Origin of the sequence: Pseudactinotalea sp. HY160, assembly GCF_009372055.1 — a bacterium.
Taxonomy (GTDB): Bacteria; Actinomycetota; Actinomycetes; order Actinomycetales; family Beutenbergiaceae; genus HY158.
The window spans coordinates 115,343-173,013 of sequence record NZ_WHMT01000005.1; the positions used below are offsets into that span (position 1 = coordinate 115,343).

Annotated in this window: 38 protein-coding genes and 2 tRNA genes (1 of these 40 cut by a window edge); 32 read left to right on the forward strand and 8 right to left on the reverse strand. The window is 72.2% G+C overall.

All coding sequences use genetic code 11. The features are described from left to right. Positions 1 to 151: 151 nt before the first annotated feature. From lepA to GCG21_RS07000, 3 genes are all read left to right on the forward strand, one after another. Positions 152 to 2,035, forward strand: coding sequence for a translation elongation factor 4 (gene lepA, locus GCG21_RS06990; RefSeq protein WP_370517364.1), 1,884 nt, complete (start codon positions 152 to 154; stop codon positions 2,033 to 2,035). Continuing rightward, positions 2,032 to 3,234, forward strand: a complete 1,203-nt coding sequence (hemW, locus tag GCG21_RS06995) for a radical SAM family heme chaperone HemW (RefSeq protein ID WP_152818578.1) — start codon at positions 2,032 to 2,034, stop codon at positions 3,232 to 3,234. The genes lepA and hemW overlap by 4 nt, the downstream gene beginning before the upstream one ends. 272 nt (positions 3,235 to 3,506) lie before the next feature. Continuing rightward, positions 3,507 to 4,514, forward strand: coding sequence for a hypothetical protein (locus tag GCG21_RS07000; protein ID WP_152818579.1), 1,008 nt, complete (start codon positions 3,507 to 3,509; stop codon positions 4,512 to 4,514). Positions 4,515 to 4,637: 123 nt separating this feature from the next. Here the strand turns inward: GCG21_RS07000 and GCG21_RS07005 are convergent, their stop codons facing one another. Beyond that, positions 4,638 to 5,489, reverse strand: a complete 852-nt coding sequence (locus tag GCG21_RS07005) for a DUF3097 domain-containing protein (RefSeq protein ID WP_370517365.1) — start codon at positions 5,487 to 5,489, stop codon at positions 4,638 to 4,640. A gap of 159 nt (positions 5,490 to 5,648) precedes the next feature. Here GCG21_RS07005 and hrcA point away from each other — a divergent pair, with 159 nt between their 5' ends. The 12 genes from hrcA (at position 5,649) to GCG21_RS07065 (ending at position 24,983) form a co-directional block, all read left to right on the forward strand. After that, positions 5,649 to 6,665, forward strand: coding sequence for a heat-inducible transcriptional repressor HrcA (hrcA, locus tag GCG21_RS07010; RefSeq protein ID WP_152818580.1), 1,017 nt, complete (start codon positions 5,649 to 5,651; stop codon positions 6,663 to 6,665). Between the two features lie 46 nt (positions 6,666 to 6,711). Further along, entirely contained in the window at positions 6,712 to 7,818 is a 1,107-nt protein-coding gene (gene dnaJ / locus GCG21_RS07015; RefSeq protein WP_370517366.1) for a molecular chaperone DnaJ, read from the forward strand. After that, positions 7,815 to 8,603, forward strand: a complete 789-nt coding sequence (locus GCG21_RS07020; protein WP_152818581.1) for a 16S rRNA (uracil(1498)-N(3))-methyltransferase — start codon at positions 7,815 to 7,817, stop codon at positions 8,601 to 8,603. Before dnaJ ends, GCG21_RS07020 begins: the two co-directional genes overlap by 4 nt. A gap of 78 nt (positions 8,604 to 8,681) precedes the next feature. Next, on the forward strand, positions 8,682 to 9,818 hold the full coding sequence (locus tag GCG21_RS07025) for a PhoH family protein (protein ID WP_152818582.1): 1,137 nt from the start codon (positions 8,682 to 8,684) through the stop codon (positions 9,816 to 9,818). Further along, a complete protein-coding gene (gene ybeY, locus GCG21_RS07030) occupies positions 9,815 to 10,267 on the forward strand; it encodes an rRNA maturation RNase YbeY (RefSeq protein ID WP_152818583.1) in 453 nt (150 codons plus the stop codon). Before GCG21_RS07025 ends, ybeY begins: the two co-directional genes overlap by 4 nt. Further along, complete coding sequence (locus GCG21_RS07035) at positions 10,264 to 11,586, forward strand: hemolysin family protein (protein ID WP_227993458.1); 1,323 nt, start codon at positions 10,264 to 10,266, stop codon at positions 11,584 to 11,586. Before ybeY ends, GCG21_RS07035 begins: the two co-directional genes overlap by 4 nt. After that, positions 11,576 to 12,478 (forward strand): GTPase Era, encoded by a 903-nt coding sequence (era, locus tag GCG21_RS07040; RefSeq protein WP_152818584.1) that lies wholly within the window; start codon positions 11,576 to 11,578, stop codon positions 12,476 to 12,478. Before GCG21_RS07035 ends, era begins: the two co-directional genes overlap by 11 nt. Before the next feature lies 1 nt (position 12,479). After that, positions 12,480 to 14,009, forward strand: coding sequence for a S9 family peptidase (locus tag GCG21_RS07045; RefSeq protein WP_152818585.1), 1,530 nt, complete (start codon positions 12,480 to 12,482; stop codon positions 14,007 to 14,009). Positions 14,010 to 14,060: 51 nt separating this feature from the next. Further along, positions 14,061 to 15,863, forward strand: coding sequence for an FHA domain-containing protein (locus tag GCG21_RS07050; protein WP_152818586.1), 1,803 nt, complete (start codon positions 14,061 to 14,063; stop codon positions 15,861 to 15,863). Continuing rightward, positions 15,860 to 17,356 carry a serine/threonine-protein kinase gene (locus GCG21_RS07055; RefSeq protein WP_152818587.1) on the forward strand — a complete coding sequence of 499 codons (1,497 nt, stop codon included), beginning with the start codon at positions 15,860 to 15,862 and terminating at the stop codon, positions 17,354 to 17,356. The genes GCG21_RS07050 and GCG21_RS07055 overlap by 4 nt, the downstream gene beginning before the upstream one ends. Positions 17,357 to 17,373: 17 nt before the next feature. After that, a complete protein-coding gene (locus tag GCG21_RS07060) occupies positions 17,374 to 18,072 on the forward strand; it encodes a hypothetical protein (protein ID WP_152818672.1) in 699 nt (232 codons plus the stop codon). A 143-nt stretch (positions 18,073 to 18,215) separates the two neighbouring features. Then, positions 18,216 to 24,983 carry an Ig-like domain-containing protein gene (locus GCG21_RS07065; protein ID WP_152818588.1) on the forward strand — a complete coding sequence of 2,256 codons (6,768 nt, stop codon included), beginning with the start codon at positions 18,216 to 18,218 and terminating at the stop codon, positions 24,981 to 24,983. A 49-nt stretch (positions 24,984 to 25,032) separates the two neighbouring features. Here GCG21_RS07065 and GCG21_RS07070 read toward each other — a convergent pair whose 3' ends face one another. After that, complete coding sequence (locus GCG21_RS07070; protein ID WP_152818589.1) at positions 25,033 to 27,132, reverse strand: HNH endonuclease signature motif containing protein; 2,100 nt, start codon at positions 27,130 to 27,132, stop codon at positions 25,033 to 25,035. A 226-nt stretch (positions 27,133 to 27,358) separates the two neighbouring features. On the opposite strand from GCG21_RS07070, the gene GCG21_RS07075 reads away from it, so the two are divergent. The 7 genes from GCG21_RS07075 to GCG21_RS07105 all read left to right on the forward strand — a co-directional run bounded on the left by GCG21_RS07075 (position 27,359) and on the right by GCG21_RS07105 (position 42,101). Then, positions 27,359 to 33,631 (forward strand): Ig-like domain-containing protein, encoded by a 6,273-nt coding sequence (locus tag GCG21_RS07075; protein WP_152818590.1) that lies wholly within the window; start codon positions 27,359 to 27,361, stop codon positions 33,629 to 33,631. A gap of 89 nt (positions 33,632 to 33,720) precedes the next feature. Further along, positions 33,721 to 34,710, forward strand: a complete 990-nt coding sequence (locus GCG21_RS07080; RefSeq protein ID WP_227993462.1) for a MoxR family ATPase — start codon at positions 33,721 to 33,723, stop codon at positions 34,708 to 34,710. Positions 34,711 to 34,730: 20 nt separating this feature from the next. After that, the gene (locus GCG21_RS07085; protein ID WP_152818591.1) at positions 34,731 to 35,972 is read left to right on the forward strand and encodes a DUF58 domain-containing protein; all 1,242 of its coding nucleotides are present in this window, start codon (positions 34,731 to 34,733) and stop codon (positions 35,970 to 35,972) included. Next, positions 35,969 to 38,323: a transglutaminase family protein gene (locus GCG21_RS07090; RefSeq protein WP_152818592.1), complete on the forward strand. Its 2,355-nt coding sequence runs from the start codon at positions 35,969 to 35,971 to the stop codon at positions 38,321 to 38,323. Before GCG21_RS07085 ends, GCG21_RS07090 begins: the two co-directional genes overlap by 4 nt. Positions 38,324 to 38,519: 196 nt before the next feature. Next, a complete protein-coding gene (gene leuA / locus GCG21_RS07095) occupies positions 38,520 to 40,253 on the forward strand; it encodes a 2-isopropylmalate synthase (protein ID WP_227993465.1) in 1,734 nt (577 codons plus the stop codon). Positions 40,254 to 40,596: 343 nt separating this feature from the next. Beyond that, positions 40,597 to 41,328 carry a DNA repair protein RecO gene (recO, locus tag GCG21_RS07100; RefSeq protein ID WP_370517367.1) on the forward strand — a complete coding sequence of 244 codons (732 nt, stop codon included), beginning with the start codon at positions 40,597 to 40,599 and terminating at the stop codon, positions 41,326 to 41,328. Continuing rightward, the gene (locus GCG21_RS07105; protein WP_152818593.1) at positions 41,328 to 42,101 is read left to right on the forward strand and encodes an isoprenyl transferase; all 774 of its coding nucleotides are present in this window, start codon (positions 41,328 to 41,330) and stop codon (positions 42,099 to 42,101) included. The genes recO and GCG21_RS07105 overlap by 1 nt, the downstream gene beginning before the upstream one ends. A gap of 16 nt (positions 42,102 to 42,117) precedes the next feature. Here GCG21_RS07105 and GCG21_RS07110 read toward each other — a convergent pair whose 3' ends face one another. The 5 genes from GCG21_RS07110 to GCG21_RS07130 are packed head-to-tail and all read right to left on the reverse strand — an operon-like array spanning position 42,118 to position 45,765. Beyond that, positions 42,118 to 42,705: a DedA family protein gene (locus GCG21_RS07110; RefSeq protein ID WP_152818595.1), complete on the reverse strand. Its 588-nt coding sequence runs from the start codon at positions 42,703 to 42,705 to the stop codon at positions 42,118 to 42,120. Beyond that, positions 42,698 to 43,105, reverse strand: a complete 408-nt coding sequence (locus tag GCG21_RS07115; RefSeq protein WP_152818597.1) for a Fur family transcriptional regulator — start codon at positions 43,103 to 43,105, stop codon at positions 42,698 to 42,700. The genes GCG21_RS07110 and GCG21_RS07115 overlap by 8 nt, the downstream gene beginning before the upstream one ends. Continuing rightward, positions 43,102 to 44,001 carry a metal ABC transporter permease gene (locus GCG21_RS07120; RefSeq protein WP_152818599.1) on the reverse strand — a complete coding sequence of 300 codons (900 nt, stop codon included), beginning with the start codon at positions 43,999 to 44,001 and terminating at the stop codon, positions 43,102 to 43,104. Before GCG21_RS07120 ends, GCG21_RS07115 begins: the two co-directional genes overlap by 4 nt. 1 nt (position 44,002) lies before the next feature. Further along, on the reverse strand, positions 44,003 to 44,782 hold the full coding sequence (locus GCG21_RS07125) for a metal ABC transporter ATP-binding protein (protein ID WP_194164981.1): 780 nt from the start codon (positions 44,780 to 44,782) through the stop codon (positions 44,003 to 44,005). Next, positions 44,779 to 45,765 carry a metal ABC transporter substrate-binding protein gene (locus GCG21_RS07130; protein ID WP_194164982.1) on the reverse strand — a complete coding sequence of 329 codons (987 nt, stop codon included), beginning with the start codon at positions 45,763 to 45,765 and terminating at the stop codon, positions 44,779 to 44,781. The genes GCG21_RS07125 and GCG21_RS07130 overlap by 4 nt, the downstream gene beginning before the upstream one ends. Positions 45,766 to 45,818: 53 nt before the next feature. Here GCG21_RS07130 and GCG21_RS07135 point away from each other — a divergent pair, with 53 nt between their 5' ends. The 7 genes from GCG21_RS07135 to GCG21_RS07165 all read left to right on the forward strand — a co-directional run bounded on the left by GCG21_RS07135 (position 45,819) and on the right by GCG21_RS07165 (position 54,255). Beyond that, positions 45,819 to 47,348, forward strand: a complete 1,530-nt coding sequence (locus tag GCG21_RS07135) for a YibE/F family protein (protein WP_152818605.1) — start codon at positions 45,819 to 45,821, stop codon at positions 47,346 to 47,348. A gap of 104 nt (positions 47,349 to 47,452) precedes the next feature. Then, the gene (dusB, locus tag GCG21_RS07140; RefSeq protein ID WP_255475307.1) at positions 47,453 to 48,661 is read left to right on the forward strand and encodes a tRNA dihydrouridine synthase DusB; all 1,209 of its coding nucleotides are present in this window, start codon (positions 47,453 to 47,455) and stop codon (positions 48,659 to 48,661) included. 88 nt (positions 48,662 to 48,749) lie between these two features. Further along, positions 48,750 to 50,249: a polysaccharide deacetylase family protein gene (locus GCG21_RS07145; RefSeq protein ID WP_152818607.1), complete on the forward strand. Its 1,500-nt coding sequence runs from the start codon at positions 48,750 to 48,752 to the stop codon at positions 50,247 to 50,249. A 69-nt stretch (positions 50,250 to 50,318) separates the two neighbouring features. Continuing rightward, positions 50,319 to 51,572, forward strand: a complete 1,254-nt coding sequence (locus GCG21_RS07150; RefSeq protein WP_370517368.1) for a deoxyguanosinetriphosphate triphosphohydrolase — start codon at positions 50,319 to 50,321, stop codon at positions 51,570 to 51,572. 4 nt (positions 51,573 to 51,576) lie between these two features. Then, entirely contained in the window at positions 51,577 to 53,517 is a 1,941-nt protein-coding gene (gene dnaG / locus GCG21_RS07155; RefSeq protein ID WP_370517369.1) for a DNA primase, read from the forward strand. A gap of 69 nt (positions 53,518 to 53,586) precedes the next feature. Continuing rightward, a tRNA-Ile gene (locus GCG21_RS07160) sits at positions 53,587 to 53,660 on the forward strand. A 100-nt stretch (positions 53,661 to 53,760) separates the two neighbouring features. After that, positions 53,761 to 54,255: a hypothetical protein gene (locus tag GCG21_RS07165; protein ID WP_152818609.1), complete on the forward strand. Its 495-nt coding sequence runs from the start codon at positions 53,761 to 53,763 to the stop codon at positions 54,253 to 54,255. Positions 54,256 to 55,111: 856 nt separating this feature from the next. Here the strand turns inward: GCG21_RS07165 and GCG21_RS16990 are convergent. Further along, positions 55,112 to 55,237 carry a hypothetical protein gene (locus GCG21_RS16990; RefSeq protein ID WP_255471597.1) on the reverse strand — a complete coding sequence of 42 codons (126 nt, stop codon included), beginning with the start codon at positions 55,235 to 55,237 and terminating at the stop codon, positions 55,112 to 55,114. A gap of 14 nt (positions 55,238 to 55,251) precedes the next feature. Here GCG21_RS16990 and GCG21_RS07170 point away from each other — a divergent pair, with 14 nt between their 5' ends. The 3 genes from GCG21_RS07170 to GCG21_RS07180 form a co-directional block, all read left to right on the forward strand. Continuing rightward, positions 55,252 to 56,997, forward strand: a complete 1,746-nt coding sequence (locus tag GCG21_RS07170) for an HNH endonuclease signature motif containing protein (protein WP_152818611.1) — start codon at positions 55,252 to 55,254, stop codon at positions 56,995 to 56,997. 143 nt (positions 56,998 to 57,140) lie between these two features. Further along, positions 57,141 to 57,212 (forward strand) — tRNA-Asn (locus tag GCG21_RS07175). A gap of 319 nt (positions 57,213 to 57,531) precedes the next feature. Continuing rightward, a protein-coding gene (locus tag GCG21_RS07180; protein WP_152818613.1) for a hypothetical protein crosses the window boundary here: on the forward strand, positions 57,532 to 57,671 show its 5' end (the start). It continues 1,429 nt past the right edge of the window; 140 of the gene's 1,569 nt are visible here — the first part of the coding sequence; it begins with the start codon at positions 57,532 to 57,534; its stop codon lies beyond the right edge, outside the window.

Here is a 57,671-nt window from a genome sequence, read left to right on the forward strand (position 1 = left end):
CGGCCGGGGCGGGTGCGCCCCGCGCGGCGTGAGTGATTCACCTCACCCGCGCTGCGTCGTCCATACGCGCCGCGAGCGGCGATTCTCTCTCCGGGGCGCAGGGGGATAGCCTTGCGCCAGCCGTCCTTTGCCCGACAACCCCGAGGTATACGTGCCACCCATCCCGTCGGCCCATGCCGCCCAGCAGATCGTTCCGGCAGCAACCGTGCCCGAGCAGCTGCGGAACTTCTGCATCATCGCGCATATCGACCACGGCAAGTCCACGCTGGCCGACCGGATGCTGCAGCTCACCGGCGTCGTCGACCAGCGGCAGATGCGCGCGCAGTACCTCGACCGGATGGACATCGAACGCGAGCGCGGGATCACGATCAAGTCGCAGGCGGTCCGCATGCCGTGGGCGAGGCTGGACGCCGACGGCACGGAGCGTGCGTACGCCCTGAACATGATCGACACCCCCGGCCACGTCGACTTCTCCTACGAGGTGTCCCGGTCGCTCGCGGCGTGCGAGGGGGCGCTGCTGCTCGTCGACGCCGCGCAGGGGATCGAGGCGCAGACGCTCGCCAACCTGTACATGGCGCTCGAGAACGACCTGACGATCATCCCCGTGCTCAACAAGATCGACCTGCCCGCCGCGCAGCCGGAGAAGTACGCCGAGGAGCTCGCCGGGCTCATCGGGGTCGAGCCCGAGGAATGCCTGCTCGTCTCCGGGAAGACCGGGGTGGGCGTGGAGGAGCTCCTCGACCGGATCGTCGAGGACGTGCCGGCGCCGCAGGGGAATCCGGACGCCCCCTCCCGCGCGATGATCTTCGACTCCGTGTACGACTCCTACCGGGGCGTGGTCACCTATGTCCGCGTGATCGACGGCACGCTCTCCCCGCGGGAGAAGGTCGTGATGATGAGCACGAAGACCAACCACGAACTGCTCGAGATCGGGGTCTCCGCCCCGGAGCCGCGGCCCACGAAGGGCCTGAGCGTGGGCGAGGTCGGCTACCTCATCACGGGCGTGAAGGACGTGCGCCTCTCCCGCGTCGGCGACACCGTGACGAACGCCGCGAAGCCGGCCGCCGACGTGCTCGCCGGCTACCGCGACCCGCAGCCGATGGTGTTCTCCGGGCTCTACCCGATCGACGGTTCCGACTACCCGGTGCTGCGCGACGCCCTCGACAAGCTGCGCCTCAACGACGCCGCCCTCACCTACGAGCCGGAGACCTCCGTGGCCCTCGGCTTCGGGTTCCGATGCGGCTTCCTCGGTCTGCTCCACCTCGAGATCGTGCGGGAGCGGCTCGAGCGCGAATTCAACCTCGAGCTCATCTCGACCGCCCCGAACGTCGTGTACGACGTGACGATGGAGGACGGCACCGAGGTCGTGGTCACGAACCCGAGCGAGTTCCCGGCGGGGAAACTCGCCTCGGTCTCCGAGCCGATGGTCAAGGCCACGATCCTCACCCCGAGCGACTTCGTGGGCCAGGTCATGGAGTTGTGCCAGGGGCGCCGCGGGGTCATGCAGGGGATGGACTACCTCTCCTCGGACCGGGTCGAACTGCGCTACCACCTGCCGCTCGCCGAGATCATCTTCGACTTCTTCGACCAGCTCAAGTCCCGCACCCGCGGATACGCCTCCCTCGACTACGCCGAGTCCGGCCACGCCGAGGCCGACCTGGTCAAGGTGGACATCCTCCTGCAGGGCGAGCAGGTGGACGCGTTCAGCGCGATCGTGCACAAGGACAAGGCCTACGCCTATGGGGTCGACATGACCACGAAGCTGCGCGGGCTCATCCCGCGCCAGCAGTTCGAGGTGCCCATCCAGGCCGCGATCGGCTCGCGCATCATCGCCCGGGAGACGATCCGCGCCATTCGCAAGGACGTGCTCGCCAAGTGCTACGGCGGCGACATCTCCCGCAAGCGCAAGCTGCTCGAGAAGCAGAAGGAGGGGAAGAAGCGCATGAAGAACATCGGGACCGTCGAGGTGCCGCAGGAGGCCTTCATCGCCGCCCTCACCTCCGACGGCTCGGGATCGGACTCGAAGAAGTCATGACGGCGGCCCCGGAGCGATCCGATCGGTTCGGCGTCTACGTGCACGTGCCGTTCTGCGCGGTGCGCTGCGGGTACTGCGACTTCAACACCTACACCGCGACCGAGCTCGGCGGCGGCGCCTCCCGCGACGAGTATGCCGAGACCGCGCTCGGGGAGATGCGACTGGCGGCGGCCGAACTGGTTCGGCGCGGGCGGCGTGTGGACGGCGTCACGACCGTCTTCTTCGGGGGTGGCACGCCCACGCTGCTCCCCGTGGGCGACCTGCGGCTGCTGCTGGCCGGCATCGACGAGACCTGGGGGCTCGCTCCCGGGGCCGAGGTGACTACCGAGGCGAATCCGGACTCGGTCGGCCCGGCCGAGCTGGCGGACCTGGCCGCCGCCGGGTTCACCCGGGTCTCCTTCGGCATGCAGTCCGCGGTGCCCGCGGTGCTCGCCACGCTCGATCGCACGCACGATCCGGAGCGGCTGCCGCTCGTGGTCGAGTGGGCGCGTGCGGCCGGGCTCGCGGTGAGCGTCGACCTCATCTACGGCGCGCCGGGGGAGAGCGTCGAGCAGTGGCGCACGAGCGTCGAGGCCGCGATCGCGCTCGAGCCGGACCACATCTCGGCCTACGCGCTCACGATCGAGCCGGGCACGAAGATGGCGGCCCAGGTGCGACGCGGACAGCTCCCGATGCCCGACCCGGACGACCAGGCCACGAAGTACGAGCTCGCCGACGAGGCCTTCGCCGCCGCGGGCTACGGCTGGTACGAGATCTCCAACTGGGCCCGCCCGGGTGGATCGGGTGGATCGGGCGGGCTGCCGGCCGACACCGCCGCCGACCACCGGTGCCGGCACAACCTCGCGTATTGGCGTAACGAGGAGTGGTGGGGGATCGGGCCGGGCGCGCACTCCCACCTCGGCGACACGCGCTTCTGGAACGTCAAGCATCCCCGCCCCTACGCGCAGCGGATCCGGGAGGGGCGGTTGCCGATCGCCGAGTCGGAGACCCTCGACGCCACCCAGCAGGAGGACGAACGGATCCTGCTCGGGATTCGGCTGGTCGAGGGGCTGGGAGTGGGACCGGGTCTCGAGGACCGCCTGCCCGCCCTCGCCGAGCAGGGCCTCATCGACGGTGCGGCCGCGGCCGGCGGTGTGGCACGTCTCACCCGGCGTGGACGCCTGCTCGCCGACGCGGTCGTGGGTCGCCTCGTCGCCTGACGGCCGCCGGGGCGCCGAACGCGGCACAGTGCGGAGTAAATCGGCGTTCACCTGCACGGAATCCCGCGTTCGGCAGCGCCGGCGGTGATTGCCGGCGAGTGGCCGATGAGGGGCCGGTGAGGGCAGAGGTACCCATCGGAGTGGGAGAATCCGTGGGGGAATCGCGGCGGTCGTGCATTGAACGAGTGCGGCTTCCTCGCTAGCGTTCGCAACCGTCATCCGATTCGTGTACTCCCACAGGAGCGACGATCGGTTCCCCAGCAAGGAGAGTCATGAGCCAGTTCCCGCCGCCCCCGGGGTCACCCCAGGACCCGTACCAGCAGGGCCAGCCGGGTCAGCCGTATCAGCAGGGCCAGCCGTATCAGCAGGGCCAGCAGGGCCAGTGGCAGCAGCCGCAGGGCCAGCCGTATGGCGCCCCGCAGGGCCAGCCGCAGGGTCAGCCCTATCAGCAGGGCCAGCCGTATGGCACCCCGCAGGGTCAGCCGCAGGGCCAGCCGTATCAGCAGGGTCAGCCGTATCAGCAGGGCCCCGCGGGCGGATTCCCGGCCGCGCCGCAGTACCAGGGGCAGCAGGCCACGGGGCCGCAGGCGACCGACGCGTTCGGTCGCGGCTGGAACCTGTTCACCAAGAACTGGGGCGTTCTCGTCGGTGCGATCCTCGTGTGGGCGATCGGGATCATCATCGTCTACGTGGTCGGGATGCTCGCCGTCACGACCCTCTTCGCCGGCGCGGGCAGCGGCCTGAGCGTCGACAGCAGCGGTGGGGCCTTCACCGGTCTCTTCGCCGTCGGCATCGGCGGGATCATCGTGCTCAGCCTCCTCCTGGTGGTCGCCACCGTCCTCGCCGGCGCCGCCTTCCTCCACGGCGCGCTGCGGATCGTCGACACCGGCCGGGCCTCGTTCGGGGACTTCTTCGTGTTCCGGAACCCGGTGCACGTGCTCCTGCTCGCGCTGCTGCTCGGCGTGGTCAACGGGGTGCTCTCCTTCACGTTCATCCTCCCGCTCATCGCCGCCTTCTTCACCTTCTTCGCCCTCTACTTCGTGATCGATCGCGGCATGGGCACGATCGAGGCGATCAAGGCGAGTGTCGACCTCGCCTCGAAGAACGTCGGCCAGACCATCCTCATTCTCGTGCTCGCCTACGTCGTGACCTTCATCGGAATGCTCGCGTGCGGCGTGGGCATGCTCGTCGCCGGCCCGGTGTCGCTGCTGGCCGGCACGGTCTTCTACCGCTGGCTCACGGGCCCGTCGCAGCAGTCGGTGGCCCCGAACCACGGCTGACCGCCCGCCACCCATGCAGCACTCGACCCCGGCCGGGCATCGGCCGGGGTCGAGCTGCTTTCGCGGGGCCGGGTCCTTCGAACGCGGTCCGGTCGGGTCGAGGTGACCCAGGTGCTCGGCCGCCTACTCGGGCACCGCGGTGACGAAGTCGACGAGCTCCTCGACCCGCCCGAGCAGGCTCGGCTCGAGGTCCCGGAAGTCCCGGACCCGGCCGAGGATCCGTTTCCAGCCGCGGGCGATGTCCGCCTGGCTGGCCGCCTCCCAGCCGAGAGCCCGCAGCGAGCCCACCTTGATGTCGATGCCCCGCGGGATGTCGGGCCAGGCGGCCAGGCCCACCCGCTCCGGCCGCACCGCCTGCCACACGTCCACATACGGGTGCCCGAGCACGAGCACGCCCGGATGGCGCGCGCATACCTCGGCCGCGATCCGCGACTCCTTGCTGCCCGGCACGAGGTGGTCCACGAGCACCCCGACCCGGCGCCGCGGGCCGGGGGAGAACGCGGCGAGTTCGGCGGCCAGGTGATCGACGCCGTCGAGCATCTCGACCACGACCCCCTCGATCCGGAGGTCCTCGCCCCAGACCTTCTCGATGAGCTCCGCGTCGTGGCGGCCCTCCACCCAGATCCTGGACGCTCGCGCGGTCCGGGCACGAGCGCCGCGCACGGCCACCGAGCCGCTCGCCGTGCGGGCCGGGGCGGCGGGGGCGACCGGACGCACCGGGGGCACGAGCCGAACGGGCCGGCCCTCCACCCAGAAGCCCGCGCCGAGCGGGAACGTGCGGGTCACGCCCCGCCGGTCCTCGAGGACGACCACGTGCGCACCCCCGGACTTCTCCACCCGGACTACCGCGCCCACCCAGCCGGAGGTCACGTCCTCGACCACGAGCCCCGTCCGGGCGGGAATATCGGTCGTCGTCGGTCGCTTGGAATGATGGGGATCACGCGAGAGCACATCCCGCCCGTATCGATCGGTCACGGCGTGAGGTTACGCACAACGGGTCGGCCGGTGTGGGAGGCGCGATGGCGACCCGGCGATTGCGCGGCGTAGAATTGGCACTCAGGTACCGTGAGTGCCACCCCAGGGATCGAACGGCGGTCACGGCAACGGCCAGAGCACGAGGAACGGAGGCGCGCGATGACTCGGGAACGGCATATCGACGTGCTTCGCGCGATCGTGCAGGACTACGTGCACACCCGCGAACCGGTCGGCTCGCGCAGCCTCGTCGAACGGCACAACCTCGGCGTGTCACCCGCGACGATCCGCAACGACATGGCGCTGCTCGAGGAGGCCGGGCTCATCACCCAGCCGCACACCTCCGCCGGCCGGATCCCCACGGACGCCGGCTACCGCCTCTTCGTCGACCGGCTCGACGAGATCAAGCCGCTCTCGGCCGCCGAGCGCCGTGCCATCGGTGCCCTCATGCAGGGAGCGGTCGACCTGGACGACGCCCTCGAGCGCACCGTCCGCCTGCTCGCGCAGCTCACCCAGCAGGTCGCGGTCGTGCGGTACCCGTCGCTGCGGCGCTCGGCGCTGCGGCATGTCGAGCTCCTCCCGGCGAGCAGCACCCGCATCCTCATGGTGATCATCAGCGACAACGGCCAGGTCGAACAACGCACGATCGAGGCGGACGAGCCGCTCACCGAGGAGCTCCTGGCCGAACTGCGGGCGCGGATCAACGCGGCCGGCGCCGGGCGCAGGATGCCCGAACTCGCCACCGCCCTGCACCAGATCGCGGCCTCCTTCCCCGCGCAGGACCAGCCGACCGCCGCCGGCGTCGTCACCGCGGTGCTCGAGGTGATCTCCGACGAGATCGAGGAGCGCATCGTCATGGCGGGCACGGCCCACCTGGCCCGCACGAACGTCGACTTCTCCCGCACCATCTCGCCCGTGCTCGAGGCACTCGAGGAACAGGTCGTCATGCTGCGGCTCCTGTCGGACATGGCCTCCGAGCCCTCGATCGCCGTGCGCATCGGCTCGGAGACCCACGACGAGGCCCTCCTCGAGACCTCCGTGGTCGCGGGGCGGTACTCGAGCACCGACGCCGGCGTGCTCGGTCAGCTCGGCGTGATCGGCCCGACCCGTATGGACTACCCGACCACGATGGCCGCCGTGCACGCGGTGGCCAGATACCTGTCCAAGACCCTCTCCTGACCTGCGGTCTGACCAGTTCAACTCGTCCACCACCAGAAAGTAACCAGTGAGCGACTATTACGAGATCCTCGGTGTCTCCCGCGAAGCGACCACGGAGGAGATCAAGCGCGCCTACCGGAAGCTGGCCCGCCAGCACCACCCGGACATCGCCGGGCCGGAGTCGGAGGAGCGGTTCAAGCAGATCACCGAGGCGCATGAGGTGCTCTCCAACCCGGAGAAGCGGCAGATGTACGACGTCGGCGGCAGCCAGGGCGGCAGCGGTGCCGGCTTCGGGTTCTCCGACATGTTCGACTTCTTCGCCGCCGCCGCGGGCGGGGCGACCCAACGCGGGCCGGTCTCCCGGTCCCGGCGGGGCCAGGACGCGCTCGTGCGGGTCTCGATCTCGCTCGCGGACGCCACGTTCGGCGTGACGAAGGAGCTCGAGGTCGACACGGCCGTCATGTGCGAGGCGTGCCACGGCACGTGCACCCGCCCCGGCACCAGCCCGACCACCTGCCCCACCTGCCACGGACGCGGCTCCGTGCAGCGCGTGGCCCGCTCGTTCTTCGGCAACATCATGACCAACGCCCCGTGTTCCGACTGCGGCGGCTTCGGCACGATCATCTCCGAGCCGTGCGCCGAATGCTCCGGCGAGGGCCGGGTCCGGGCGCGTCGGACCATCTCGGTCAACATCCCGGCCGGCGTCGACACCGGCACCCGGATCAAGCTCACCGGGAAGGCAGAGGTGGGCCCGGGCGGGGGACCCGCCGGCGACCTGTACGTCGAGGTGCGCGAGCAGCGCCACGAGACGTTCACCCGCCGCGGCGACGACCTGCACTGCACGGTCGAGCTGCCCGTGACCGCCGCGGCCCTGGGCACGGTCGTCACCCTCGAGACCCTCGACGGTATCCACGACGTCGACATCGCGCCCGGCAGCCAACCCGGCCAGGTGCTCACCCTCAAGGGTCTCGGGGTGGGCCACCTCAACCGCACGGGCCGCGGCGACCTCAACGTCCACCTCGAGGTGGAGGTGCCCACCAGGCTCTCCGAGGAGGAGGAGGAGCTGCTGCGTCAACTCGCCGTGCTCCGCGGCGAGGAGCGCCCCGAGGCCCGCGTGGCGGCCACGAAGAACTCCGTGTTCCAGCGACTCAAGGACACCTTCGCGAGCCGATGACCGATCCCGTGTTCTTCGCCGCCGACCTGCCGGCGGCCGCCCGGGTGGGCGACACGTTCGAACTCACCGGGCCCGAGGCGCGCCACGCGGTCGCCGTGCGGCGGATCCGCGTGGGGGAGGCGATCGAGATCGTGGACGGCGCCGGCACCCGTCTGCGCGGCCGCGCCACCGCCGTAGGCGCGAACCCGCCGTCGCTCACGCTGGGCGTCGAGGACCGCGTGCTCGAGCCGGCGCCGTCCCCCGAGCTCATCCTCGTGCAGGCCCTCGGCAAGGGCGGCCGCGACGAGGCGGCCATCGAGGCCGCGACCGAACTCGGGGTCGACGCCGTCGTGGCGTGGCAGGCCGAGCGCTCCGTCGCCCGCTGGGACGGCCCGAAGGTGGCCAAGGGCGTCCATCGCTGGGAGTCGATCCTGGTCGCCGCCGCCAAGCAGTCCCGGCGCGCCCGCTTCCCGCGGATGCTCGGCTTCGCGGCGGGCCCCGGGATCCTCGGGGCCGGCGGGCCACTCGGACCCGCGATCGCCGCCGGGGCCCGGATCCTCGTTTTCCACGAGAGCGCCGAGGCCCCCCTGACGGCGACGGCTCTCGGGGACGGGGGCGACGCGGGGCCCGCGGACCGGCCCGTTGTCGTGGTCGTGGGCCCGGAGGGCGGACTGAGCGAGGCGGAACTGGCCCGCTGGTCCGGCGCGGGCGGCACGGCGACCCTCCTCGGGCCCCATGTGCTGCGCACCTCGACGGCCGGCCCGGCCGCTCTCACGGTCCTGAACGCGCGGCTCGGGCGCTGGTAGCCGCCCAGCCACTAGGCTCAGCCTTGCCCCGCCACTACCGGTCGCCACAGCAGAAAGGCTCAGGGTTCCCTCCCGATCATGTCCGCGTCCACGCACTCCCCACCAGAACCGTCGTCCCCCGACGAGGCGACCCACCAGGTCGTCATCCCCGACTCGGTTCCCATGGTCGCCCTGCTCGGTCGACGCGACGAGGTGATCCGCGCCGTCGAGTCCGGGTTCCGGGGCCTCGACGTGCACGTGCGCGGCAACGTCGTCACGCTCACCGGACCGGCCGGCCAGGTCGACCTCGCGCACCGGCTGTTCGATGAGCTGAGTCAGATCGCGGCGGCGGACCAGCCGCTCTCGGCCGACGCCGTCGAACGCGCGATCGGGATCCTCACGGCCACGTCCGACAAGCCGGCCGAGGTGCTCACGATGAACATCCTCTCGGGCCGTGGGCGCACGATCCGCCCCAAGACGGTCGGGCAGAAGGACTATGTCGAGGCCATCGACCGCAACACCGTCGTGTTCGGGATCGGCCCCGCGGGCACCGGCAAGACCTACCTGGCGATGGCGAAGGCGGTCAAGGCGCTCCAGTCCAAGGAGGTGAACCGGATCGTGCTCACCCGCCCCGCGGTCGAGGCGGGGGAGCGGCTCGGGTTCCTTCCCGGCTCCCTCAACGACAAGATCGACCCGTACCTGCGGCCCCTCTACGACGCCCTGCACGACATGGTCGACCCCGAGTCGATCCCGCGGCTCATGGCCGCGGGCACGATCGAGGTGGCACCGCTGGCGTACATGCGCGGCCGCACCCTGAACGACGCCTTCATCATCCTCGACGAGGCGCAGAACACCTCACCCGAGCAGATGAAGATGTTCCTCACCCGCCTCGGCTTCGGCTCTCGGATCGTGGTCACCGGTGACGTGACCCAGGTCGACCTGCCGGTGGGAACACACTCCGGCCTTCGGGTCGTGCAGGAGATCCTCGCCGGGATCGACGACATCGCCTTCTGCCGGCTCACGAGCGCCGACGTCGTGCGGCATCGGCTCGTGGGTGACATCATCGACGCCTACACCGGCTACGACGAACGCAGCGATGGCCCGGAGGATCGGCGCCCGGTCCGGCGGGGTCATCCGCGCCGCGCGCCGGGCAGCTCGGTCGACTCCGGCGATTCGGGACACTCGGGATACTCGGGACGTTCGGCGGGCCGCGCCGACCAGGAAGGACCGGCATGAGCGTCGACATCATGAACGAATCGGACACTCCCGTCGACGAGGTCGAGTTCGTGGCCCTCGCCCGGCACGTGCTCGATGCGATGTTCGTGCACCCGCAGGCCGAGCTGGAGATCCGGTTCGTCACGACCGACGTCATGACCGAACTGCACGAGCAGTGGCTCGACGAGCCCGGCCCGACCGACGTCATGTCCTTCCCGATCGACGAACTGCGCCCCGGCACCGAGGCGGAGCCGTCCGACGAGGGGATGCTCGGCGCCGTCGTGCTCTGCCCCGAGGTCGCGGCCGCCCAGGCCCGTGAGGCCGGGCACTCGGCGGTGGAGGAGATGCTCCTGCTCACCACGCACGGCATCCTGCACCTGCTCGGCTACGACCACGCCGAGGCCGCGGAGGAGAAGGAGATGTTCGACCTGCAGCGGCAACTGCTGTTGACCTTCCTGGCCGGAGCATGAACGAGGGCGTGACCGAGGCGATGGCCGCGCCGATCCCGCTGCTCGTCGCGGTGGCGGTCGTGGCGATCGCGGCCGGCGCGATCCTCTCCGCGGGGGAGGAGGCCGGCCGGTCGATCACCCGCGCCGCCGCCCACGAGGCCGCGATCGAGGGCCGCCGCCGCGCCGGTGCGCTGCGCGCGATCGCCGCGATCGCGGCCGACTCGACCGGCCCGGTGCGCGCGACGGCCTACCTGCGCCTCGTCACCGAGATGACGGGCGCGGTCTGCGTCACCCTCGTCTACGCGGTCGTCTTCGAGCGGTGGTGGGTCGCGCTCCTGTGCGCGGTCGCGACGGTCGCGCTCCTCAACATCGTCGTGGTGGGGATCAGCCCGCGCACGCTCGGCCGCCGCCGGCCCGTCGCCGTGCTCGCCCTCGTCGGTCCGTTCATGCACGGCGCCCACCGGATCATGGCCCCGTTCGTGGCCCGGGTGGGTCCCAGCCGGGCGAGCGGCCCCACCTGGGAGACCGAGGGCGAGCTGCAGGACATGGTCGACCGGGTGGCCGAGAGCGCGCACATCGAGGACGACGAGCGCGAGATGCTCCAGTCCGTGTTCGAGCTCTCGCGCACGATGGTGCGCGAGGTCATGGTCCCGCGCACCGACATGGTCACGGTCCGGCCGGATGTCACCCTGACCAAGGCGCTCAGCCTGTTCACGCGCTCCGGGTTCTCGCGGATCCCCGTCGCGGGCGAGAGCCTCGACGATCTGCGCGGGGTGCTCTACCTCAAGGATCTGCTGCGCAAGCTCACGAGCGCGCCGGAACGCTCCGAGCATCGCATCGAGCGGGTCATGCGGGAGGCCGTGTTCGTGCCGGAGACCAAGGTGGTCGACGACATGCTCGCCCAGATGCGCGCCTCCGGCGTCCACATCGCCATCGCGTTCGACGAGTACGGCGGGGTCGCCGGGCTCGTGACGATCGAGGACGTGCTCGAGGAACTCGTGGGCGACCTGACCGACGAGCACGACCAGAGCGAGCCGCAGGTCGAGCCCGACGGCGACGGCTACCGGGTGCCCGCGCGGCTCCCGCTCGACGAGCTCGGTGAGCTCTTCGACCTCGAGATCGACGATCCGGAGGTCGATTCCACGGGTGGACTGCTGACCAAGGCGCTCGGCCGCGTGCCGATCCTCGGCTCCGTCGCCCTCGACCACGGGCTCCGGTTCGAGGTGGTCGAGGCCTCGGGCAGGCGCCGGCGCGTCTCCACGATTCTCGTCACCCGCGCGCAGGAGAACTCGCCTGCGGAGCCGACCACTCACCCCGAGGAGACCCCGCATGGCCCGTGACGCGACATTCCGCAGCGGCTTCGCCTGCCTCGTCGGACGCCCCAACGCAGGCAAGTCCACGCTGACGAACGCGCTCGTCGGTGAGAAGGTGGCGATCACCTCGACCCGGCCGCAGACCACCCGGCGCGCGCTCCGGGGTATCGTCAACCGCCCCGACGGCCAGCTCGTGCTCGTCGACACCCCGGGTCTCCACCGGCCGCGCACCCTGCTGGGCGAGCGCCTGAACGATCTCGTGGCCGACACCCTCTCCGAGGTCGACGTCATCGGCTTCTGCCTGCCGGCCGATCAGCCGATCGGGCCCGGAGACCGGTTCATCGCCGGGCAGTTGGCCTCCCGTCGCACCCCGGTCGTGGCGATCGCCACGAAGATCGACGCCGTCGGCCCGGAACGGGTGGTCCATCACCTCACGCAGATCGGCGACCTCGGGGACTGGGCGGAGATCGTGCCGGTCTCGGCGACCCGCGGGACCCAGGTCGACCTGCTCGCGGAGATCCTCGTGCGCTACCTGCCCACCGGGCCCGTGCTCTACCCGGACGGGGAACTCTCGGACGAGGATCCCGAGGTGACGATCGCCGAGCTCGTGCGCGAGGCGGCGCTCGAGGGCGTGCGGGACGAGCTTCCGCACTCCCTCGCCGTGCTGGTCGAGGAGATCGTCGAGCGCCCGGACCGGCGGGACCACCTCACGGACGTGCGCGTCAACCTCTACGTCGAGCGCCCCTCCCAGAAGGCGATCATCATCGGCACGCGCGGGTCCCGGCTGCGTCAGGTCGGCACCCAGGCGCGGCAGGGGATCCAACGGCTGCTCGGCGTGCCGGTCTACCTCGACCTGCACGTCAAGGTGGCCAAGGACTGGCAGAAGGATCCCAAGCAGCTGCGACGGCTCGGATTCTGACATGGGGCTGCGCGGCGTCCTGGGCACGGAACGCACGGTCGAGCTGCGCACGGGCTGGCAACGATTCTGGCCCGTCGCGCTCACCAGCCTCGTCGTCGCCACGATCCTGGGGGTGAGCGGGGCCCTCGCCGGTCCGCGATGGGCGCCGACCGAGATGCACCGCACGATCGTCCCGACGACGGCCGACGTGCGCATCGGCGGCACCGAGCAGAGCCCCGTGGGCACTTACACGGTGCGTGTCGAGCCGATCCGGATCGACCTGGGGGAGGTGACGGTCGACGGCCTGCTCTTCCTCCCGGAGGGGGCCCCGGCCGGCCCGGGGGTCGTGTTCATGCACGGGGCCGGCACCGGTGAGCCGGAGGCGTTCGCCCCGCACGGGCAGGCGCTCGCCAGTGCCGGCATCCGCGTGCTCGTGCCCGCCAAGCGCCTCGACGACTACAGCACCCGCGAGCGGAACTATCCCAGCATGGCCCAGGACTACCTCGTCTCCTGGCGGTACCTGCGCGAGCGGGTGCCGGGGGTCGACCCGGACCGGGTCGGGTTCTACGCCGAGTCCGAGGGCGCCTGGATCGCGCCCATCGCGGCGGCGGACGAGCCCGACGTCGCCTTCCTCATGCTCATCTCGGCGCCGGTCGTGCCGCCCCGGGAACAGGCGGCCTTCGCCACCGCCAACTACCTGCGGAACACCCACGTGCCCCGGGGGGTGTTCCGGGCGATCCCGCGAGCGCTCGGGGCCCAGATCCCCGGCGGCGGCTTCGAGTACGTGGACTTCGACGTGCTGCCCTACCTGCGCCAGGTCGACGTGCCCGTGCTCATGGCCTACGGGACGGACGACGCCTCCATGCCGATCGTGCAGGGGGCGCTCATCGTCATCGACACCCTGGCCGCGCACGGGAACGACGCGGTCACGGTGCGCTATTTCGACGGCGCCGATCACGGTCTCATGATCGACGAGCAACTGGCCCCGGGATTCACCACGGTCCTCAGTTCGTGGACCCTCGGACTGCCCGCGACGGCGAGCGCCCCGCCGCAGATCGCCGGTGACCGGCCCGAGCAGGAGTACCGGGCCGCCGCCGTGCCGTCACCGGCATGGTTCGCCTCGGGTGACATGCTCGTGTGGTCGATCATCGGCTCCTTCCTCCTCGTGGTCGCCGGGCTCGGTCTCGGGGCCGTGAGCCTGGTGCGACGGCGCAGCCCGGCCGCGGCGGTCGGCCGGCTCGCGGTGGCGGCCGGACTCGCCGCACTCGCCGTCGTCACGACGTTCGTGGCGTATATCGCCCAGATCGCCACCCTCGCGATGAACTACCATCTCGACGACACGGTCGTCATCGGTGGCTGGATCCTGGTTCAGCTCCTCGGGATCTTCGCGGTGGTGGTCGGCGTCGTCTCCGTCCGGGCGGCCATGCACGCGAGACGCGCCGGTACGTATTTCACGGTGACGGATAAGGTGAGTTGGTGGGCGACGCATGTCGGGTCGCTCGCGTTGTTGTTGGTCGCCGCGTATTGGGGCGTCTTCCCGGCCGTCGGTTGATGAGGAACCACCCGCCGACGCCCGGGGTGCGAGATCGATTCGGAGGAACGCATGAGGTACAGCTACGGGCCGGGTGACTGGCTCACGCTCGCTCACGACGGCGCGGGGGCGCTCGTGCACCCCGGCATTCCTCCCGCGGTGGTCGAACGGGTCTGGGGTGCGATGGTCGCCGCCGCACCCATGCCCGCCTGGGTGCGTGAACTCGAGGGCACGGCCGGGCCGTACGCCCTCGTGCACATGGGCGTCGACGGCGTGCGGGTGCTCCTGCGCGGATCGGTCTCCGCGCTCATCGGCGGCCGGCGGCTCAGCGGCAGGGACGGCGCCCCGTGGGCCGAGCACATCGGCCTGGGCGTGTACGAGGCGCACGTGTGGGTCGAGGGTGCCTCGGTCGAGCGCACCTATCCGCTCGCCGGCGGAGTGGTCTTCGCGCACACCCTGAGCGTGCGCGATCCACGCGGCGCCCAGGGAACCGTGCGGGTCGCCGGGGCCACGATCGCGCAGATCCTCGGCGTCCAGCCCGAACTCGCGCCCGCGCCGCCCGTGCCGCCGGTGCCGCTCGTCACCGGGGAGCAGTCGCCGCCGCCGGCGGGCACCAGCCAGACGGACACGGCGGGCCCGGTGGGCACGGCGGGCCCGGCGGGCCGGCTGGGCCAGGCGGGCCCGCCCGACCACGGCGGCCGGACCGGCTCGGCCGCGGCCCTCCCGCCGGAACCACCCCCCGGGGAGGGGGCGTTGGACGACATCAGCGACATCGAGGAACTCGAGCGCACGATCCTCGGCCGCCCGTTCGCCCGCGGCCCCGTTCCGGGTGGAGCACCGGAGCCCGCACCCCCGGCACAATCGCTGCCACCAGTGCCACCGGTGCCGCCTGCGCCGCCCGTGCCACCAGTGCCACCAGTGCCACCGGTGCCACCAGTACCGCCTGCGCCGCCCGTGCCACCGGAGCCGCCGGCGCAGTCGCTGCCCCCGGCGCCGTCCGCGCAGTCGCTGCCACCGGAGTCGCCCGCGCAGTCGCTGCCCCCGGAGCCGCCCGCGCAGTCGCTGCCACCGGCGCCGCCCGCGCAGTCGCTCCCTCCGGAGCCGCCCGCGCCGCCCGCCGCGGCAGCGCCACCTGAGCCGTCAATGCCACCTGAGCCGTCAGTGCCACCTGAGTCGTCAGTGCCACCTGCGCCGTCAGTGCCACCTGCGCCGCCAGTGCCACCTGCGCCGTCAGCGCCGGAGCACAGCCTGCCGGCGGGGATCATCGACTCCGTGCCGCGAACCCGCCCGGGCCTTGCTCGGCCGCAGCCGGCCGGGGCGCCGGTCGACGATGCCACGATCATTCCCCACAGGTACGGCCCCGACGGCGACGCACCGGCCCCGAGCGCCGGCTCCGCCGTGGATGCGGCGCCCGAGTCGACGATCCTCTCCTCCGTGCCGCCCGCCCAGGCGGCCCGGCTCGCCTCCGCCCAGGCCGCCCAGGGGGTCCAGGGCGCCCAGGGCGCCCAGGCCGCCGAGGATACGGCGGCGACCCGGGCGATCCTGCGCGTCTCCACGGGGCAGGTGTGCCACCTGAGCACCCCGGTGCTCGTGGGGCGCTCCCCGGATGCGGGTGCCTCGACGGTCGCGGGCGCGGCGCCCCAGCTGCTCGCCGTGCCCTCCCCGAACCTCGACGTCTCGCGTAATCACGCCGAGATCCGGGTCGAGGGCGAGCACGTGCTCGTGACCGACCTGCGGTCGACGAACGGAACGGTCGTCAACACTCCCGGGGCGGGCCCGCGCCGTCTTCGCGCGGGGGAGAGCGTGCAGGTGGGATCCGGAACCACGATCGACCTCGGCGACGGCGTCACCATGATCGTGGACCAGGGCGCATGAGCCGGAGACGGCCGACCTCGACGCCGCCGACTCTCGCCGGTCACACCTACGAGCAGCTCATCGGGACCGGGGGCTTCTCCGACGTCTTCCGTTACCGTCAGCACCTCCCGAGCCGGCTCGTGGCGGTCAAGGTGCTCCTCACCGACGCCACCGACGCCCAGGCGCGCCACCAGTTCGTGGCCGAGGCGAACCTCATGGCCCAGCTCTCGGCGCATCCCTCGATCGTGACGATCCACCACGCCGACATCGCCTCGGACAATCGCCCGTACCTGGTGATGGAGTACTGCCCGCGGCCGAACCTCGCCGCCCGGTACAAGTCGGAGCGCATCGCGGTGCCCGAGGCGCTGCGGATCGGCATCCGGCTCGCCGGCGCCGTCGAGACCGCCCACCGGGCCGGGATCCTGCACCGCGACATCAAGCCGGCGAACGTGCTCACGACCGACTACGGGTGGCCCGCGCTCACGGACTTCGGCATCTCGGTCGCCGCGCAGGTTCCCGACGACATCGCCACCGGCATGTCGATCCCGTGGGCCGCCCCCGAGTTCTTCGACGACGACACCCCCCGGGGCCCGGGCGGGGACACCTACGCCCTCGCCGCGACCATCTACACGATCATCGCCGGGCGCTCACCCTTCGAACGGCCGGGCGGGCCGAACACGGCCCTCGATCTCATGGCACGGATCCAGCGGGATCCGGTGCCGGAGCTTGCGGGACCGGACGTGCCGGTCGCGCTCGATACCGTGCTGCGGCGGGCCATGGCCAAGCGGGCGGGGGACCGGTTCGCATCGGTGGCCGAGTTCGGCCGCAGCCTCCAGCGGATCGAGGAGGAACTCCACCTCGCCCACACCCCGCTCGACCTGCCGGACACCTCCCGGCTCGTCTCCGAGGCGGACGAGGACCAGCGCACCCGGGCCCGGCCGATCCGCAGCATCTCCGCGGCGGCGTCCCCGGCCACGGCCCGGGGCTTCGCGCCGGCCGGCGGCTCCCAGGCGCAGCAGCCGACACGGGCGCGCGGGGTGCCCGCCATCGACCCGGCGGCGGATGCTCCGGTCACTCCGGACGCGCCCCCGCCGCCGGCCGGGGGGCGTCGACGCCGCTGGCCCGCCTACGCGGTCTCCGCGGGAATCGTCGTGGCGGTCGTGGCCGTGGCCGTCTCGGGCGTACTCGGCTCCCCGGATGCGCCCGCGACCCCGGAGCCGACCCTCGCGCCGCCGACCGTGGAGCACGTGCCCGCCCCCGACCCGCCGAGCGACCTGCGGGCCACGGACGTCGAGGAGAATGCGGACGGCGGGGCGGCCGTCACGTTCGCATGGACCGCGGCCCCGGGATATACGGGCGATTACGTATGGCAGGTCGTGGGCACGAACGAATCGGCGCGGATCGACGAGCCGACGCTCGCGATCGACCGGGACTCCGGTAGCGTGGTGTGCATAGAGGTGGCATCCGTCAACGATCGAGGCGTCCTGTCGCGCTTCGAACAGGCCTGTGGATAGGGACGACAGCGGTGACAATGCAAGTGGAGTTCTGCGGGGAGTGGTTCGACCTCGACGAGCGGGAGCCGTTCCTCATCGGCCGTGAGGGCGACCTCGAGGTCGACGACAACCCGTACCTGCACCGGCAGTTCCTCACGATCACGCAGGTCGAGGGGATGTGGTGGCTCAACAACGTGGGCTCGCGGCTCTCCGCCACGGTGACCGACTCCGACGGGCACGTGCAGGCCTGGCTGGCACCCGGTGCGCGGCTGCCGCTCGTCTTCGCCCGCACGACCGTGCTGTTCACCGCCGGGCCCACGACCTACGAACTGACCATCGTGGGGTCGTCCCCGACCTTCACCTCCTCCACGCCGAGCCTGCACGCCGGCGGGGAGACGACGATCGGCCCCATCACCTTCACGGAGTCGCAGACCCTGCTCATCCTCTCCCTCGCCGAGCCGGTGCTGCTCGGGCGCGGCACCACCGCCTCGATCCCCACCTCGGCCACCGCCGCGCGCCGGCTTGGGTGGAACATCACGAAATTCAACCGGAAGCTCGACAACGTGTGCGATAAGCTCCACCGGCAGGGTGTTCGAGGACTCCGGGGCGGTCAGCAGCAGCTGGCCGTGAATCGGCGGGCTCGGCTGGTCGAGCACGCGGTCGCCTCGCGGCTCGTGACCCAGGCCGACCTCGAACTGCTCGAGGCGAATGCCCGGGAGATGCAGGCGCAGGAGTAGGCACCCGCCCGGCGCGCCCCGGCGGGCCGAATCGTGGTCCGCCCAGCGGGCGGGCACGGCCGCGAGGCCTGCACGACCGGCTCGTCCGACGACCACCACCAACGATCAGCCATGACGACTTCCGCACGAGGAGCGAGGACAGCTTGGAGCGCAGACTGCACCGCCGGCGTCAATGGATCAGTGCCACGGTCACCACCCTCGTGGCGGCCCTCGTGCTGGTGCTCTCGCTCACCTACCAGGGCGTGGCCACGGCCGATGTCGACCTGCACGACGGCGGGGTCTGGGTCACGAACGACCAATCGGTGCAGGTGGGGCGGCTGAACGAGCCGGTCGGCAAGCTCGACGCGAGTCTCGCCGGCACGTCCCGTTCGCTCGACGTGCTCCAGCAGGGCAGCGACGTGTTCCTCCTCGACCGTCAGGTCGGGGCCATCCAGCGGATCGATACGGCGACCGTCCAGCTCGCCGACGCCTCGCTTCCCCTGCCCGCGAACAGCGAGGTCGAGATCGGCCGGAACACCGTCGGCATCTTCGACCCGCACACCGGCAACGTCTGGTCCCTTCCCTTCGACGGCCTCTCCGTGCTCGCGGATCCGACGGCCGTTCCCGCGGCGCGTGTGGGCGAGAACGCCTCGCTGGCCGTCGCCGACGACGGCACCGTGTACGCCCTCGACCCCGTGCCCTCGGAGATCGTCACGATCGAACCGGAGACGCGCGAGGCGCTCGGGCAGGACGATTCCGATGCCCCCGAGGGCCCCGACGGCGCCGATGGCTCCGATGGTTCCGGGGACAGTGAGAACACTGGGGAATCCAAGGACACCGAGGACACAGAGGACACAGAGGACACGGCCGAGGTTCCCCGCATCCCACTCGGGGAGAACGTGGACCTGAGCACCTCGACCACGCAGCTGACGGCCCTGGGTGATACGCCCGTCGCGCTCGCCTACGACGACCAGGACCGCACCCTCGAACTGCTTCGGCCGGAGGCCGAGCCGATCGACCTGACCGGTACGGGGGTCGACCTGGCCTCGGCACGGATCCAGGCGCCGTCCGCAGGCTCCTCCGAGGTGTTCATCGCGACGAGCGATGCGCTCCTCGCCGTCCCGCTCGACGGGAGCGAACCGCGGATCGAACGCGTGCAGGCCGGAACTCCGACCGCCCCGGTGCAGGTCGCCGGCTGCGTCCACGGTGCCTGGGCGAGCGGGGAGTACGTGCGCTCGTGCACCGGCGCCGAACCGATCCACGAGCCGATCCCCGGGTACACGACCGGGCAGCTGAAGTTCCGGGTCAACCACGAGCTCGTGGTGCTCAACAACCTCGACGACGGCGACTCCTGGCTCCTCGAGGACACCCTCATCCTCGTGGACAACTGGACCGAGGTGACCCCGCCGAGCGACGAGGAGGCCGAGGAGGAGGACTCCCAGGACCTCACCCGCGACGACGTGCCCCTCGATCAGCAGGAGAACCACGACCCGGTGGCCCAGGACGACGAGTTCGGCGTCCGCGCGGGCGGCAGCGTCGTGCTGCCCGTCCTCTTCAACGACTCCGATCCCGACGGCGATCTGCTCACCGTGACCGACGTGGGCTCGGTGCCGGAGAACTTCGGGGCCCTCGAGCTCGTGCACGACGGCCGGGCGGTGCAGCTCCACGCGGGCGGCGGCGCCGGCGGCACCGTGCAGGTCGACTATTCGATCAGCGACGGCCGGGGCGGCAGCTCCGACGCCACGATCTCGATGCGGGTCGTGCCCGAGTCCGTGAACGAGCCCCCGACGCAGGTCGAGGACATCGGCCTGACCGTCGCCTCCGGGGCCACGACGAGCGTGGACGTGCTCACCTCGGTGCAGGACCCGGACGGCGATCCGGTGTACGTGGTCAGCGGCGAGTCGACCGAGCAGCACGACGTCGTGGTCAATTCCACCGGCCTCGTGCAGATCTCCGACCGCGGGCTCACGACGGGAGAGCGGACCGTGCCGATCACCGTCTCGGACGGGCGCAGCACGGCCGAGGTGGTCATCTCCCTGACCGTGCTCGATCCCGGCCCGGTGCCGCCGGAGGTCGTCTTCGACTACGCCCACGGCTTCACAGGCGCGCCCATCGACGTCTCGCCGCTGGTGAACGACCGCGACCCCGCCGGGAAGCCGCTGCGGCTCGCGCAGGTGGGGCAGGCCGAGGGCGCCACGATCAGTCCGCGCCTCGACGACGGCATCTTCACCCTCACCGCCCCCGCCGCCGGCAGCTACTACGTGCAGTACACGGCCGCGAACGACGACGGTCTCTCGGCCGAGGGGCTCGTGCGGGTCGACGTCTCCGACCCGGTACAGGCGCCCCCGACCGCCGTGGCCGACACGGCCCTGCTTCCGCCGGGCGGCACGGTGCTCGTGGACGTGCTGGCCAACGACGTCGACCCCTCCGGCGGGGTCATCGCCGTGGAACGGGTGGACGCCCCCGGCTTCCTCTCGGTGTCGATGACCGATCACCGGCTGCTCGAGATCTCCTCCGCCCGCGGCTTCACCGGCCCGGCCACCCTCGACTACACGGTCTCCAACGGCTACGGCCGTTCCGTGGGCACGGTCACCGTGATCCCGTTGCCCGTGAGCGGCACCGCCCTGCCCCCCGTCGCGCGACCGGACACCGCGCGGGTGCGCGCCGGGGACTACGTGACGATCCCGGTGCTGGCCAACGACACCCACCCGGACGGCCTCCCGATCGAGCTGCGGTCGCAGCTGGTCGAGGTCCCCGACGCCGGGATGATCTTCACCTCCCAGAACACCGTGCGGTTCAAGGCGCCCGACGAGGCCCAGACGCTCGAGGCGATCTACGCGATCGAGGACTCGAACGGGCAGTCCTCCTCCGCGACGATCACGATCTACGTGGTCGAGCACTCGGACGAGGTGAACTCCGCGCCCCGGCCGGAGCCCGTGGACGTGCGGGCCTTCGCCGGTGAGCGGATCCGGATCCCGATCGACCTCGTGGGCATCGACCCGGACGGCGACTCCGTGACCCTCGCCGGGGTCTACGACGCGCCGACGCTGGGCCGGGTGCTCGAGGTGGGCACGGGCTGGCTCGACTACCGGGCCGCGAGCGACGCCCAGGGCATCGACACGTTCAGCTACCTCGTGGTCGACCGGCTCGGGGCGACCGCCACGGCCGAGATCCAGGTGGGCGTCATCCCGCCCCCGGCCACGAACTCCCCGCCGCTCGCGGTCGCCGACCACATCGCGGTACGCCCCGGGCGCGCGATCCAGGTCGACGTGCTCGCCAACGACACGGACGCCGACGGTGACCAGCTCACCTTCGGCGTGCCCGCGTTCACCCAGACGGCCGGCCTTGATCTCGAGGTGCAGGACAGCCTCGTCACCTTCACCTCCCCGGACGAGGAGGGGCCGCTCGTGCTCGGCTACCAGGTGACCGACCGGCGCGGTGGGACCACCGAGGGCACCCTGACGGTCGAGGTGAGCGCCGACGCGCCGCTGCACCAGCCCGTCGCCGTGGACGACGTCGTGCCCGACCACGCGATCATCGACGCCGAGACGGCCACGCTCGACGTGCTCGCCAACGACTGGGATCCCGACGGCGCCCGCAGCGACCTGAGCCTGAGCATCACCGATCCCTCGACGACGGAGGCCGGGGCCCGGATCGCCGGCGGCCAACTCGAGGTGACCGTGCCGGACACCCGCGAGGTGCTCGTGTACACGGTGACCGATTCCGACGGACTCACCGGGCACGCCTTCGTGGAGATGCCCGGGCGCCTCGACACCGGCCCCGTGCTGCGCCCCGACGTCGAACTGAGCGTCAACACCGGTGAGGAACTCGCGATCGACCTGGCCGACGTGGTCGTCGCCCCGAGCGGCCGGCCCGTCCAGCTCTCGGATGCGGCCGCCACCGTGGCCACGAACTCCGACGGCACCTCGCCCGTGGTCGACAACACGACCCTGCGGTTCGTGTCCGCGGACGACTACGTCGGCCCGGCGACCCTCACGTTCCGGGTGACCGACGCCGAGGACCCGAACGCGAACGGGATCCTCGTCTCCACCCTCACCCTGCCGATCCAGGTGCTCCCGATCGGCGCCGTGCCGCCGACGATGCGCGGCGGCAGCGTCGACCTCGAGGCCGGCGGCGATCCGCAGGAGCTCATCCTCGGGCAGCTGACCGACGACGTCGACACCGACGTCGAGGACCTCACCTACGAGGTGGTCGACCAGGTCTCCGGATTCGACGCCCAGATCGTCGACGGCATGGTGCTGCGGGTGAGCGCCGACATCGACACCGCGGCGGGCGCGAGCGGGAACGTGACCGTGCGGGCCACCGACCCCGAGGGCGGCAGCGGCACCGCCGCCATCGCGGTCCGGGCCCTGGCCTCGACCGAGCCGCTCATCGTGACCGGCCCGGACGACCTGGGCGAGGTGCACCAGGGCGTGGCCTCGACGATCGACGTGCTCGCCAACGACTCGAACCCGTTCCCCGGCGAGACGCGCACGATCACCGACGCGACGGTCGAGTCCGGCTCCGGCACGGTCACGATCGACGGCGCGAGCGTCGTGCTCACCCCGAGCGCGGACTACGTGGGCCGCATGAGCGTCGTCTACCGGGTCGTGGACGTCACCGGGCAACCCGAGCGGACCGTCGAGGGCCGCGTGAGCGCCTCGGTGCTCGGCGTGCCGGAGCAACCGGCACCTCCCCGGATCGAATCCGTGGGCAACGCCCAGGTCGTCGTCTCGATCACCCCGCCGGTCGACAACGGCGCCCCGATCAGCTCCTACATCGTGACCCCGTCGGGCGCGGCCGCGCAGCAGTGCGCGAACACGACCTGCACCCTGAGCGGCCTGACGAACGGCACGACCTACACGTTCACGGTCGCCGCGGTGAACGAGGTCGGGGAGTCGCCCGCCTCGAACCCCTCCGCCGACGCCCGACCGGACGTCAAGCCGGCGCCCGTGACGCCCCCGACCCTCACCTTCGGCGATCAGGAGATCACCGCCGACTGGACCGCGCCCGCGAACGAGGGCACCCCGATCCGCGAGTACCAGCTGCAGATCTCCCCGGCCCCGAGCGGCTCCGGCCAGCAGAGCCTGAGCGGGGGAACCACGAGCTACACGTGGACCGGCCTGAGCAACGGCACGGCCTACCAGTTCCGGCTGCGGGCCATCAACGACGCCCCCGACCCGGGCGACTGGGGTCCGTGGTCGGCCACCGAGATCCCGGCCGGCCTGCCGGACGCGCCCGCGGTGCCGACCGTCGCGCGCGTGGATACCCCCGCGGGCGGGCAGATCGACGTGGCCTGGACCAAGCCCTTCGAGAACGGCGCCGCGATCGCCGCCTACTGGGTGACGATGATCGAGGACGGAAGCGCCCAGGCACCCGTGCGCTTCGACCCGGGCACCACGAGCCACCGGTTCACGGTGGTCAACGGCCGCGACTACGGGTTCCGGGTGGCGGCGGAGAACAAGGCCGGCACGTCCGAGCCCTCGGCGGCCTCGGCGCCCGTGCGCTCCTTCGGCAAGCCCGGCATCCCGACCTCGGTCGACGCGAAGGCCACGGGTGCGAACGGCACCATGACCCTCGACTGGACCGTCCCGAGCGACAACGGTCAGGCGATCTCGAAGTACGAGTACTCGGTCGACGGCGGCTCCTCGTGGACCGCCGTCGCTAACGGCGGGTCCATCACGGGCCTGACGAACGGGCAGCGCTATCAGGTGATCGTGCACGCCTGCAACACCTACTGCGGCGACCCGTCCACCCCGGATGCCGTGACGCCGTACGGCCCGCCCGGCGAGCCGACCCTCTCCTCGAGCAACTCGCCCGACCCGGACAAGTCGAAGCGCTCGATCACGTTCTCGTGGACCGCGGGCAACCCGAACGGGGCCACCGTGGCCACCGAGTACCGCATCGACGGCGGATCGTGGAAGAACGCGAACAACACGGACTCGGTCACGGTGAACGGCGTCAACTGGGAACAGCAGCTGACCATCGACGTGCGGGTGACGAACACCCCGACGGAGGCCGGCAACACGCCGCAGTCCGTCAAGGTGAGCACGAGCGAGTCGATGCCGAAGCCGCAGCCGCCGGGTGCGCCGTCGATCGCGGCACCCGAGATCGACAAGACCCACAGCCCCACGAAGAAGAACCCGGTCATGACGTTCTCCTGGTCGGCAGGCTCCGACCAGGGCGCCGAGACCATCACGACCCAGTACCGCATCGACGGTGGGTCGTGGCAGAACGCGAACAACTCCGGCACCGTGACGAAGCAGGGTCAGTGGGGTCAGAAGATGACGATCGAGGTGCGCGCCACGAACAACTACGGCGACTCGACGAGTGCCACGAAGACGGCCGATCCCGGTGCTCAGCCGTGGAGCGCCGCGAGCAAGGCGACCATCAAGGCCTCGGTGGACAAGGAGACCGTCAAGTTCAGCTGGAGCTCCGGCTCGGCGACGGGAGCCACGATCGACAAGACGGAGATCCGGATCACGGGCACGAGCGGCTGGAATACGACCTCCGCGAGCGGCTCCAAGAGCGTGAAGGTCGGATACTCCAGCACGGCCAAGGTCGAGATCCGGCAGACGACCAACATGGGCGACGTGACCACGGCGACGTTGTCGAAGACGACCGGGGCGAAGCCTCGAAACCCGTCCGCGACACTCAGCCGCGGCCCTGCGTTCACGAGCGGCTGTCAGGTCTCCTCCTGCACCCCGTTCAAGGTGACGTTCAGCCAGATTCTGCCCGGTTCGTACACCGCCGACATCTATCAGGACTTCGGTGGTTCGGTCTCACTCGTGAGGACAGAATCCATGGGCTCGGTCGGCGCGAACGGTTCGTGGACCTCGAGCTACGGGGTGTATGCCGGAAAGAACAACGGCACCTTCTGGGTCGTCATCCGAGGCCCGGAGACCCTCACGACGAACAAGGTGCTCTGGTAGCACCGGTTGCGGTGCAGGAACCCCGTTCCAGAAGGTGCGGGCGGGCCGGTCAGGGCAGCGACGAGTCCGCGGGAGCCGTGAGATCGAAGTCTGGGAGCCCCTGAACGTCCGCGCGCCCCTCGAGGCCCTGGGGGTCTGGGAGTGCACCGAGGTCTGGAAGTGCACCGAGGTCTGGAAGTGCACCGAGGTCTGGAAGTGTGCCGGGGCCCTGGAGTGCGGCGAGGTCACGGCGGTGCCAGGCCTGGTCGGTGACCTCGCTCGTGCCGGTCGGGGTGCGCAGGAACCGTAGGCCCATCGGGCCCCTCCAGTAGTAGGTTCCGGGTCCGAGCATGACGTAGGACCACGAGCCCCGCCCCTGCGGCTGCCCGGGATGATTATGCGTCTTCCAGCGATGGTGCCGGCGGCACAGGCTCGCGAGGTTGCAGGTGCAGGTCGGCCCGCCGACCGGGTCACCCTGGCGGTCGGTCTTCCAGGGGTCGATGTGGTCGGCATCGCAGGCCCGGGCCGGGCGGGCGCATGCCGGGAACACGCAGGTTCGATCCCGTAGGTGGAGGTGGTCCTTGATCACGTCCCCGGCGGCATAGCCGGCGACTTCGTGTTCGGTTTCGAGGTCGATGACCGGACGCACGAATATCTGCGGCCCCCACGACCCACCAGACCCGCGCGGCCTATCAGAGCCCCGTGGCCCGTCAACGGGCGCGCTGTCGGGCATGGCCGGGCCGTGGGGTGTGGTGAACATGGCGACGACCTCGGCGGCGCTGATCACGAGCCCGGGCGGGATCCCCGGCCCCTCGATGCGCACGGGTTCGCGGGCCAACCGGCCCGCGACGTAGGCCGGACCTGCGGCGTGTTCGGGACGAGCCGGACCGGCGGCGTGTTCGGGACAAGTCGTGTCCACCGAGGTGGCCGAGCCCGGCGGGTCCGCGCACGACCCACCGGCGAGCAGGCAGCCAGGATCACGGTCGGGACGATCAGGAGGCCGATCACCGGGATGACGATCGAGTGATCGGTCGCCGGGATGACGATCGGGTGGTCGGTTTCCAGAATGCCAGTCGGGTTGGTCGGGTGGCCTGCCGTCGGGCCAGAACGCCGAGGCGTTCATGTGCAGATACATGACGACCTTCGCCCGCGGCACGCCCCGACCCGACCACGCAGGCCCGCAGGACACACCACCGCCCGCGGCCGTGGCAGGCGCCTCGCCGGTCAGACCCGCCGCCGCTCCGGCCGCGCCTCCCACGGCTGGACTCGCGCCCGTGCCCGCGGCCATGACGTTGGTGCCGCCCGTGCAGTCCAGCGCCCCCGCCCCCGGCGCCTGTGCCTGCCGGGTCTGCTGTGCCTCCTGTGCCTGCTGGCCTGATTGTCCGTTGGTGAGGTCGAAGCCGTCCTGCCGGGTGGGTGCGGGGTGGTGGGTGGCGGCGATGATGCCCTCGAAGGTGAGCGAGCGTCGGGTATCGAGGACCTCACCGGATCCGGCGGCCTTGAGTTGCGCGGCCCCGAAGGCCAGGCTCTGTTCCAGATCGAGGGCCGCGAACGTGGACACGATCGCGTCGATGCGGCCGGTGCCGTCGGTGCCGATGTGGACATCGGCCCGGCGCGGATCGGCCTGCGCCCGCTGCAGGTCGGCGTACTGGTCGGGCATGTGGGTGATCATCGCCTCCCGCACCAGGGACTTGATCGCGTAGCGGCCCCGGATCGCCCCGGCGGCAGCGACCTGGACATCGACGAACCGGGCCGCCTCATCATTCAGGCCGAGGGTCTGTTCGGCCACGAGCCTTGCCGTGTGCGCCCGGGTGCGCCCATCGAGGACCCGCCCGTACAGCAGTGGCAGGCGTTCGGCGACCTCGAGGGCTTCGAGGAGCATCGCCTGGGCGGCGTCGGTGGAGAAGCCGGTCACGGCCGCGAACCAGTTCGCCGCCGAATCGCAATACGAGACCCCCAGGGCCAGATCGGTGTGACACGACCACGCCCCGCACTCTTCGGTGACCGGGCTGCGCTGGGCGATCTCGATCGCCAGGAAGAACAGATCGGCCTCCGCACCCGCCTGGACCTTGCGCACCTGGCGGACCCGGTCCAGTACCGCGTCCTCGGACGCGAGCGAGGCGATCTCCGCTCGCCTCGCTCGCATCTGCCGGGCCGCCTTCGTGCTCATGAAACAACCCTAGAACCGAGCACCGACATTCACCCCGGGCAACTCAACGACAGCCCGAAACCCATGAAATCCCGCGGCATCCCACGGAATCCAGGGAACGGTCCACGCCCCCTCAGGTCGGAGCCGGGTGCGTGTGATTCGGCCGACACCCCGACCGGTAGCCGAGCGTTTATGTGCGGCGGGTACCATCGAACGCCGAAGGACAGGTGCGACGAGAGAGGGTTGAGTGCGGGAGCGCAGGCGAGCCAGGCGCCGGCAATGGGTCGGTGCCGTCGTCACGGCACTCGTCTCCACCCTCGTGGTCGTCCTCTCCCTCACCTACGAGGGCGTGGCCACCGCCGACGTCGACCTGCACAACGGCGGCATCTGGGTCACGAACGACGCCTCGGTGCTCGTCGGCCGACTGAACGAGCCGGTCGGGGAGATCGACGCGAGCACCGCCGGTACCTCCCGGTCGCTCGACGTGCGCCAGCGCGGCGAGAGCGTCTACCTCCTCGATCGGCAGGCCGGCAGCCTGCAGCGGATAGACACGGCCATGGTTGCCCTGGCCGGGAGCAGCGTGCCGCTCGGTCCCGAGGCCGAGGTCGGCCTCGGCGAGAACACGGTCGGCGTGCTCGACCCCCGCACGGGAGACCTGTGGTCCTTGCCCTTCGACGGCGTCTCCGTGCTTGAGGACCCGACCGCGACCGCCACCGCTCATGTGGGCGACGACGCCTCCCTCGCGGTGGCCGACGACGGCACGGTCCACGCCCTCGATCCCGTCCCCGCCGAGATCGTCACGATCGACCCCGCCACCCGACCCGGTGTCGAGGAGCTGACGGCCGACGGCGCCACGGACACCGGCGAGGGCGTCCCCGACGGCTCGGACGGATCCGACGCCGAGGAGGCGGCCGGCGAGGATGCAGAGGCGGGCGGTTCGGGCGCCGAGGACTCCGACGCACCCGATCCCGTCACGCGCACCCCACTGGGCGAGGGCGTCGAGCTGAGTACAGCGCAGACGCAGCTGACCGTCGTCGGCACGGTGCCGGTCGTGCTCGCCTACGACGAGAACGCTCGCAGTCTGCGCCTCCTACGTCCGGACTCTGGGCAGTCGGAGCCGATCGACCTGAGCGACACGGGACTCGACCTCGCCTCCGCCCGGCTGCAGGCGCCGTCGGTCGGAGGATCCGAGGCGTTCATCGCCACCAGTGACGCCCTGATCGCCGTGCCGCTCGACGGCTCCGAGCCTCGGATCGAGCCCGTGGCCGCGGGCGCCCCGGCGCAGCCGGTCCAGGTGGCCGGCTGCGCGTACGGTGCCTGGTCGAGCGCCGATTACGTGCGCTGGTGTGGTTCGGGGGAGCGGGCCGCGGCCGCCGTCCACGAGCAGATCCCCGACTACGGCACGGGTGAACTGCGGTTCCGGGTCAACCACGACCTCGTGGCGCTCAACAACCTCGACGACGGCGACTCCTGGCTGCTCGAGGAGACCCTCGTCCTCGTGGACAACTGGACCGAGACCATCCCGCCCACCGACGAGCAGGAGGAGGACGAGGAGGAGTCCGACGACCTCGTCCAGGAGGACGTCCCGCTCGAGCGCGACCAGGAAAACCGCGACCCCGTGGCGCAGGACGACGATCTCGGCATCCGAGCGGGATCCTCCACGACCCTGCCGGTGCTCGCCAACGACTCCGACGCGGACGGGGACCTGCTGGCGGTGACGGACGTCGAGGCCGTGCCCGAGACGTTCGGGACCCTCGAGCCCGTGCACCACGGCCGTGCCCTGCAACTGCACGCCACGGAGCAGGCGAGCGGCACCGTGCGCGTCGAGTACACGATCGGCGACGGCCGCGGCGGAGAGGACTCGGCCACCCTCGCCCTCACGGCGTCCCCGGTGAACGCGAACCGCCCGCCGGTGCAAACCGAGGACGTCGAACTGACGGTCGTCACGGGTGAGGTCGCGAGCGTCGATGTGATGCCGGCCGTCCAGGACCCGGACGGCGACCCCGTCTACGTCGTCGGCGGCGAGAGCACGGACGAGCACGACATCACGACCAGCCCGACCGGGATGGTGCGCATCGCCGACCGCGGTCTGAGTACGGGGAAGCGGACCGTGCCGGTGCGGGTCTCCGACGGGCGCGCCGAGACCGAGATCGGGATCGACCTGACCGTGCTGCCCGAGGCGCCGGTCGAGCCCGAGGTCGTCTTCGACTACGTGCACGGCTTCACAGGCCAGGAGATCCGGGTGGAACCGCTGCGCAACGACCGCGACCCGGGTGGCCGCGCCCTGCGGCTCGCGCAGGTCGGCGGCGTCGAGGGGGCGACGGTCTCTCCCCGTCTCGACGACGGGATCTTCACCCTGACGAGCGAGAGCCCGGGCACCTACTACGTGACCTACACGGCCGCGAACGAGGACGGCCTGTCCGCCGAGGGCCTCGTGCGGATCGACGTCGAGGCCCGCGCCGAGCGCGCCCCGACGGCGGTGGCGGACATGGCGCTCCTGCCTCCCGGCGGCTCGGTGCTCGTGGACGTGCTCGCCAACGACATCGATCCGGCGGGCGCTGTCATCGCCGTCGAGAGGGTCGAGCCGCCCACCGATCTCGACGTCTCGATCACCGACCACCGGGTGCTCGAGATCTCCTCGCCTCAGGGGATCGCCGGCCCGACCGATCTCGAGTACACGGCCTCCAACGGTCACGGCACCTCCCGGGGCACCGTCACCGTGCTGCCCCTGCCCACGGACTCCGAGCCGCTGCCTCCCGTGGCGAAGGCCGACACGGTCCGCGTGCGCGCGGGCGACCACGTGACGATCCCCGTGCTCGAGAACGACATGCACCCCGGCGGCCTGCCGTTCGAACTCCAGGACGCCCTCGTGGAGGAGCCGGGCGCCGGCGAGATCTTCACCTCGCAGAACACCGTGCGGTTCAAGGCGCCCGACCAGGCAGGCACCCTCACGGCGATCTACGGCATCGAGGACGAGAACGGGCAATCGTCCTCGGCGACCATCACGATCCACGTGGTTGCGCACTCGGACGATGTCAACTCCCCGCCGCGGCCCGGCCCCGTGGACGTGCGCGCCTTCGCCGGTGAGCGCATCCGCATCCCGATCGACCTGCTCGGTCTCGACCCGGACGGCGACTCGGTCTCCGTCGCCGGCGTGTTCGAGGCGCCCACGGTCGGCCGGGTGCTCGAGGTGGGCACCGCCTGGCTCGACTATCGGGCCCCGAGCGACGCCCACGGCGTCGACACCTTCAGCTACCTCGTGGTCGACCGGCTCGGCGCGACCGCCACCGCCGAGATCCAGGTCGGCATCATCCCGCCGCCGGCCACCAACTCACCGCCGCTGCCCACGGCCGACGAGATGCACGTCCGACCGGGCCGGCCCGTCCAACTCGACGTGCTCGCCAACGACACCGATGCCGACGGCGACCAACTCACCTATGGCGTCCCCGCCTTCACCGAGACCGACGGGCTCGAGGTCGAGGTGACCGACGGTCTCGTGAGCTTCACCTCCCCGGAGCAGGAGGGCACCTCGGTGCTCACCTACCAGGTGACCGACCGGCGCGGCGGGCATGCCCAGGGAACCCTGCGGGTGGTGGTGAGCGAGGACGCGCCACTCCTGCCGCCGATCGCCGTCGACGACGTCGTGCCCGGCCACGCGATCGTCGACACCGACACGGTGACCATGGACGTGCTCGCCAACGACTGGGACCCGGACGGGTCGCGACACGATCTGACGCTGAGCGTCGAGCCGGCCGAGGGCGGGCAGGACACGGCGGCCGGTGGTGCACGCATCATCGACGGCGAACTCGTGGCGCCGGTGCGGGACGAGCGCCAGGTGCTCCTCTACACCGTGACCGACACCGACGGTCTCACCGGCAAGGCCTTCGTCGAGATCCCGGGCCGTCTCGACACCGGTCCCGTACTGCGACCGGACCTCGACCTGAGCGTCTACAGCGGCGAGGAGGTCGTGCTCGACCTGGCCGACGTGGTCGTGGCCCCGAGCGGCAAGCCCGTGCAACTGGCCGACGCCGCGGCGACCGTGGCCACGAACTCCGACGGCAGCTCGCCCGTGGTCGACGACACGACGCTGCGGTTCGTCTCGGCCGCCGACTACGTGGGACCGGCCACGCTCACGTTCCGCGCCACCGACGCCGAGGATCCGAACGCGAACGGCATCCTCGTCTCGACCATCACCGTTCCGATCCAGGTGCTCCCCGTGGGCGCCGTGCCGCCCTCGATGCGCGGTGGCAGCCTCGACCTCGAGGCCGGCGGGGACCCACAACAGCTCATCCTCGGCCAGCTGAGCGACGATCTCGACACCGACGTCGACGACCTGACCTACGAGATCGTCGAGGCCCCCGCCGGGTTCCGCACCGAGATCACGGGCGGCATGGTGCTCGAGGCGGCCGCCGAGGTCGACACGCCCCCCGACACGACCGGCGCGGTCTCGGTCCGGGTGAGCGATCCCGACGGCGGCTCCGATACGGCGGACATCGCGGTGCGAGCGCTCTCGTCCACGGCCCCGCTCATCACCACGGGCGACGACGACCTCGGAGACGTCCACCAGGGCCGGGCCACCCCCATCGACGTGCTCGCGAACGACTCCAACCCGTTCCCGGGCGAGCCCCGCACGATCACCGACGCGTTCGTCGAGACCGGCGCCGGCGACGTGGCCATCGAGGGCGACTCCCTGTCGATCACCCCGAGTGCGGACTTCGTCGGGCGGATGAGCATCGTCTACCGCGTGGTCGACCGCACGAAGGATCCCGCCCGGGCGGTCGAGGGCCGGGTGCGCGCCTCCGTGCTCGGCGCCCCCGAGCAGCCCGTGGCCCCGCGGATCGAATCGGTCGGCAACCACGAGGTCGTCGTCTCGATCACGCCCCCGAGCGACAACGGCGCCCCGATCACGGGCTACACCGTGGCACCCGATGGTGCCGGCGCCCAGGACTGCCCGAACACGACCTGCACGATCACCGGGCTCACGAACGGGACCGACTACACCTTCACGGTCACCGCCGTGAACGAGGTGGGGGAGTCGCCGCCGTCGGGCGCCTCGGCCGCCGCCACCCCCGACGTCAAGCCCGGCCCCGTCGCGCCCCCGACACTCACGTTCGGCGACCGGGAGCTCGGGGTCGACTGGAGCCCGCCGGCGAACGAGGGCACGCCCATCCGCGAGTACCAGGTCCAGATCTCCCCGTCCCCGGGAGGATCCGGGCAGGAGAGTGTCACCGGGGACGTGACGAGCCTCACCTGGACCGGGCTGACCAACGGCACCGCCTACCAGTTCCGAGCCCGGGCACTGAACGAGGCCCGCGAGCCCGGGGAGTGGGGCCCCTGGTCCGCCACCGAGATCCCCGCCGGCGTGCCGGCGGCGCCGGCCGCACCGACGATCGAGCGGGTCGACACCCCCGCGGGCGGGCAGATCGACGTGGCCTGGGTCAAGCCCTTCGAGAACGGCGCCGCCATCGACGCCTATCACGTCACGATGATCACGGACGGCGCCCCCGCCGAGCCCGTCCGCTTCGACGCGAGCACGACCAACCACCGGTTCGAGGTGACCAACGGCAGGGACTACGCCTTCACCGTCGTCGCCGAGAACCGGGCCGGGAGGTCGGACCCGAGCCCGGCCTCGGAGCAGGTGCGCTCATTCGGCAGGCCCGGGATCCCGACCTCCGTGCGGGCCGAGCCGACGGGCGAGAACGGCAGGGCGACGGTCTCGTGGACGGCGCCGGGCGACAACGGTCAGGCGATCCGGCAGTACCAGTACAGCGTCGACGGCGGCAGCAGGTGGACGGGCGTGAGCAATGACGGAACGATCGGCGGCCTGACGAACGGCACGACGTACCGGCTCGCGGTGCGCGCCTGCAACAGCTATTGCGGCGAGGCCTCGGCGGCGGTCGGCGTGTCCACCTACGGCCCGCCGGGCGGCCCCGACATCGACTCGAAGGCCGACGGGCAGCGCATCACCTTCTCGTGGCGGCTTCCGGCCTCGGACAACGGCGCGACGATCAGCACGGTCGAGTACAGGACCGACGGCGGCTGGAAGCGATCGAAGCGCGACGACTCCGCCTCCGTCGAGCCCGGCTGGAACTCCTCGGGATCGATCGAGGTGCGGGTCACGAACGAGCACGGCCAGACCACGACCGGCTCCGCATCGGCACGCACCGGCGCCAACCCGGTCAAGCCCACCCTCGAGGTGCGGCGGACCCGGCCCGCGAACGAGGGCTCCGCCTGCACGCACCGCTCCTGCGCCTACGTCGACATCGGCTACGCGAACCTGACCCCGGGGGAGACCTACACGTTCGAGGTCTGGTTCCCGCCCGCGGACGACCGCTTCGGGCCGCCGACCGACCTGCGCGAGACGGTCGCCGTCGCCGTGACCGACCCGAGCGGCGTCGTGCGCACGGAGCGCTTCTACGGCTACCCGGGCGGCGACGTCAAGGTGACCGTCGCCGGCGGCGACCTCGGCGGCGCCGAGTATTCGACCACGCGCGAATGGCCGGACGCCGATCCCGGCTAGTCTCTTCCACGGCCCACCCCCGCCTCACCCCGATCGCCCCCGATCGCCACAGCCCCCGACCGCCACAGCCCCGCATCGAAAGGATCCCCATGACCGTGACCGCCGACGAGGTCATGACCCCGGACCAGGCCCTCTGGTTCTCCGACACCTTCTCGCGTCTCGTCGCGAACGTGGAGCAGGCGGTGCTCGGGAAGAACGAGGTGATCCGGCTCGCGTTCACGTGCCTGCTCTCCCGCGGTCACCTGCTGCTCGAGGACTACCCGGGCACCGGCAAGACCTCGCTCGCGCGGGCGCTCTCCGCCACGGTGCAGGCGAGCCACAGCCGGATCCAATTCACCCCCGACCTGCTCCCGAGCGACGTCACGGGCGTGACGATCTTCGACCAGGACAGCCGGCAGTTCACGTTCCACCGGGGCCCGATCTTCGCCTCGGTCGTGCTCGCCGACGAGATCAACCGCGCCTCGCCCAAGACCCAGTCGGCGCTGCTCGAGGTGATGGAGGAGGGCCGGGTGACCGTCGACGGGGTCGCCCACGACGTGGAGCAGCCGTTCATCGTGCTCGCCACCCAGAACCCGATCGAGCAGGCCGGCACGTACCGGCTGCCGGAGGCCCAGCTCGACCGGTTCCTCATGCGCACCTCGCTCGGCTACCCCGACCGGGACGCCACGATGGGCATCCTCGCCGGCTCCTCGGTGCGCGACCGCTCCGCCGTGCTCGAACCGGTCATCACCGCCGGGGCCGTCGTGGAGATGGCGACCCTCGCCAACGGCGTCTACGTGGACGAGGCCGTGCTCGAGTACGTCACCCGGCTCGTCGAGGCCACCCGCTCCACGCCGGAGATCGCCCTCGGCGCCTCGGTCCGTGGGGCCCTCGCCCTCGTCCGCAGCGGCAAGACCTGGGCCGCCGCCCACGGCCGCCACTACGTGATCCCCGACGACATCAAGGCCCTCTCCCAGCCCGTGCTCGCCCACCGGATGGTGCTCGACGCGGAGGCCGAGTTCGACGGCGCCACGACGGCCGCGGCCCTCGACCGCATCCTCGCCACGGTGACGCCGCCGGCCCAGCGCACGGCCAACTGAGAGCGGCGCGCGACGACCACATGAATACGCAAGCGGACACGACCCGATCCCTCACGCACGTCGTCACCACCCTCATGAGCAGCGTGCGCCGCACCGCGCCCGCGGTGCGGTGGGTGAGTCGGGCCGGCTGGGTGAGCCTGCTCGCGGGGATCGCCCTGCTCGTCGCCGGCCGGATCCTCGGCTGGATCGAGCCGACGATCATGGGCGCCGCGCTCGTGCTCCTCATGGTCGGCGCCGCGGCCTTCGCGATCGGGCGCCACCCCTACGAGGTCGGCCTGCGGCTCCATTCCGGCCGGATCGTCGTGGGCGAGCGCGCCATGGGGGCCCTCGACATCACGAACACCTCCGATCGGCCCGTGCTGCCGGCCCGCGTCGAACTGCCCGTGGGGGCGGGGGCCGCGAGCTTCTCCCTGCCCACCCTCGCCGGCGGGGCGACCCACAGCGAGCTGTTCACGATCCCGACCCAGCGGCGCGGCGTCATCGTGGTCGGACCGGTCTCCTCCGTGCGCGGCGACCCGATCGGGCTCGTGCGGCGCTCCGTCGTGTGGACCGAGCCGCAGGAACTGCTCGTGCACCCGGCCACCGTGCGCATGCACGGCTCCGCCGCCGGGTTCCTCCACGACCTCGAGGGGCAGGCCACCAAGGACCTGACCAACGCCGACCTCGCCTTCCACGCCCTGCGCGAGTACGTGCCCGGCGACGACCGGCGCTACGTGCACTGGCGCTCCTCCGCGCGCACCGGAACGCTCATGGTGCGCCAATTCGAGTCCACCCGCCGCACCCACCTCGTGCTCGCCGTCTCCACGGATCGGCGCGACTACGAGACCGGCGACGAGCTCGAGCTGTCGATCAGCGCGATCGGCTCGCTCGGGCTGCACGCCTTCGCCGGCGAGAAGGACGTCACCACCCTGACGAGCGAGGAGCACGTGAGCACCGTGGGTGTGCGCCCCTTCCTCGACGGACTCACCCGGATCGAGATGAGCGGGCGCACCCGGCACATCGTCGAACTCGCCCGCGCCATCAGCCAGGAGGCCCCCCATGCGACGATCGCCGTGCTCGCCGTCGGAGCCGCGACGAGTGCCCGCGACATCCGCGCTGCCGGCGCCGTCCTGCCCGTCGGGGTCAGCGGCGTCGTCATCCGCGCCGAGCTCGGCGCGACCACGAGCATCCGCCGCCTCGGTGTCATGACCGTGCTCACCCTCGGCTCCCTCTCCGACCTCCCGGCCGGGTTCCGCAAGGTGGAACGGCGGTCGGCCGCATGAGGGCGCCCGATTCCCGCCGCTCGGCCCGGGGCCGGCGCCGGAGTTCGACCGCCCCCGCCGCCCCCCAGCCCGTGCTCACGTGGCTCACCCGCGACCGCGGGATCGACATCGCGGTGCTCACGGCGATGACCGCCCTCGCGCTCGCCCCGCTCGCCGACGCCTACCAGTCCGCCTCGTTCTTCATCGCCTGCGGGGTGGGCCTGCTCGCCGGCGTCACGATCGGGGTCGTCGGCGCCGCGCGCCGCTGGCCCACGATCAGCGTGATCGCCGCGACCCTCGTGGCGATCTTCGCCCTCGGCGCCGTGGCCGCCCCGACCACCGCCATCGGCGGGATCGTGCCCACGCCCGAGACCTGGCAGCTCATGGGCGTCGGCTTCGTGACCGTGTGGAAGCAGGTGCTCACGATCGCGCCCCCGCTCGGGGGAGCCGGGGTGCTGCTGCTCCTGCCGTTCCTGCTCGCGCTCCTCGGATCGATGCTCGCGCTCGTGCTCGCGCTGCGCACCGCCCGATTCTGGACGGCGCTGCTGCTTCCCGTACTCGTGTGCACCGCCTCGATCCTGTTCGGCACGCGCGAGAGCGTGGGCCCGCTGCTCCTGGGCGTCGGCGGGATCCTGCTGGCGATGTTCTGGGTGGCCCACCGGGCCGGGCGGCTCGAGACCCGCCGGGTCATCGCGCTGCCGATCGTCGCGGGCCTCGTGGTCATCGGCGGCACGGCCGCCAATCTCGTGCTTCAGCCCGAGAACGTGCGCTACGTGCTCCGCGACCAGATCGAGCCGCCGCCCGACCCGCGCGACTTCGCCTCCCCCCTCGCCTCGTTCCGCAAGTACGTGGACGCCCGCGCAGACGACGTGCTCTTCCGCATCGACGGCGAGATCCCCGACCTCGCCGGCACCCTCGGGGAGCACCCCGAGGGCGGGATCGCGCTGCGCCTGGCCGCGATGGACTACTACGACGGCCGGGTCTGGAACATCGCCGAGGTGTCCACGGTCGCCACGGGCGCGTTCAGCCGCACCGGCGAGCGGATCACCTCCGATCCGGTCGAGCGCACCCCGGAGCTGCGGATCGAGGTCGAGGACTACCACGACGTGTGGGTGCCCGGCATCGGCGGCTCGGTCGAGGTCACCTTCGGGGGCACGCGCGCCAAGGACCTCACGCGCAGCTTCTACTACAACCGGGTGAGCGCCACCGGCCTGGTCACGGCCGGGCTCCAGGGCGGCGACTCGGCCGATGTGCACTTCACGGTCGCGGACACCCCGGCCGACGTGGACCGGGCCGGGCTGCAGGCAGAGAGCCTCTCGCTGCCCGAGCCGGTGCAGGTGCCCGAGTCGGTCGCCGACCTCGCGAAGAAGTACGCCGAGGGGGCCTCCGGGGACTACCAGCGGGTCGAGGCCCTCGCGCAGTCGCTCGCCTCCTACGGCTATTTCTCCGACGGGCTCGTGGGCGAGCAGCCCTCCCGCCCGGGTCACGGCGCGGGCCGCCTCGCCACGATGATCGAGGACCCGGAGGCGATCATCGGCGACGAGGAGCAGTACGCGGCGCTCATGGCGCTCATGGTGCGCGCCCTCGGCCTCCCGGCCCGCGTGGTCATGGGCTTCCACCTGCCCCCGGGCGAGACCGCGGTGACCGGTGAGGACGTGACCGCCTGGGTCGAGGTGGCGTTCGAGGGTGCCGGCTGGCTGCCGTTCTATCCGACCCCGCCGGAGGACCAGAAGCCTCAGACCCAGGATCCCGAGCCGCAGGACCGCCCGCAACCGCAGGTGATCCAGCCGCCCGACCCGCCGCAGCCCGAGGCCGAGGTGCCCCCGCAGGAACGCGACGAGATCGACCCGGACTCCGAGGAGACCGACGACGAGGAGGATCGGCCCGCCTGGGTGCGCTACAGCGCCCTGCTCGGCCTGCCGCTGCTCGTACTCCTCGCGCCCATCGCGATCATCCTCGCCCTCAAGGACCGCCGGCGACGGCACCGCCGCACCCGCGGCACGGCCTCGAACCGGCTCGCGGGCGGCTGGCTCGAGCTCTCCGACCAGGCACTCGACCTCGGCCTGGTCGCCCCGCCCGGGCTCACCCGCTCCGAGGCCTCGGCCGTGCTCGCCCGGGAGTTCGGCGTGTCGACGACGCTGCTCGCCCAGCGCGCGGACGCCGGGGTGTTCGCGCCGGAGGAGCCCGCCGAACGGGAGATCCTCGCCTTCTGGGAGGAGGTGACCCAGACGCGCGGATCGCTGCGCCGGGCCCGGACGCTGCGGCGCCGGTTCCGGGCCGCGATCTCGCTGCGGTCGCTGCGGGCCCACCGCCGGCGGGCGCGGCTACGGCGGGCGCGGGGTCCACGGACGGCGCGCGGGCGCCGTCCGTGATCGGGAGAGCCTCAACGGGACCGGTCGGGACCGGTGCGGCAGGCGGCCACGGGCGCGCTATGCTGAGGCCATGCGTTTCGGATGTGATCTCCTCCTTCTGTGCCGCGGCGGGGCCCGATAGCGGCCGACCCCTCGTCGCGGAGTCTCGTGGTGCCGGCCTCGAAGCCACCCGATCATCCGAAGGAAGCTGACGACCATGTCGAGATCCACGCCCATGCCGGTGACGAAGTACCGGCCGTTCCACGAGTCCATCCGCGTCGACCTGCCGGACCGCACCTGGCCCGACAAGCGCATCACCGCCCCGCCCCGCTGGCTCAGCACGGACCTGCGCGACGGTAACCAGGCGCTGATCGAGCCGATGGACCCCGCGCGGAAGCGCACGATGTTCGACCTGCTCGTGCGGATGGGGTACACCGAGATCGAGGTCGGCTTCCCGGCCGCCTCGCAGACTGACTTCGACTTCGTGCGCTCGATCATCGACTCGGGCGCGATCCCGGAGGATGTGACGATCTCGGTGCTGACCCAGGCGCGCGAGGATCTGATCGAGCGCACCGTCGCCTCGCTCGAGGGGGCCCACCGGGCGAGCGTGCACATGTACAACGCGACCGCCCCGATCTTCCGCGAGGTCGTCTTCCGCAACGACAAGGCCGCCACGATCGAACTGGCCACTCGCGGCACGCAGCACGTCATGGACTACGCGGAGAAGATCCTCGGCGACGACACCGAGTTCGGCTACGAGTACTCGCCGGAGATCTTCATCGACACGGAGCTGGACTTCGCGCTCGAGATCATCGAGCGGGTCATGGACGTGTGGGGCCCGGAGGAGGGGCGGGAGATCATTCTCAACCTGCCGGCCACGGTCGAGCGGATCACGCCGAACGTGTACGCCGACCAGATCGAGTGGATGAGCCGGCAGCTGAGCCGGCGGAGGCACATCTCGCTCTCGGTGCACCCGCACAACGACCGGGGCAGCGCCGTGGCGGCGGCCGAGCTGGCGGTGCTGGCCGGGGCCGACCGGGTCGAGGGATGCCTGTTCGGTCAGGGGGAGCGCACCGGCAACGTCGACCTGATCACCCTTGGGATGAACCTGTACTCCCAGGGCGTGGACCCGGGCATCGACTTCTCCGACATCGACGACATCCGCCGCACGGTCGAGCACTGCACCCGCATGGACGTGCACCCGCGCCACCCCTACGGCGGGGACCTCGTGTACACCGCGTTCTCCGGCTCGCACCAGGACGCCATCAAGAAGGGCTTCGACCTGCGCAGGCAGCAGGTCCAGGCCGCCGGCGGCGACGACGCCGCGGTCGTGTGGAACATGCCGTACCTGCCCGTGGACCCGGCGGACGTGGGCCGTAGCTACGAGGCCGTCATCCGCGTCAACTCCCAGTCCGGGAAGGGCGGGGTGGCCTACCTGCTGGCGAGCAGCCGGCAGCTCGACCTGCCGCGCCGGCTGCAGATCGAGTTCGCGCGCGAGGTGCAGGCGCACAACGAGACGGACGGCGGGGAGGCGACCGCGGAGACGCTGTGGCAGCTGTTCTCCGACGAGTACCTGCCGGCGACGGCCGAGAACGGGCTCACCCCGTGGGGCAGGTTCGCCCTCGGTGCCACGCAGGTCACCTCGGCCGGCGACGGCGGGGACGACCAGCTGACCGTCACCCTGACCGACGCCGGGGTCGAGCGCGTGCTCACCGGCGCGGGGAACGGGCCCGTGGCCGCGTTCGTCGAGGTGCTCGGGGAGAGCGGGGTGCCCGTCAAGGTGCTCGACTACGCCGAGCACGCCCTCTCGGAGGGAGACGACGCGAGCGCCGTGGCCTACGTCGAGTGCGAGGTCGGCGACCGGGTGATCTGGGGGGTGGGGATCGACCCGTCGATCACGACCGCCTCCCTCAAGGCGATCATCTCGGCCGTCAACCGGGCGCTGCGCTGATCCACCCCGGCCCGCCCTCGGGTGGGGAGACTTTCCGGTGCAGCGCCCGGGGTATGCTCCCCGCCGGCCTCGGGCACCCCGGCCGGCCCTCGGGTGGGGAGACTTTCCGGTGCAGCGTCCGGGGTTTCTTCCCCGCCGGCCTCGGGCACTCCGCCCGGTCCTCGGGTGGGGAGACTTTCCGGTGCGGCGCCCGGGGTTTCTTCCCCGCCGGCCTCGGGCACTCCGGCCGGTCCTCGGGTGGGGAGACGTTCCGGTGCAGCGCCCGGGGCATCTTCCCCGCCGTTCCCGGACACCCCGGCCCGTCCTGGCGGCGGGCCGGGGATCGAGGTGGGAGAATGACGCGGTGAAGCTCTACCGGGACGAGGCCGTGGTGATCAGGTCGCATAAGCTCGGTGAGGCCGACCGGATCATCACGTTCCTCACCCGCGACCACGGGCAGGTGCGTGCCGTGGCCAAGGGCGTGCGGCGCACGTCCTCCCGGTTCGGCGCCCGCCTCGAGCCGTTCTCGGTGGTCGACCTGCAGCTGTACGCGGGCCGCAGTCTCGACATCGTGACCCAGGTCGACACCCTCGCCCCGCACGGCCGGCGGATCGGCGCGGACTACTCCCTCTACACGACGGCGACGGCCATGGTGGAGACCGCCGAACGGCTGACGGAGGTCGAACGGGAGCCGGCCCCGCAGCAGTACCTGCTGCTCGCCGGCGCGCTGCGGGCCCTCGCCGACGAACGCCACGCCGCCACCCTCATCCTCGACTCCTACCTGCTGCGGGCCCTCGCGGTCGCGGGCTGGGCCGCGAGCTTTGCCGACTGCGCCCGGTGCGGCGCGGACGGGCCGCACCGGGCGTTCGCGCCCGCCCTGGGCGGGATGGTGTGCGGCGGCTGCCGGCCACCGGGCTCGGCGGCCCCCGATCCGGCCACGGTCGACCTGCTCGCGGCGCTGCTCAGCGGGGACTGGTCGGTGGCGCAGGAGAGCGCCGAGCGCAGCCGGCGCGAGGCCTCCGGGCTCGTGGCCGTGTTCGTGCAGTGGCACCTCGAGCGCCGACTGCGGTCGCTCCAGCACGTGGAGCGGGCGTGATGGCGATCGCGCCCCCGCCCCATCCCAGCGGGGCGCGCCCGCCCGCGTTGCCCACGGTGCCGGCGCACGTCGCGGTCATCATGGACGGCAACGGCCGGTGGGCCAACGCCCGGGGCCTGCCGCGCACCGAGGGGCACGCCGCCGGGGAGGCGGTGCTCCTCGACGTCGTCGCCGGGGCGATCGAGCTCGGCATCACCCACGTGAGCGCCTACGCCTTCTCGACGGAGAACTGGAAGCGGTCCCCGGCCGAGGTCCGCTACCTCATGGGCTTCAACCGGGACGTGCTGCGCCGCCGCCGGGACGTCATGAACGACTGGGGCGTGCGGGTGCGCTGGGCCGGGCGCAGTCCGCGGCTGTGGCGCAGCGTCGTGGCCGAGCTCGAGGAGGCCGAGCGGCTCACCCGCGGCAACTCCACGTGCACGCTCACCATGTGCGTCAACTACGGGGGCCGTGCCGAGATTGCCGACGCCGCCCGCGACCTCGCCCGCGACGCCGTGGCCGGGCGCGTGGATCCGGCCCGGATCACCGAGCGCACGATCGCCCGCTACCTCGACGAACCGGACCTGCCGGACGTCGACCTGCTCCTGCGCACCGGCGGCGAGCGGCGCGCCTCGAACTTCCTCATCTGGCAGGCCGCCTACGCGGAGATGGTCTTCCTCGACAAGCCCTGGCCCGACGTGGACCGGCGCGACCTGTGGGCCGCCGCCGAGGAGTACGCCCGGCGCAATCGGCGGTTCGGGACCGCCGTGGACCGGATCGACCCGACCGCCTGAGCCCGCACCCGGGAGCTCACGAGGTCCGGTGGCTGGGCTCCTCGGGGATCGCCGGCGCATGCTCGGAGCGATCACCCCGCTCGGCGCTACCGGTGCCGGACCCGCCGCGGCGGGCGACCCGGACGGTCACGATGATCACCGCGACGAGGGCCGCGACGGCCGCGATCCCCAGCGGCGAGCGGATCGCCGTGCTCAGCGCGAGTTCCCAGGCGGCGAAACCCACGGTCGCGTAGAACAGGCCCCACACGATGGCGCCGGGGATCTGGGCGAGCACGTACTTCCACCAGGTGATCCGCAGGATCCCGGCCCCGGCCTGGACCATCGACTGGAAGCCGACGGTCACGTAGCTGAACGGGACCATGACCAGCCCCCAGCGCCGCAGGGCCCGCACGCCGGGGTCGGCGCCGCCGTCGTCGAGCCACGCCACGGTGCGCCGGATCGGCCCCCGGCGCGCGGAGGCGGACGGGTGGCGCCGGGCGCCCTTGATCGCCTGGTGGGTCACGCCGTAGCCGATCCAGTACATGAGCTGCCCACGCAGCATCGCGCCGACGACCAGCAGGGTCACGGCGATCCAGTACGGCATCTGGGCGAGGAAGTCAGGCATGCTGGGCACCAGCGTATCGGGCGGCGGCACACCGCGAACAGGTGCCGAAGATCTCCGCCGTGTGATCGATCTCTATGAACCCGTTCTCGCGGGCGATCGTCGAGGCCCAGCGTTCGACCACGTCGGCGGCGATCTCGACGGTGCGGCCGCAGTCGCGGCACACGAGATGGTGGTGGTGCTCGGCCCGCAGGCAGCGGCGGAAGAGCGCCTCGCCCTCGTCGTTGCGCAGCACGTCGACCCGCCCGGCCTCGGCGAGCGCGGTGAGGGTGCGGTAGACGGTCGCCAGCCCGATCGTCGAGCCGGCGGAGGCGAGCATGCCGTGCAGTTGTTGGGCGGTGCGGAAGTCGTCGGTGCCGTCGAGGAGGTCGTCGATGGCGGCCCGTTGCGGGGTCATTCTCATGCGGTGCTCCGTTCGAGGGCGGGCTCGGGTGCGCCGGCGCGGCGGCCGTGTCGGCGCCGCAGCAGCGGCCGGGCGAGGGCGAGTGCGGCATACACGAGGATCGCCAGGGCCACGATCACGGCCCCGGGGGCGAGCCGCACGAAGAAGGTGACGAGGAGACCGGCCACGCACACCGCGGCCCCGATCCCCATCGCCACATGCATCGTCGTGCGGAAGGACCGGGTGAGGAGCTGGGCGATCGCGACGGGCACGATCATGAGGGCCGACACGAGCAGCAGCCCGACCACGCGCATCGACACGGTCACCGTGACGGCGGCCATGACCGCGACCAGGATGTTCAGGGTCGCGACCGGCAGCCCGGACGCCCGCGCGAACTCCTCGTCGTGGCTCACGGCGAACAGCGCCGTGCGCAGCCACAGCCCGACCCCGAGGATGAGCGCTGCCATGAGCAGCGTCTGGACGACGTCCCCCGGGGTCACGGTCGAGAGGGAGCCGAACAGGTAGGCCATGAGGTTGGCGTTCGTGCCCCCGGCCAGGCCCATGACGACCACCCCGCCGGCGATGCCGCCGTAGAACAGCAGGGCGAGGGCGGTGTCGCCGGAGGTGCGCCCGCGCACCCGCACGATCTCGATGAGCACCGAGCCGGCGATCGAGACGACGATCGCGCCGGGGATCGCGTACGCGTCGGCCTCCGTGGCCCCGACGGCGGCGCCCACGAGCCAGCCGAGCGCCACCCCGGTGAGGGCGACGTGGCCCACCCCGTCGCCCAGGAGCGAGAGCCGGCGCTGCACGAGGAAGGTGCCGATGACGGGCGCCGACAGGCCCACGACGAAGGCCACGAGCAGGGAGCGCTGCAACATGGGGGAGGCGAGCATGAGGCCGAGCTGATCGAGCATCTCACCACCCCAATTCGTTCGGGGCGGTGGCGAGCACGCCGACCTCGCCCGGGTCGTCCTCGCCGTCCGCGCAGTGCGGATCGGCGGCGGCCGCGCCGCCGAGGTGTCCGAGCAGTTCCTCCCGCGCCACCCGGCCGCCCTCGAGGATCAGGGCCCGGTCGAGGAGCGGGGCGAAGTGGCCGAGGTCGTGCAGCACGAGCAGCATGGAGTGGCCGCGCCCGCGCAGGTCGGCGAGGATCCGGGCGAGCTCGGCCTGTCGGCGCTGGTCCACGCCGGTGGCGGGCTCGTCGAGGATGAGCAGATCGGGTGCGCGCACGAGCGCCCGGGCGATCGCGACGCGTTGCTGCTGCCCGCCGGACATGTGCGCGACCGGCTGATCGGCGCGGTGATCGAGGCCGACGGCGGACAGTGCGGACCGGGCGCGGGCGGTCGCGTGCCGGGGCAGGCGGAGCCGGGGACGCACGAGCAGGCCGGTGCGCACGACCTCGAGGGCGGTCGTGGGCATGCCGCCCACCGGTGCGAGCCGCTGGGGCACGTAGCCGATCCGGGACCAGGGGAGCGCGCGCGGCGAGGTGACGGCGGCACCGAAGATCTCCGCGTGCCCGCCGCTCGCGGGCACGAGCCCGAGCAGGGTCCGCAGCAGGGTCGACTTGCCCGAGCCGTTCTCGCCCATGATCGCGACGGACTCGCCGGAGCGCACGGTCAGGTCCACCCCGCGCAGCACGGGGCTCCCGTCGAGGTCGACCCGCAGGTCGCGGGTGTGGATGGTCGGTCGGTTCATGAGCATCCCAGGGCGGTGCGCAGTGCGGACAGGTTTCGGTGGGCCGCGGCGAGGTATCCGCCGTCGGGTCGGGTCTCGATCGGGTCGAGCAGCGCGACCGAGATCCCGAGCTCCGCGCCGAGCACGCGGGCGGCCTTCGGGGGAGTGAGGGGCTCGGTGAACACGGTGGTGGCGCCCGTGCCGGCGACGGCCGTGGCGATCTCATGGATACGGACCGGGGCGGGCTCCCCCTCGGGGTCGAGTCCGGAGACGCTCACCTCCGTCAGGTCGTATCGCTCGCCCAGGTAGCCGAACGATTGATGCGAGGTGACGATGGTGCGCCGCTCGCATTCGGCCAGCCCGGCCGTGTACTGCGCGTCGAGCGCGGTGAGGCGGGTGGTCAGGGCGGCGGCGTTGCGCTCGTAGTCGGCCGTGCCCGCCGGGTCGAGGCCGGCCAGGGCGTCCGCGACGGCGCCGGCCACGCCGGCGAGCCGGAGCGGGTCGAGCCAGAAGTGCGGATCGGCGCCCGCCATGCCGTGGTCGTGCCCGTCGTCGTGGCCGTGCTCGTGCTCATCCTCCTGATCGAGCCCGAGCAGCCGCGCCGGGCCGGTCACGTCGAGCACGGCCGGGGTGGTCCCCACGGCTGCGTCGGCGCCGAGGTGGGTGAGGGCGTCGTCGATCGCGGGCTGGAACCCGGGCAGGGCGAGTACGAGGTCGGCCTGCCCGAGGGTGAGCACGTCGGTCGGGGCGAGCTCGAGGTCGTGGGGCTCGGCGCCGGCCGGGGTGAGGTTGACGACCTCGACGCGGCCGCCCCCGACCTCGGCGGCGAGGAACTCGAGCGGGTAGAGCGAGGTGGCCACCCGCAGCGTCGAGGGCGAGTCCGCGGCGAAGCCGGCAGTAGTCTGAACGGTGACGCCGCAGCCGGCGAGCAGTGCCACGGCCGCGAGGCCGCCGACCGTGCGGATCGCCGGCCCACGCCTGCGGTGCCGCACGGTGATGAACATGGGAACCATTCTCAACGTAGGTGAGAATCATTGTCAAACGGAGTGACCGAGTCGTGACCGTCGATGTGACCCCTGCCGTGCCCGCCCGCCCGGGCATCCCCGGGCGGGCGCTCGCCGCACTGCTCCTGCTGCCGCTGGTGCTCGCCACGGTGGCCGGGCTCCTCGCGCTGTGGCCGGGCGCCGGCGCGCTGTCCGAGCGGCACGATCAGGTGGGCGAGTTCGACGTCGGCTGGCAGACGCAGACGCTGCGGGCCACCCTGACCGACGACCTCGATCCGTACACGGGCTCGGTGCCGATCCGCCTGCCGGACGGCGAGGTTGTGCGTGCCGACGCCGGCGACCTGGTGGCGATGGAGGGCCTCGAGGCCGGCACGCCGGTGGTCGTCATGTCCACGATGAGCGAGAGCTGGACCGAGGGGGTCGGGGATCCTCTGGTCGAGGCGCACTACTGGATACAGGACGTCGACCGCTCCCGGCAGCTGCGCGTGCTCGCGGTCGTGGCCGCCGCCGCGGTGCTCGCCTGCGGTCTCTGGCGGGGGGCCCGGGCGCTCCTGGTCGTGGCGGCGGCCGGCGCGCTCGGCTGGTTCTTCCTCATTCCGAACCTGCTCAGCGCCGAGTGGCCGCTGTGGGCCCTCGCCTGCACGGTCGCCGCGATCGTCCTGGCCATCGCCGTGGCCGCGTATGGGGTGGGCCGGCGCGCGGGCGTCACGGCGTGGGCGCTCCTCGCCGGTGCCGCCGTGGTCGCGGCGACCGGCTGGTTCGCGGTCGACTATGCGCACCTGAGCACCGGCATCACGAGTAGCAGCACCGCGTTCTACTACTATTTCGGCGGCACGGAGACTCCCGACGGCCTCTACCAGCCCGCGGCCGTGCTCGCCGGCGTGGCCGCGCTGAGCGTCATCGTGCCCGAGCAGGTGCGCCTGGCCTCCCGTGCCCGCCCCGGCGAGCAGCTCGGGCTGCTGCGCCTCGTGCGGGCCAGTGCGCCGTCGCTGCAGCGGGCGCTCGTCCTCGCCGGGCTCCTCGGAGGAGGCTTCCTCGTCGGCCCGGCGCTGGCCCGCCGACTCACCGGTGTCCCCGGAGGAATGCAGTTCACCGCCGACCTCGAGCTCGGCCTCGTGCTCGTCTTCACCGCGATCGTGGGCGCGGCCCTCGCCGCCCCGGTCACGGCCGGAGTCGTCCTCGGGCTCGGGCGCCTCGTCCGCCCGCCGGCCGATGACGCCGATGACGCCGATGACGACAGTGCCGATGCCGATGCCGATGCCACCGTGACCGCAGGGCCCACCGTGCCCGCGGACGGTCTCATTCCGGTCGCGCCGGTCGAGGACCGCCGGGCCGCGTTCCAACGGGTCGACTCGGGCGACCCCCAGCCCGCCCAGCCCACCCGGCCCACCCGGCCCGCGCCGCCGCAGGAGCCGCGGACGCCGGCGCCCCGGTCCGTGACGCCGGGCGAGCTGCGCCCGGCCCGACGCGAGCAACCCGAGGCCGCGTACCGTCGTCCTCCATCCCACAACCACCTGGATCACCTGGATCAACTGGATCGCTCGGACGCTGCGCACGGACCGGGCCCGCATTCGGCCGAGTAGTCGTCCGTTCCGCCCCGCCGTTCGGGGCCGCTGTGACCGAATCGACGCATCCGCACCAGGCCCGTCGCGCCGGGGACGGCGGCGGCCGGTGGGAGAATGTCGGCGTGCCGCAGCTGACGTATGGACCCCTCTCCCTGGGCACCCCGGTCGTGCTCGCACCGATGGCCGGGGTCACGAACGCGCCGTTTCGCACCCTGTGCAGGCGCGCCGCCGCCGCGGGCCTGCCGGCCGGTTCCCCGGCGGCCGCCACGGACGCGCCGGTCGGCCTGTTCGTCTCGGAGATGGTCACCTCCCGCGCGCTGGTCGAGCGCACCCCGGAGTCGATGCGGATCATCTCGGTCGATCCGGCGGAGGCGGCCGTGACCGAGTCCGGGCACGTGCGCAGCGTGCAGCTCTACGGAGTGGATCCGGCCACGGTGCGGGCGGCCGTCGAGCTGCTCGTATCCGAGGACCGCTGCGACCACATCGACCTGAACTTCGGGTGTCCCGTGCCGAAGGTGACCCGCAACGGCGGCGGGGCGGCGTTGCCGTGGAAGCAGGACCTGTTCACCGCGATCGTCTCCGGGGCGGTCGCGGCCGCGCGCCCCTACGACGTGCCGGTCACCGTCAAGATGCGCATGGGCATCGACCCCGACCACCTGACCTACCGCGACGCGGGCCTGCGGGTCCAGGACGCGGGCGTCGCCGCCGTGGCGCTGCACGGGCGCACCGCGGCCCAGCACTATTCCGGCACCGCCCACTGGGACGCGATCGCCGCCCTCAAGGAGGCCGTGACCGAGATCCCGGTGCTCGGCAACGGCGACATCTGGTCGGCCGAGGACGCGATGCGGCTCGTGGAGCAGACCGGCTGCGACGGGATCGTCGTGGGCCGGGGCTGCCAGGGCCGGCCGTGGCTGTTCACCGACCTCGTCGCCGCCTTCCACTCGAGCGGCGAGCGGGCCCGGCCCGGCCTGCGGGCCGTGACCGAGGCCATCCGGGCGCACGCGGTGCTCATGATCGAGCACATGGGGCAGGAGTCGCGGGCGCTGCGGGAGATGCGCAAGCACATGTCCTGGTACCTCAAGGGCTACGAGGTGGGCGGGCAGGTGCGCCGCGACCTCGGCCTCGTCGACACCCTCGCGGAGCTCGACGAGCGCCTCGCCGCGCTCGACCTCGACCAGGGATATCCGGGGGAGGGTGCCGAGGGGCCGCGCGGCCGCGCCGGCACACCGAAGGTGCCCGTGCTGCCGGAGGGATGGCTCGACTCCCGCGGGATCGACGCCCGGCTCGGGGCGAAGCTGCACCAGGCGGAACTGAGCATCTCGGGCGGCTGAGCGGGGACCGGCAGCGCACTCATGGGGGCTCACGCCGGCGCCGGCAGCGCACTCATGTGGGAACGAGGGGAACGAGAGGGAGCACGACATGGCAACGACACGGGAATCGAACGCGCACCGGCACCGCTCCGGGGCGGTGCTGCCGATGATCCTCACGACGGTGCTCGTGCTCCTCCTCGCCGCCGCGGTCGTGTTCCTCGGCAGCCAGGAGCCGCTCGCCCGGGCCCTCGCGGCGGGGCGCGCGAAGGAGCTGCCCGCCGGCGTCACGATCACCGCTGTGCACACGCCGGGCGATCCGGACGACGTGGCGAACATGGAGACCAACCCCGTCGGCGCCGCCGGGGATCTCGAGGCCCGCACGGGGGAGTACCCCGTCAAGCCCGACTCGCTCCTGCCGGTCGCGGAGGAGTGGGTCGCCGGCCGGATCGCGGCGTTCTCCGGCGGTGCGGACGGTGCGGGCGCGGGTGCGGACGACGCCGCCCACCTCGAACTCGGCTGGTCGCCGATCCTGCGGGCGGGCCCGTACCTCGGGGTCGACCTGACCTCGACCGTCACGCCGGAGCCGGGGGAGACGACCCACCAGAGCGTCTACGCCGACGTCACCTCCGGCGGCGCCTGGTCGGCGCCCGGGGACCTGTTCACCGGCACGGCGGCCGAGCGTGTCGCCGCCCTCGTCCGGACGGCGGCCAACCAGCCGGAGTTCGGCGATCGGCCGCATCCGTCCGCCGCCGAGGCACGCGTTCTGGCCCGGGTGGCCATGGCCGCGGCGCAGCTGCGGCCGGAGGGACTCGTGCTGCCGCTCGACGGCGACCGCGCCCTGCTCCTCGAGGCCGAGCCGGCCGCCGACTACCTGACCGAGGCGGGGAACTCGATCCTGGCCGCGGCGGTCGCCGGCACCGGATTCGCGGGCATCCCGGCGCCGCCGCCACCGCCGGGGAGGCCCGCGGGACCGGACCGGCTCACCTTCCCGGTGCGCGTCGACTGCTCGAGCGCCTCGTGCGTCGCCCTGACGTTCGACGACGGGCCGGGCCCGCACACGGGCCGCCTGCTCGACATCCTCGCCGAGCATGACGCCCCGGCCACCTTCTTCCTGCTCGGCGAGCAGACACGCAAGCGACCCGAACTGGTGAGGCGCATGGCCGAGGAGGGCCACGTCGTCGGTAATCACACCTGGGGACACCCGGACCTGGCGACGCTCGAGCCGCGGGAGATCGACCGGCAGATCGCCACGGCCGCTGACGAGATCGCGACGGCCGGGGCACCCCGGCCGGTGCTGCTGCGCCCGCCGTACGGGAGCCTGTCCGACTCGGCGCGGGACCGGATCGCCGCCGCGGGCGATGCGACCGTGCTGTGGGACGTGGACACCCTCGACTGGAAGACCCGGGACACGAAGAAGACCGTCGCCGCGGCGCTGACGGACGCGCGCCGCGGGAGCATCATTCTCATGCACGACATCCACGAGCCGACCGTAGACGCGGTCGCCGACATCATCACCGGGCTGCGCGAGGAGGGGTACACCCTCGTCGGAGTGCCGGACCTGTTCGGCGGCACGATGAACAAGGGCGGGATCTACCGTGATGGGCGCTGACGGGCGGGTGCGAGGGTGAGCCTGTGGATCGGATCGGCGGGGCCGGCGGGAAACGACTATCCTGCGGACGTGTCCGACCATTACGCCGCCGCCGACGAGCAGCGGTGGCTGACCGAGCCCCCCAAGCACACCCACCGCACCGCATTCCAACGTGACCGGGCGCGGGTGGTGCATTCGAGCGCGTTGCGGCGCCTCGGGGCGAAGACCCAGGTGCTCGGTCCCGGCACGGACGACTTCGTGCGCACCCGGCTCACGCATTCCCTCGAGGTGGCCCAGGTCGGTCGGGAGCTGGGCAAGTCGCTCGGCTGCGACCCGGACGTGGTCGACACGGCGTGCCTGTCCCACGACCTCGGGCATCCCCCGTTCGGCCACAACGGCGAGGGCGCGCTCGACCTGCTCGCGATGACCATCGGCGGCTTCGAGGGGAACGCCCAGACCCTGCGGCTGCTCACGCGGCTCGAGCCGAAGACCTTCGCGCCGGACGGCGGCTCCTGCGGCCTCAACCTCACGCGGGCGAGCCTCGACGCGGCCACGAAGTACCCCTGGGGGACCGGGGAGGGGCCCGTCGGCCACGACGGCACGGTGACCGCGAAGTTCGGGGTCTACGCCGACGACCTGCCGGTGTACGAGTGGCTGCGGGCCGGCGCCCCGGCGAAGGTGCGCTGCCTCGAGGCGCAGGTGATGGACCTGGCCGACGACATCTCCTATTCGGTGCACGACGTCGAGGATGCGATCGTGGGCGGCCGGCTGCACCCGGGAGTGCTGCGCGATCCGGCCGAGGTCGACCGGGTGCTCGACCACGTGCGCGACTGGTACGACCCGGACCTGTCGGACTCCGACCTCGTGGGCGCCACGAATCGGCTGCGCGAGCACCCGAACTGGGTGCGCTCCTACGACGGCTCGCGCCGCTCGCTCGCCACCCTCAAGGACATGACGAGCCAGCTCATCGGGCGGTTCTCCCGGGAGGCGGCGGATGCCACCCGCGAGCGGTTCGGGCAGGGGCCGCTCGTGCGCTACGCCGCCGACCTCGTGGTGCCGCCCGAGATCGAGGCCGAGATCGTGGTGCTCAAGGGGCTCGCGGCGACGTATGTCATGGCCCCGCGCGAGCTCGAGCCGGTGTATCAGCGCCAGCGCAGCATGCTCTCGGATCTCGTCGAGGTGTTCTCCGAGCGTGCCGAGACCGCACTCGAGGAGCCGTTCCGCCTCGACTGGCTCGAGGCGGACGACGACGCCACTCGCCTTCGGGTGGTCATCGATCAGGTCGCCTCGCTCACCGACCTGTCCGCGATCGCGCTGCACGCGAGCATGTGCCGGGGGGCCTGAGACGGTGGTCGGGCGGATCCGGGTGGAGGACATCACCGCGGTGCGCGAGCGCGCCCGGATCGAGGAGATCGTCGGGGCGCACGTGACCCTGCGGTCGGCCGGCGTGGGCTCGATGAAGGGGCTGTGCCCGTTCCACGACGAGCGCACGCCCTCGTTCCACGTGCGCCCCCAGCTGGGCCTCTACCACTGCTTCGGCTGCGGCGAGGGCGGTGACGTGATCGACTTCGTGATGAAGATCGACCACCTCGCCTTCGCGGAGGCGGTCGAGCATCTCGCGGCCCGGGCCGGCGTGCAGCTGCGCTACGAGGAGGACGGCAGCGGCGGGCGCAAGGGGCCCGACCCGGGCAAGCGCCAGCGCCTGCTCGAGGCCCACGGACTCGCCGCCGCCTTCTACGAGGAGCAGCTCGTGAGCCCGGAGGCCGCCGTCGCACGCCGGTTCCTGGCCGAGCGGGGCTTCGACCGCGCGGCGGCCGCGCAGTTCGGGGTGGGATATGCCCCGAAGGGGTGGGACAACCTCGCCCGACACCTGCGCAATCGGACGTTCACGGAGGCCGAGCTCCTCGCGGGCGGGCTCGTCAGCCAGGGGAACCGGGGCTCCTACGACCGGTTCCGGGGCCGGCTCATGTGGCCGATCCGGGACACGACGGGCTCGGTCATCGGCTTCGGGGCGCGGCGCCTCTACGACGACGACCCCGGGCCGAAGTACCTCAACACCCCCGAGACCCCGCTGTACAAGAAGGCGCAGGTGCTCTACGGGATCGACGTGGCCAAGCGGGAGATCGCCCGGCGCAAACAGCTCGTCGTGGTCGAGGGGTATACCGACGTCATGGCCATGCATCTGGCCGGGGTGCCGACAGCCGTGGCCACGTGCGGCACGGCGTTCGGCGCCGACCACATCCGCGTGGCGAGGAGACTCCTCGGCGACGCCGCCACGAGCGCCTCCGGGATCATGCTCGCCACGGGCGGCAGCTTCGGTGGAGAGGTGATCTTCACCTTCGACGGCGACGAGGCCGGGCAGAAGGCGGCGCTGCGCGCGTTCGAGGAGGATCAGCGCTTCGCGGCGCAGACGTTCGTGTCCGTGGAGTCCCATGGCATGGACCCGTGCGACCTGCGTCAGCACGCCGGCGACGAGGCGCTGCGGGAACTCGTGGCCACGCGCACGCCGCTGTTCGAGTTCGCGATCACCTCGGTCATGAGCCGGGTCGATCTCGAGACGGCCGAGGGTCGGGTGACGGCGCTGCGGGCCGGCGCCCCGGTCGTCGCCCGGATCCGGGACGTGGCGCTGCGCAGCGAGTACGCGCGGGTGCTCGCCGGGGAGCTGGGCATGGACGAGAACGTCGTGCGGCGCGCCGTGCAGTCGGCGGGCCGGGCGGGCGGCGGGGGCGACCACGAGGTCGCCAGACCGGTCGCGGGGCGCGGCTATGCGGGTCCCTCGGGCCTCGACGATCCGGTCGTGCGGCTCGAGCGGCAGGTGCTCGAGGTGGTGCTGCAGCTGCCGGACCATGCCATGGCCGCGGGATTCGACGAGCTCGCCCCGGAGACCTTCACCGTGCCCGCCCACCGGGCCGTGCTCGACGCGATCCGCGCCGCCGGCGGGGTGAGCGCCTACGGCGGGCTCGTCGAGCAGCTGAGCGTCGCGGGCGCGGGGGCGGGCGCCGCCCAGCAGGCGATGGCGCAGTGGGCGGGGCAGGTGCTCGAGGGCGCCGGGCCGGTCGCCCCGCTCATCACGGAGCTCGCCGTGTCGCCCCTGCCGCAGGACCAGCCCGAGCACGTGGGGGAGTGGGCCGGTGGCGTGCTCACGGCGCTCGTGCGGCTCGGACTCAACCGGCAGATCGGCGACCTCAAGGCGCGCCTGCAGCGCACCCCGCCCACCGACCCGGGCTATCAGCAGCTCTTCGCCGACCTCCTCGCCCTCGAGGAGCGGCGCCGCTCCCTGCAGGGGTGAGGCCGCGGCGTCCCCGCAGGTGAGCACGTGTGCCGGGGCCGCTCGGGCGGCCGGTACAGTGTGCTCGTCGCCCCAGTAGCTCAGCCGGTCAGAGCAGCGGACTCATAATCCGTCGGTCGTGGGTTCAAGCCCCACCTGGGGCACCGCGACGCCTCGTTGCGCCGAGCGCGGTCGTGGCCTCGAACGTTCCGCGAACGACGAGCCGGGCGTCCCTCCGGTCTCGAGCGGGGTAGGTTCGGCATCATGGCAAAGAAAGCACCGGCGGCCGTTGCCGCGCTCGTCCCGGGTAGGCACCTCGCGCTGGTCGAGCTCCTCGACCAGCACTGGGCGATCGCGACGATCGATGCGATCGCCGTGGTGACGCCCGACGAGCACGGCTGGCGGCTCGCGTGGAGCCGGCCCTGGTACGACGTCGCGGGCGGAGACTGGGACGAGGAGGAGCACACGCTGAAGATCACGTGGGTCGACAACTCCACGGGCGCGACGCTCACCACCCTCGACGACGCCCCCAAGCACTTCCCGCGCGTGTTCAAGGAACGGGTCGACTCCTCGATCGTCTACGTGGAGTTCGAACGGATTCCCGGCTCGCGCGCGCAGCTTCGCGCCTCCGTGCGACGCAAGCCGGACGGTGAGCTGTTCTCCCAGATCAGCGCCACCCGCGACGTCCGCCGCACCCCGGAGCTCGATGAGCAGCTCGCGCAGCTCGAGCGGCGGCTCTGGGAGATCGTCGGTCTGTGAGCCTCGCGGTGGGGCGTCCCGCCGTCCGGGCATGCTCCGGCGTCGAGCTCTCCTTCTGCACCATGCCCGCAACCGGTCCGCATGATCCTGCGGCGGATCTGGTCGTCGGGGTGGCGCGATGTCCTGCGCTCGTTGCGCAGCATCCCGCCGTCCGACGCCCTGGGTATTCCGATCTCCCCGGATGTCGCCGGTCTCTCTGATGTCCCCGGTGTCCCGGGGGAATGTCGGTGGGTGCTGAGACCATGTTTGGTATGGAACTTCAGCGGTTCGAGCGGGAGGTGGTCGATGATTCGGCCATGCTCGCCCGGCTGCGTCGGGGCCGGGAGGTCATGGACGAGGTGATGATCGAGCGGCTCGCGTTGGCGGCGATGTGGGTCGAGCATCATCCGTATGTGATCGCGGCCGAGGACGAGGGTGAGGACACCCTGGCCCATCTGCCCCCGCTGGTCGTGGAGGCCACCCTGGCCCAGAAGGCCGAATGGGACCAGATCGATCACGACGCCCGCCAACGCGAGATCACCGCGATCCACACCGCCGCCGCCAACAACAACACGAACACCCGCAGCAGCCGGAGTAGCAGCGATGGTCCCGACGGCGTGACGAGTGTGCTGGATGATCGTGCTACGGATCCGGCATCGCATCCGTTGACGGCCGCGGATCTGGTCCCGGGGGTGGGATCGGGTCAGCGAGGGTTGTGGACGGTGGAGGAGTACTCGATCTCCACGTTCGCGGCCGGGGCCGGGATGGGCCTGGACGCCGCCCAGCGGCTCCTGCTCGAGGCCGAACAGTTACGTACCCGGCTCCCGCTGCTGTTCGCCCGGGCCCTGGCCGGGCGGGTCCGGGTCTGGCGGGCCCGTCAGATCGCGGCGGCGACCTTGTTCCTGTCGGTCGAGGCCTGCGGGTTCGTCGACTCCCAGCTCTCGCTCGTGCCGTTGAACTTCGGGCGTTCCCAGCTCGATGGGCTGATCAAGGAGGCCCTCATCCCTCATCCGGCACATGCCCACCGAGTACGAGGCCGCCGAACAAGCCGCCGATCAGGGCCCGGCCCGGGATGTCACCTTCACCCACGCCGAGACCGCCACCGGGGACTCGCGCATGCACGCGGTCCTACCCGCGGCCGATGGCCGGATCCTGCAGGACGTCATCGATCACCTCGCCGGCATGATCCAGGCCCAGGGCTGGAACCTACCCGCCGGAGACCTACGCGCCTACGCCCTCGGCGACCTCGCCCGCGCCCGCTACGGCCACACACCCCTACCCGGCTGCACCCCCACCGGCCCCGACCAACCAGCCCAACCAGACCAACCGGGCGAGCCCGACCCGTTCGGGAGGGCCGACTCTGCCGAGGCGTCCGACCCGGCCGGCGCATCCGAACCATCGAGCACGCCGGGTCATCAGGGCGCGCCGGACACCGGTGGTGCGGCCGTGCCGCGGGGCCGGATCCTGATGTACCTGCACCTCCAGGCCGCCGACCTCTGGCCCGCCGGACTCCCGACCACCAGCCCGCCACGACCACCCGGCGATCCGGGTGATCCCGGCGATCCCGGCGATCCGGGTGATCGTTGCGATTTCGGTGATCGTGGTGATCCGCGTGTGCCGGGTGCCGGCGCGCGGGCTGCGGGTGGCGGGTTCGATCGTGAACGGCTGCGCCGGGTCCCGGTCCGGGTCGAGGCCCGCGGCCTACCCCGCGGCGCGGTCATCACCGCCGCCGAACTCGGCTCCCTCTTCCACCGCCCCACCACCCTGCCGCCCGCACACGCGCCCGCGGCACCGGGCACACCCGCACCCGGCCCTGAGGAGACGGGTGTGCCCGAGGGTGCGCGTCTCAACGGGACAGCTGCGCCCGCATCCCCGGGACGGCCCGGCACCGTACTGCCCAGCACCGTGCTGCCCGAGACCGTGCTGCCCGGCACCGGTCTGCCCAGGACCGGTCTGCTCGGGACCGGTCTGCCCGGGGAGGGCGGGTCCGGGTCGTGTTTCGTGCCCGAGATCATCGTGCGCCCGGTCCTCGACCTGGACGAGCCCCTCGCGACCGATTCCTACACCCCGACCGAACGGATGCGCACCCAGGCCATCCTGACCACCGACCGATGCGCCTTCCCCTGGTGCACCCGCACCGCCCGCGCCTGCGACCTCGACCACATCGACGCCTGGCACACCACCGACGCCGGCAGGAGCGGCGAGGTCGGCGGCGTGGTCGTGACCGGGGGCGCGACCTGCCCGTGCAACCTCGCCCCGCTGTGCAGGGCGCATCACCGCCTCAAGACCCACGCCCACACCGATTCCGCCTCGCGCGGGCGCCACGCGGCCTGGTCCTACGCCAAACTCGACGCCGGCACCGACCTGTGGACCGGCCCCCACGGCATCCGCCTCCTACGCACCCCCTGGGGCACCCTCGACACCCAGGCCACCACCGAACCCGCCGGCCCCGCCGAGCACCGCGACACGCACGAGACCGCCGAGACCGCCGCCACGCGCGGCGGCACGGGAGCGATCGAGCCGGCCACCGGCACGACGACCGGCACATCCGGCGCCCCCGGCTCGCCCGCCGTGCCCGCGCCGCTGTCCCCGCAGCGGGAACGCGCCAACCGGGCCCACTGGTCCCAGGCCACCCCCGACACCCTCGCCATCGTCCACAGCCGAGACACCCGCCTGAGCGACCGCGCCGACACCACCCGCGCAGCCCACCGCGCCGCCGAGGAAGACGACGCCCGCTGCTACCCCGACGAACCACCCTTCTGAGGCAGCCGGCCCTTGCGCGAAACCGGGACGGGCCCTGTTGCGAGAGAATGCCGAGTGTGCAGAGCAGGCCGATTCGGGCGTGATCTGTGCCACCCCCTGGATGTCACGGGCACCCTCTCGAGTATGTATTATTGGCCAGGCGATCCCCCGTAGCTCAACGGCAGAGCGTCCGACTGTTAATCGGCAGGTTACTGGTTCGAATCCAGTCGGGGGAGCCCAGGGAAGGCAACGTGCGGCGTTTGATCGTCGCGACGTACGCACGATGGAACCGGTCGGTGTGTGCTCATCGGTGCTCCGCGCGGGCGCGGCACCGTGCGCCGGACACGGTCTCAGCCGAGTTCGTCGTGTCTACCCAGGCTCAGCCAGACCGGCACGGGTTCGATACCGGCCGCCATCGGTTCTCGAAGGGCCGCCGCCCGGTGCATTCGAGCAGGGAAGTTCTCCCCATCGAGCAGTGTGCCCCCGCCGCGTCCTGGCTGGGCCTGTGCCCTAGGATTGGGCCGTTATAGCCGTGTCCACAGATGAGGTAGATCGATGGCCCACCGTTTCAATCCAGCGCCGGGCTGGCCGCAGCCACCGGAGGGGTGGACCCCGCCCGCCGGTTGGCAGCCCGATCCGTCGTGGCCGCCCGCCCCCGAAGGGTGGCAGTTCTGGATCGACGACGCGGCCGGTGT

Coding starts and splice junctions, on each gene's coding strand:
- hemW (WP_152818578.1), top strand. CDS start 2,032: ATGACGGCGGCCCCGGAGCGATCCGATCGGTTCGGCGTCTACGTGCAC.
- GCG21_RS07000 (WP_152818579.1), top strand. CDS start 3,507: ATGAGCCAGTTCCCGCCGCCCCCGGGGTCACCCCAGGACCCGTACCAG.
- hrcA (WP_152818580.1), top strand. CDS start 5,649: ATGACTCGGGAACGGCATATCGACGTGCTTCGCGCGATCGTGCAGGAC.
- GCG21_RS07020 (WP_152818581.1), top strand. CDS start 7,815: ATGACCGATCCCGTGTTCTTCGCCGCCGACCTGCCGGCGGCCGCCCGG.
- GCG21_RS07025 (WP_152818582.1), top strand. CDS start 8,682: ATGTCCGCGTCCACGCACTCCCCACCAGAACCGTCGTCCCCCGACGAG.
- ybeY (WP_152818583.1), top strand. CDS start 9,815: ATGAGCGTCGACATCATGAACGAATCGGACACTCCCGTCGACGAGGTC.
- GCG21_RS07035 (WP_227993458.1), top strand. CDS start 10,264: ATGAACGAGGGCGTGACCGAGGCGATGGCCGCGCCGATCCCGCTGCTC.
- era (WP_152818584.1), top strand. CDS start 11,576: ATGGCCCGTGACGCGACATTCCGCAGCGGCTTCGCCTGCCTCGTCGGA.
- GCG21_RS07045 (WP_152818585.1), top strand. CDS start 12,480: ATGGGGCTGCGCGGCGTCCTGGGCACGGAACGCACGGTCGAGCTGCGC.
- GCG21_RS07050 (WP_152818586.1), top strand. CDS start 14,061: ATGAGGTACAGCTACGGGCCGGGTGACTGGCTCACGCTCGCTCACGAC.
- GCG21_RS07055 (WP_152818587.1), top strand. CDS start 15,860: ATGAGCCGGAGACGGCCGACCTCGACGCCGCCGACTCTCGCCGGTCAC.
- GCG21_RS07060 (WP_152818672.1), top strand. CDS start 17,374: ATGCAAGTGGAGTTCTGCGGGGAGTGGTTCGACCTCGACGAGCGGGAG.
- GCG21_RS07070 (WP_152818589.1), bottom strand. CDS start 27,132: ATGAGCACGAAGGCGGCCCGGCAGATGCGAGCGAGGCGAGCGGAGATC.
- GCG21_RS07080 (WP_227993462.1), top strand. CDS start 33,721: ATGACCGTGACCGCCGACGAGGTCATGACCCCGGACCAGGCCCTCTGG.
- GCG21_RS07085 (WP_152818591.1), top strand. CDS start 34,731: ATGAATACGCAAGCGGACACGACCCGATCCCTCACGCACGTCGTCACC.
- GCG21_RS07090 (WP_152818592.1), top strand. CDS start 35,969: ATGAGGGCGCCCGATTCCCGCCGCTCGGCCCGGGGCCGGCGCCGGAGT.
- leuA (WP_227993465.1), top strand. CDS start 38,520: ATGTCGAGATCCACGCCCATGCCGGTGACGAAGTACCGGCCGTTCCAC.
- GCG21_RS07105 (WP_152818593.1), top strand. CDS start 41,328: ATGGCGATCGCGCCCCCGCCCCATCCCAGCGGGGCGCGCCCGCCCGCG.
- GCG21_RS07110 (WP_152818595.1), bottom strand. CDS start 42,705: ATGCCTGACTTCCTCGCCCAGATGCCGTACTGGATCGCCGTGACCCTG.
- GCG21_RS07115 (WP_152818597.1), bottom strand. CDS start 43,105: ATGAGAATGACCCCGCAACGGGCCGCCATCGACGACCTCCTCGACGGC.
- GCG21_RS07120 (WP_152818599.1), bottom strand. CDS start 44,001: ATGCTCGATCAGCTCGGCCTCATGCTCGCCTCCCCCATGTTGCAGCGC.
- GCG21_RS07125 (WP_194164981.1), bottom strand. CDS start 44,782: ATGAACCGACCGACCATCCACACCCGCGACCTGCGGGTCGACCTCGAC.
- GCG21_RS07130 (WP_194164982.1), bottom strand. CDS start 45,765: ATGTTCATCACCGTGCGGCACCGCAGGCGTGGGCCGGCGATCCGCACG.
- GCG21_RS07145 (WP_152818607.1), top strand. CDS start 48,750: ATGGCAACGACACGGGAATCGAACGCGCACCGGCACCGCTCCGGGGCG.
- GCG21_RS07165 (WP_152818609.1), top strand. CDS start 53,761: ATGGCAAAGAAAGCACCGGCGGCCGTTGCCGCGCTCGTCCCGGGTAGG.
- GCG21_RS16990 (WP_255471597.1), bottom strand. CDS start 55,237: ATGAGGGCCTCCTTGATCAGCCCATCGAGCTGGGAACGCCCGAAGTTC.
- GCG21_RS07170 (WP_152818611.1), top strand. CDS start 55,252: ATGCCCACCGAGTACGAGGCCGCCGAACAAGCCGCCGATCAGGGCCCG.